Raw genomic sequence first — 54,716 nt, 5'->3', positions numbered from 1 at the left:
TGTTCGCTCTTTTTTTATGTACGACAACAGTGAACCAATATTTTTTATGGACAATATGTCCAATCTATCGCATACAATATAATGGATTCTGATTCGTCCAAGCAGCAGTTTTACATATTATGTTTTACTTTCAATCTGTTGTAGAATTCTTTTGTTTTTTATGGCAGACTTCCACACGCAAGGCACTACAACCATAAAATGGATCCGATGGTCCAAGGAGTTTATAATGAAATGGATTTCCGTATTTTTTTGTATGTTTTTCTATTACGTTCCAGTTATCCATGCATCCATGCAATATCCCGATGTTCTAAAAACCAAGATTCCTCAATACCCGGGATCGGAGATCATGCGGACTGCATGTATGGGAACCTGCTCGCAGGTCATGCTCCAAACAAAGGGTTCCATGGACGAGATCGCACTTTTTTACAAAAAGGCGCTCACCAGGAACGGGTTACGCATAGAAATGGAAACCAAGCAGTCCGGATCATTGAATATCATATTCAGTCATGGGGATGCCGGCGGGATGGTCGGGCTCATGGAAAACAGTCCCGATCAAATCATCATTACCATTGTCTATAGTACGCGGTGAATCTATCTGCGGGATGGCCATCGTACGCGCCCCCCGGCTGGGTGATGCCCGTATCTTCCGGGAGCAGATACGCCCGACACCGATGCCCCTCGGAGAGCCGGAAACGGACAGGAATATTTTTGGGGATCATCGTGCGTGGAGCACTTTAGCCATGAGCGCGCTCAGTTCGGAAATCCTGTAGGGCTTACGGAGGAACCCGGCCACGCCGTTATGGTGGGATTCTTCAAGGGTTCCATTGTTCGTGAAGCCCGAAACGATGATCACCCTGCAGTCCGGATCGATCTCTTTCATCCTCTCCAGGGCTTCTAGACCGTCCATTTCCGGCATGCGCATGTCCATGACAACGACATCTATCTCCCGATGGTTCGCTCTGAAGACCTCGACAGCCTGCCTGCCGTCGGATGCGCAGACCACTGAATATCCCATGTCCTCGAGAAGCATCTTTTCCGTGACCCGGATGGATTCCTCGTCATCCACAAGCAGGACGGTCTCGGTCCCGGTGATGACCGGTTGTTCCTTTGCCCGAGTGGTGTCGGGTGGTTTTACGCAGGGCAGCAAAATCTGGAAGGTTGTTCCAGTTCCCACCCCGCTCGACACGGTGATCTCGCCGTGGTGGCTGCGTATGGTTCCGTAAACGGCCGCGAGTCCGAGCCCGGTTCCCTTGCCGGCTGTCTTGGTGGTAAAAAAGGGCTCGAATATCCTTTGTAGGTCTCCGGGGGGTATTCCCGTTCCGGTGTCTGTGACGGTGATCTCCACATGATTGCCCGGTCTGAGATCAAAAGGACTTTCTACAGAGTAATCCCCATCCACATTGCGGTTACGGGTTCCGATATGGAGTTCGCCCCCCTCGGGCATGGCCTGCCCGGCGTTGAGAACCAGGTTGATCAGAGCGTTCTGGAGCGTGGACGCGTCCCCGTGGACCCAGGCATTGTCCTCCCGGGCAACGACATTGGTCTTGATCCTTTTGTCCATGGTCCTCGCGGTGATGGCAACGGTGTCCTCCACAAGGGTATGGATATCCACCGGGGCGGCCGTCATTTTTTCCTTGCGCCCAAAGGCGAGCAGCTTGGAGGTCAGGTCCTTGGCCCGGATGGCCGATTGCAGGATGAGATCGAGGTATCTGTCCCTGTCCTCGATCGGGATATTCTCTTTCGTCTCCAACAATTCCGCAGCCCCCATGATACCGCTGAGCATATTATTGAAATCATGGGCCACCCCTCCTGCGAGCTGTCCGATAGCGTCCATTTTCCGACTCTGGCGCAATTGTTCCTGGAGGATACTCTCCTTGCTGACATCCCGGAATACCAGAACAACCCCCAGGATTTCCCCGGAGTCCGACCGGATGGGGGCCCCGGAATCCGCAATCTGGTATTCACTTCCATCTCTGGCAACAAGAACGGTATGGTTGGCCAGACCAACGATGCTGCTGGTCGCCAGAACTTTTTCCACCGGACTGTCAACGGGCTTACGGGTATCGGCGTTGATAATGGAAAAAACCCTGTGTAGGGGCTCCCCCCAGGCCTCTTCCATGCCCCAACCGGTCAGATCTTCGGCAACGGGATTCATGCGGGTTACCCTGCCTCCGGTATCGGTGGCGATGACACCGTCACCGATGGAATCCAGGGTTGTCCGCAGATTTTCCTCACTCTGGTGCAGCTTTTCAAGGGCCGTGTTCCTTTCGGCTATGAAACGGGCCTGCTGGACATTGATATAGGCAGTGGTCGAGAGTCTGTTGGCCAAGGTAAAAAGCATGTGGGCAATCTTTGCAAAACGTTCCCTGGACATGGCCGGCACCTCACGGAACGCACGCACGGTCTCCTCTTCATCACCCCCGATCTTTCGAGCGTAGGCACGCATCTGTTCCTCGCTCTGGCTCTCATCCCGTACCTGTCCGATCAACCAGCTGGCAACATGGAGGCCGCCCACCGAGATTGACGTTCCCGCGTCCCATAGCCCGCAACTCGCACATTGCACAATAATGGGCCCATCCGGGTTGACCCGTCCGACCAGGGCGTCCGATTTTTCGCAATTGCACTTCCCCATGTCCGTCCCGCGGATGATTCCCGCACACAGACGGGTAAAATTGCTGGGCCGGGTCAACGGAGTGCCGTCGGGTCTGCAGATGAGTGATGCCAGTCCGGTCGCTTCGGAGAATTCGTCCTGGAGCTGTTGCATCTCTTCCAGATTGAACAGGTCCTCGAAAACGATGTCGCCGGTTTGGTCAAAAGGCTGGGTCAGGGCGACGATCCTTTTTTCCAGGGCCTGTTCCATCCGTTTCCGTTCCGTGATGTCGGTGACGAATCCCTCAAGGTGCTGTAGCTTTCCCTTGTCGTCGAAGACGCCGCATCCCTTTTCCCATACCCACTTATTTTTTCCCGAAGCCGTCGTTATCTCGTACTCGATCTCGAACGGTTCATGGTTTTGGAGCTTTTTCTGACATTGTGTCCAGACCCGTTCTCTGTATGCGGGGAGGATGAGATCGTTATAGGAAAGTCGACTGTTTTTTTTGATGTCTGTGACCGGATACCCCGTCAGATCCAAACAGCCACGGCTGATGAACTCCATGGTCCAGTCCTTGTCGTTCAAACAACGATAGGCCATGCCGTTGAGGTTGCCCAAAAGCGTCGTATGCCGTCTGTTCTGGGCCGTAAGGGCCTCCGATGCCTCTTTGATGGCGGTGATTTCCGTGTGCGTTCCGACCATGCGGGTCGCCCGGCCGTCCGCATCGCGTGCAACGGCCTTGCCCCTGCCGAGTATCCACCGCCACTGGCCATCCTTGGCCCGCATACGGAATTCCACGGAAAAATCATCGCACCGCCCCTCTATACACGCCTGGTTGGCCCGGAATGCGTCATCGCGATCGCTAGGATGGATGAGATCTTTCCATGACTCGACATGCGCCGGAACTTCCGTGCTCGCGTATCCGAGAATGGCCGCATACCCCGGGCTGTAATAGGTCTCCCCTGTCATTATGTTCCAGTCCCAGATACCGTCCCTGCTCGCCTCCATTGCCAGCTGGAAACGTTCCTCACTGCGTTGCAGGGCTTCGCGTATTCGATAGGGCTCGCTGATGTCCCGAAAAACGATGACAATACCGTGGATAACTCCCGTGTCGTCGCGGATGGGGGCCGTGGTGTGGGCAATGTAATGCTCGGTACCGTCCTTGGCGACCAACAGTGTCGAACTCGCACGCTCGACCGCTCTACCGGTCGCCAGGACCTCAGGGATACAGGCCGGGGAGGGTCTTCGGTCCACCACATCCAGGGTCTGGAAGACACCATCGATATGCCGCCCCGGGACCTCTGTACGGGGCCACCCGGTGAGCGATCCGGCAACCATGTTCATGCCGGTGATCAGTCCCTCTTTGTCCGTAGTGAGCACACCCTCCCACATGGAATAAAGGGTGATCCGCAGATTTTCTCGGCTCTCCCGAAGCTCTTTCGTCGCCCGGGAGACCTGCTTTTTGAGAATCCGGGACCAGAGAGAAACAACCGCAAGAACCCCGGCCAAAACAACAAGGACAAGTAGACCTAGACGGACCATCCAACGGTAATGAGGGGGACCGCTCTCATAGACACCCAGCCATTTCTCATAGATGGCGTCGTATTCTCCGGAATCTTCGAGGATACTCAACCCTTCGTTGAGTATGGCCACCAGGTCCGACCGTCCTTCGGGGACGGCGAAACAATACCCCCTTTGCAGGATGGGTTCGCCCACAGGAACCACGCCCTCCAATCCCCTTCCATGAACAACGGCCATTGCCTGGAGACGGGGCAGCAGGGCGCAGTCACCAATGCCGGAATCCAGGAGCACAAGGGCATTGGCAACCGTTGCTACCGGGAGAATCCGCTCGGCAAGATTCTCCCTGAGTAGATAATCGTGCCCGGTCCCCCCATCCTGCACAATCACTTCGGTCGCCCCAATCTGGTCGATGGACGAAATATCCGACCCGTTGGGAACAAAGACGGCAAATGAGGACATGAAGTGGGGAATGGAAAAATCGACCAGGGCATCCCGCTCCTCGGATCGGGACATGCCCATGAGGATATCGGCCTTCCCCTGTTCGATCTCCCTGCGGACCTCGTGCCAGGGGCCGAGTTCGATCTGGATCTCCAGCCCCATGGTATTGGCGAGGGCCCGCATGATATCCACGTTGAAACCGGACGGCTCGCCCCTGTGGTCAAGAAACTCAAAGGGAGGGAAATCGTTGTCCCCCCTCACCCGAAGCGGTGACGCCCCATGGGCGGTGGGCGTGCACAGAAACACGCAGAGAATGGCGGAGCCAACTATGGACAGGAATTGGAAAAAGGGGAGTTTTTCGGTCATCTGGATCAAAAATCTCCGTGTAAAATGTTTTGCCGACACGTGCGATACTTGAACGGTCCGCTGCAAAAACCCCTGGATATATATTTTGCATAAACCCGGTTGAACAAAGGATCAAGCACCTGATTAGCGTAACGACATCCGGGCCGACGGGATCCGCTTCCGGGTACTGTCCCCCACCTATCGCAACCGGAGGCTCCCTTGAATGGATGCTGGGTAGGCCCCCCCTGGATTTTGTCCAACCAGGGGGGAACATGGTTGGAACAAAAAACAAAAAAAGGGCCGTTCGTACGAACGGCCCTTTTTACAATCTTGAAAGCAACCAATCAAGATTATTGTATTTTTTATGGTGGGCAATGCAGGATTCGAACCTGCGGCCTCCAGCTCCGGAGGCTGGCGCTCTATCCAACTGAGCTAATTGCCCACAAAGGAGGCTTTCTTTAGTCCCTTCTTTTGCCTGTTGTCAAGCGGTCACTTTGCGGGTAGCGGACTATTTTCAACTTTGACTCTGGGAATCCACGCCATGTCCTCCCCTCCTCTGCGTCATGTTTTGGCCGTCACCGGGGCCAGCGGTATGCCATATGCGCTCAAACTGGCCGAAACCATTGGTCCATTACCGGATCGAGAACTCCATGTCATTATTTCGGACGCGGCCAGGACCGTTTTGGAAATAGAAACCATAAACGGCTATTCCCTGCTCCAATCCCATGCCACGGCCATCTGGGACGAAAAGGATATAGGGGCCCCTCCAGCCAGCGGGTCCTGGTCCCATGCCGGAATGGTCGTTTGCCCATGTTCCATGGGTTCGCTCGGTGCCATTGCCCATGGGCTGGCTTCCAACCTGGTCCACCGGGCCGCGGACGTTACTCTCAAGGAAAAACGGCCCCTGGTCCTGGTTCCCCGCGAAACCCCCTTTTCACGCATCCATGTGCAGAACATGCTCGCGGCCATGGACGCCGGAGCGACCATTCTTCCCCCGTGTCCAGGATTCTACGCCGCCCCCCGGAATATCGACGATCTCGTCTGTCAGATAGCCGGACGCGTCCTCGATCATCTGGGCATCGCCCACGGCCTGACCCAGCCATGGACCGGGATATAAAACCCTTGCCCGGCCACGGGGTCCATGATAGCCGCTACCTCCATGTTCAGCGAATCCATAACACACATCATCCAGCAGATCGCCATATATGCGGTCCCGCTCTTTCTCGGCATCATCTGCCATGAGGTTGCCCACGGGTATGTATCCTATCTCCTTGGCGATCCCACGGCCAAAAACGCCGGGCGGTTGACCCTCAATCCCATCAAACACCTCGACCCGATCGGCACCCTGGTCTTTCTGCTTACCCGAATGATCGGCTGGGCCAAACCCGTGCCCATCAATCCCGGTTATTACCAGAATCCCCGCAAGGGAATCGTCCTGGTCTCCCTCGCGGGCCCGGTGACCAATTTCGTGCTCGCGGCCGTCTTCTACCTGCTCTATCTCGGACTGGCCTCGGTCATCATGTCGGCAACCCCCCAGCTGGCCAAGTATGTGATATACCCGGCCGTGAACATTGCCGCAGCCGGAACGATCATCAATATCGTTCTGGGGACGTTCAACCTTTTGCCCATCCCCCCGTTGGACGGGAGCAAAATCCTCGCGGTTGCCCTCCCCCCCAAGGCGGCAGCGGGGTACATGAAGATGGAGCGCTACGGTTTTATCATCCTCATTCTTCTGGTGATGACCGGTGTTTTCGAACGTTTTTTCAGGGTAGTCATCGGATCCGTCTACACCTGGCTTTTCTGAATCCCGCCGCATCGAGTCGGGGTACCCAAAGGGTTGCCGATAAAAAAACCACGGCGTTCCCATCCGGGTACGAGGAACTAACGGATCGTCCCGTTCCCATCCAATGACCACTCTTCCGATCTGACGAACACTGTATGACAGTACTCCAAGGAACCCCCATGAACAAAGAAATCATTCTCACCGGCATCACTCCCAGCGGGACCCCCCATCTGGGCAATTATGCCGGCGCGATCCGCCCGGCCATCGAAAACAGCAAGCGGGACAATGCCTCCTGTTTCTATTTTCTCTCGGATTACCACGCCCTGATAAAAAACCAAGACCCAGAGCTGCTCAAGCAGTCGACCAAGGAGATCGCGGCCACCTGGATCGCCCTGGGGTTGGACACGGACAGGGCCATCTTCTACCGCCAATCGGATATCCGCGAGATCCCCGAATTCACATGGATCCTCACCTGCATGACCGCCAAGGGACTCATGAACCGGGCCCACGCCTACAAGGCCAAGGTAGCCGAGAACGAGGAAAAACGAACCCAGGATCCGGACAAGGGGATCTCCATGGGACTGTTTTGCTATCCGGTACTCATGGCCGCGGACATTCTCCTGTTCAGCGCGAACAAGATCCCGGTGGGCAAGGACCAGATCCAGCATATCGAGATGGCCAGGGATATCGCCGCCCGGTTCAACCACCACTATGGTGGACTCCTGACGCTACCCGAACCATTGGTGGGGGATGAATCGGCCATTCTCAAAGGTCTCGACGGCCGCAAGATGAGTAAGAGTTACAACAATACCGTCCCCCTGTTCGGCCCGGAGAAAAAATTGCGCAAGATGATCATGAAGATCAAGACCGATTCCTCTGAACCGGGCGAACCCAAGGCAACCGAGAACAACACGCTGTTCGACATCTACAGGGCGTTTGCCACTCCGGAACAGGTGGATGAGATACGGAAAAGGTATGCCGAGGGAATCGCCTGGGGGGAAATGAAGCAGGTCCTTTTCGAGTGCATCAACGACCACATCAAGGAACCCAGGAAACGGTACGAGGATTTGCTGGAGCATCCCCAGGATATCGAGGACATCCTCCAAGAAGGAGCGGAAAAAGCCAGAGCGATAAGCAGACCGTTCCTGGACGAGATACGCGGGGCCGTGGGGCTGGTCCCTATTCGATAGTCTCCAGCCACTCCTGGAGTGTCGGCGGGGTTTCCACGCAACTGAACATGGGCTGCCACTCACACTGGGCGGTCAGTTCGACCCCGCCCTGGATGACCGAAACCGGGCGATCGGACGAAACAACGATGATGATCATATTGGCGTGTTCCGAAGTGAACCTGAGCGCCGAATTGAACCGGGCCCCTCTGGCCCGGTTCTCGCTTTTTACGGCGTGACCATCCAGAAGACAGGCAAACCCGTGGAGACCAAGATCCGCACCGATGTGCAGGGCCCCATCCACGCGGGAAAGGGATTTGGCGAATTCCCGATTTTCCTGGACACGCAGATCAAGGGTGGTGTCCAGATGCTGCCCGGGAATATGGTGGGGGGGAGAATTCAGGTCAAGGACCAGGGTGGCCCCGAATTTTTTTTCTTCGGCATTGTGGACGATGTCCGAAACGATCTGGAAAAGGCTGGTCCGCCGTTCCGGAACGAGATCGGTCTCCAGGAGGATTTCCTCGACCTGCACCAGTTTTGCCTTGCGTGTGGATGAGTGGAACATGCCGTCGGAAAAACTGCACACCGGCATAGCGTCCAGCAGGACGAAACCGTACTCACCGCGGAAGTCGGCGACGACCGAACAGCAAGGAATGGTTCCAGATCGGGCGATCCCGACGATATGCACACCATCGGAGACCAGAAATCTCGCACAATGCTCCACGGACAGCAGGAGCTTGCGCACATGTTTGTGGTTCTTCAATGAAGGACGCTCCTGTTCGGGAAAACAGGCCAGGAAATCGACCTCCCCGAGTTTGGACGGGTCGACGAAAACGAGGCGGCCCCGTGCCCAGGCCCCTTCTTCACGGGTCTTGGAGATAGAAAGGATGGCGTCGAGTACGGGATAGATACGCAACCGGGTATCCACGCCCATGAGTTCCCCGCGCCTGTCCACAAGAAAATCGCGGACCGCATGGGTGGCACAGTTCTGGAGGACGAGTCCGGACGTCCCGATGTACAATGGGTTGTTCGATGCGATATCCTGGCTCAAGAGCCATGCGGCGTGCTCCAACCAGCGCTCGGTCGGCCCCGTGGAGCACATGTCCGGATGCTCCTCCGTGAACCACATCTGGTAACACAGGGCATGGGAATGTCCCCCGAAACTGACGATCCCGGCAAGATCGAGGACGTCGTTCTTGTCGTGTTCCAGGACCCGTACATGTTTGGGACAGCGGCTCTTTTCCCTCCAGAGTGCTGTTTCAAGAAAAAATTGTTCCAGCTTGAGACCGTGTCCCAGGAGAAGATTCTGGGGGTCATAGATACGCGGGGGCGCGTTCCTGTCATTGACATAGATGAGCGCGGCCCTGCTGGGAGGTGAAAAATGGGATAGCCCATGCCTGAGTCCATCCAGGACATGATAGATACAAAGATTTATATAGGGTTCATGGCCCACGTCTGCCCCCTTGTGTGTTCGCGATGTCGTCCGGGGCAGTCTTTACCCCGGCATTGTGGCTGAAACGGGTTGTGCCTCCCCATACCGCCAATGTGCCGCAGCACGAGAAAAAGCACCTAGGGAGTGTCACGGAACAGTCAATCTTTCAAGGGGAAAACGACCCGAATGGTCACCCCTTCTCCGGGCGCGCTATGGACGAAAAAAAGCCCCCCTTCCCCTTCTGTACGTTCACGCATTCCAGAAATGCCCATTCCCAGGATCTTGGCGTCTGGCCCCTGGGTTTCAAATCCCTTGCCGTTGTCCGTGACCCAGGCCTCGACACTCTGGTCCTGAAAGAACACCCGGACGTTGATACGGGTGGCGTCACCGTGCTTGATGACGTTCTGCAGGGACTCTTGGATGATACGAAAAATGGCCGTACCGATATTTTCCGGGACGTCCACGGGAATCTCACGGATATCCACCCCGAAACGATATTGGCTGTAGGTCTTGGCAAACTCGCGGCAATACCATTGCAAGGCGGGTATGAGCCCAAGATCGTCCAGGATCGCCGGACGCAGCCCCATGATGATCTCCCGCAGCAGAACGATCGATTTCTGGATATAGGACAGATTTTTCTCCAGCCAATCGAGTTCGATATCGGGATGTTTGTCGCGCAGAAAACGGATGGCGTTTTCCTGCTGCAATTTCAAGGCGATCATGTCCTGGACAACACTGTCGTGGATCTCACGGCCGATGCGCTTGCGTTCCTCCTCCATGGCCGACATGACCTTGGCAGAAAGAGCCTTGAGGGAGGCCTCGTTTTTTTTCAGACGTTTTTCGACCTTCTGTCGTGCAGTGACCTCTGCGGCAAGGGTGTCCCGAGAGACCGTCATCGCCTTGAGCTTGTGCGCCATATCGTTGAAGGATCTGGCAAAATCCCCGATTTCATCGTCGGAAAAAGCCGGTAAGGCAACATCGAGATTTCCCTTTCCAATTTCCCTGGTCTTATCCGACAAGACGGCAAGTGGGCTGAAAATACTTCTATGGAGAAACCAAAAAGCCCATATAAGAGAGAGGGAAAAAAAGGAGACCACGAGAAGGATGGAATACTTGCACCACTCCTCGAGCTTTTTTATCCGCTGCACAGATTTTTCAAGCAAGGCACTGCACGAAGCGGAAACATCTTTAAGTATTACAATAGAATTATTGATAATGTTTTGTTTTCTGTTGTAAATAATAGATACATCTAGCTTTCCGGAAAGAAAGGAACGCAGGAGATCATCTGTTTTTTGGAGATCAACGATAATGTTTGAACCGATATATCTCAGTTTTTCATCCGTAAAATCTAAATTTCTTATCTCTTTTTTGATACTCTCGATTTTTATATCCCATTGATTGAGTATCCGCTGTCTATTGATCTCATTGATTTCATCTATAAGAACAATCAATTGGGAGACATCCTTCAAGATTCCATAAATATACGCATTTTTCTCAAGAGCGATATTGATGCTTTTTACCGTAAAAACAAATATCCCGATGACCATGACATGCTCTATAAATAGGAGCAGAGAGACGGTACGGATTTTAGCGGATATCTTCATTGGTCATCTTTGCCAAACAGGACCGGTCCTCCCCTGCCGTCACCCTGGACACGCAAGCACACAAAGCGGGGGGACGGCCCATCGGATCAGCGGATTATGGTTACAGCCCCGGGATCGATGGCGTCCAAAAAGGAATAGTCGACCAAATCCAGCGAATCGGGAACATCGTTCTTGTCCACGAGTCCAGACGCCATAGCCCACAATGCGGCCTGCTCCAGCTTTGACAGGAGGGACTGGTTGAGGCCCAATCCCCGATAATTGAAATTCTTTCCAAGAAAATTGCGGCCGGCTTCCGGACTGAGGTTCTTCCTCCCGGCCAGAATGGCACCGGCCTCCTCGGGATGTTTTTTGAGATATTCCCACCCGTCACGGATACCGAGCAAAACGGGACGGACCATTTCCGGATGGTTTTCAATAAAGGATGTGTTTAGGATGAGCACGACCATTTTCCGTGTGAGGGTGCTTTCAGCAAATTCAACGGTCTGCCCGCCCAGGGTCTTGCGGACCTTGTCGACGACAGGATCATGTTGACAGATGGCATCGACCCTTCCTTCCTTGATGGCCCCGGGCATCTCTTTCTTCCCCATAAATGCAATGGTGACATTCTCTGCCGGAACATTCCATTTTTCGAGAAAGCTCATGAGAAAAAAATGCGCTCCTCCCCCCTTGGGGACGGCGATGGTCTTCCCCTTGAGATCCGAAGGCGACCTGACCCCCTTGTCCGACCTGACGATGATCTTTTCCTGATTGTCAGTGAATCCGACTTCGGTGACAATCTTGTAGAGATCCGGAAAGGTGAACCCTTCCACGGCGACATTTAGTGTTCCGACGATAGCTCCGTCCATATTGTCTTTGGCAAGGCCCTGGTGGATACAATGGACGGCACGCTTGTAGGAATGGAAGACGACATCGACACCGTGGTCCTCGAAAAAGCCCTTTTCATCCGCCACCAGGAGCAGGACGTCAAACGGTCCATTTCCCGATGCAATGTGGACCCGGTTCCCTCTCTCCTCTGCCTGGGCCAGTGGAAGAGCAAAAAAAAGACAACATAGAACCCCCAACACGTATCTTTTATAGCAATGCATCGTTCGTGCTCCTATATTCTATTATACACCATAACAATTTTTTTCAAAGGGACAGCACGCTTTTTTCACGTACGTTCTGCATGCCCATGGGGGGGGGACGCCCCCTCCCGGGGCAGAAAAAATCTACTGGAAAACGCGATCCAAATGGATTATTCGGATTTTATCCGTTTGGGGAGAGTGTTTTTAATGTCTGACATTATCGTCTTAATCTTATCTACGATGACCACAAAGAGGTCCCGTGATGCCCAGCAAAGAGAAGAAAACGGTCATGATCGCCGACGACCATGAGATCGTCAGGGAAGGGTTACGCAATCTATTGGCCATGTTCGGCGAATTCGAACTTGTCGGCGAGGCCAGTGACGGCGTGGAGGCCGTTTCATTCTTTGATGAACTCAGACCGGATATCCTGCTTCTGGACCTTTCCATGCCGGGCTGCAACGGGGCCCTGACCACCAAAAAAATCATAGGCGCGCATCCCAAGGCAAAAATCCTCATCCTTACGGCCCACTATGCCGACGAATACCTCTACTCCACCCTCGAAGCCGGAGCCATGGGATATATCCTCAAGGACCAACCCAGCGACGACCTGATCGAGGCCATGGACACCGTACTCAAAGGTAACCCCTATCTCAGCCCCAAGGTGTCAACCCATCTGATCACGAATTTCGTGACGTCCAAACACGTCAAGAGCTTCAAGGAATCGTTTTCCGCCCTGACCACCCGAGAACGGGAAATCCTGACATTGATCGCCGGGGGCAAGACGAGCAAGGATATCTCGGAGCTGTTGCATATAAGTGTCAAGACCGTTGAAAAACACCGGGCCAACGTGCTGAAAAAAACCGGGAAGCACAATGGACCAGAGCTGACCAACTATGCCATTGAGCATGGCCTGGTCATCCGTCAAAAACAACTGGCCATGGACCGCTAACACAAAACACACAACGTACCGGATCCGGCCCGCTTTCTGGTCATCCCGCCATGGTCCCTTTGCCGAACGGACGGATCAGGAGAGATACAGATCCCGCAGGATCTCTCTGCCTCCGGCCCCGAGAATTTCGTCGGCCAATTTTCTACCCAAGTCCTCTCCCTCTTCCATCCTGCCGGCGATCTCCCGCCGGATGCACTCTTTCCCAAGCACGTCAGCGACCATTCCAGAAACCGTAATCCCGGAACCATCGAGGGTGGCATGGCAGGCTATAGGCACCTGGCATCCCCCTTCCAGCCGGAACAGGAACGCCCGTTCAGCCATGACGCACGCACGTGTCTCGGGATCGTCCAAAAAAGCGAGGAGTTCTGCGAGGTCTCTGCGTTCGGCCTTGAACTCGATACCCAGGGCCCCCTGGGCGACCGCCGGAACAAAGGATTCCGGGGAGAACGTGTACATGTAGGGTGCGCTCAATCCGAGTCGTTCCAGCCCGGCCTTGGCAACGATGATGGCGTCGAAATCCCCCTGTTTGAGCTTTCGTATCCGGGTATCGAGATTTCCCCGCAGGGAAGTGATGCGCAGATCCGGACGCATATTGTAGAGTTGGGCCTGCCTGCGCAGGCTGCTCGTACCGACGACTCCCCCCTGGGGAAGATCTTGTGGTCCTTGGAAGGTGGTCGAAAGAAAACAGTCCTCAAACGCGGCACGTCCGGGGATTATCCCCAGGGTGAGGTCCGCAGGGAGCTCCGTTGGAACGTCCTTCATACTATGGACCGCGATATCGGCCCGGCCATCGAGCAGGGATTCTTCGATCTCCTTGACAAAGAGCCCCTTCCCTCCAACCTGGGCCAGGGGAACGTCCTGGATCTTGTCCCCCTTCGTTTTGATGATCTCCAGACCGACGCGCATGGTCGGATAGGTGGTCTGCAACCGTTCCTGGATGTACTCTGCCTGCCACAGGGCCAGCTTGCTTCCTCGGGTGGCTATACGGATCTGTTCCATGGTATCCTCATAAATAGAACCAACACCTACCGGAAAACACTCCGGGAAGTGTCGGTCGACAAAAAATCGTACATAATGAAAAAGACGGTGGAACCGTCCCGGTGCCAGGAGTCGCGCTACGGCGGGGCTATTTGACGCTACAGCTGGCGCAATTGCCCCCCCGGCAGGCCGCACAAGGACTGGTCCCGCGGGTCGTTATCGCTCCGGATCCGGCCTTCCCCAAGACAACGGGGCCACCGGTGACAAAAGAACCCGAGGACAACAGTTTCTTGACCTCTTGGGATCCGCATTCCGGACAGGTGACGGGTTCATCTTGGGCCAAAACGACTTCCTCGAATTGGTGTTTGCACTGGGCGCATTCAAATTCATAGATGGGCATATGGCATCTTCCTTGATTGGGTCACGACCGCGGGGTCATGGTGTTGTACATAGTGGACTCTTATTCGGCCAAATACGGCTGCAATTCACTTACCTTCTCGAAAAGAAAATAGTCGACCAATCTACAGAGCAGATGGCCGGCAGCTATGTGCATTTCCTGGATGAGGGGGGTGCTTTTCACGGGAACATCCAGGAGGTGGTCGCACAAAGGACCCATTTCTCCTCCGGACTCGCCGGTCATGCCGACAACCGTGATCCCCATCTCCTTGGCCGACCTGACGGCCTTGAGGATGTTCGGACTGTTCCCGGAAGTGGAGATGGCCACAAGAACATCCCCTTTGCGCCCAAGGGCCTTGAGCTGTTTATCGAACACCTGTTCAAAGGAATAATCGTTGCCGATGGCGGTCAACGCCGAGGTGTCCGTGGTCAGGGCCAGAGCGGGCAGGGGGGGGCGCTCGAGGAGAAACCGGTTGGTGAACTCGGCGGCAAGGTGTTGGCAATCCGCCGCGCTACCACCATTGCCGCAGAGTAGGATCTTCCCTTCCCGGGCCATGCATAGGGCCATCGTTCTTCCGATGGTGCACAGAAGATCCGCCTTTTGGGCGAAGAAGGTTTCCCTGAGTTTGGCCCCGGAGGTGGCGTGTTCGATGATGATCGATCGTGGTTGGACGTCCATGGATATTTCCTAAAAACGAGAATCGCCGATACGGGTGGGAGAAAAATGGATCGCTCTATCCAAAAGAAGTGTGTGAATATCCAATTTTCCGGCAAACTTCAAATCAAGAATCTACTTTTCATTTTTTGCACTTTTGTGTATGAACCCGCATCCGGTTTATCTTTTACCCAAAAACCCCCGAGGAGGCGTCTGTGAAAAAATGGTGTATAGTATCGTTCCTTGTGCTCGTTGCTTCGACACTACTCTTGGTAGCCTGTTCCAAAAAAGACGAATCTGCCCCCAAGGAGATCACCATCGGATTCAACATCCCTCTGACCGGTGACATTCCCAAGGTCGGCGAGGAATCCAAATTTGCGGGCGAAATGCTCAAAGAAGAAATCAATGCCGCCGGCGGCCTGGAGGTCGGGGGACAGAAATACAAACTGAACTTCGTGTATGCGGATAACGAATCCAAAGCCGAATCCGCCGTCTCCGTCGCCCTCAAGTTGATTGAAATGGACAGGGTTCTGGCCATTGTCGGTCCCAATTCGAGCAAGCAGGCGGTTCCGGCCGGTCAGGCGTGTAATGACAACCGTACGCCCATGATCTCGCCCTGGTCGACCAATCCGGACACGACCCTGGATCGTCCATGGGTCTTTAGGGCCGCTTTTCTCGACCCCTTCCAGGGGCCGGTTGCCGCGGATTTCGCCATGGAGCAGTTCGGTGCCAAGACCGCGGCCGTCCTCTATGCCTTGGCCAACGACTACAGCAAGGGACTTGCCGAGATTTTCAAATCCGATTTCGAGACGAAAAATGGCCAGGGGACCGTTGTCGCCTTTGAAAGCTATGGAAACAAGGACCAGGACTTCAGTGCCCAGTTGACAAAGATCATCGCCGCACAGCCCGATTTCATCTTTCTCCCGAACAACTACAACGAAGTCGCCCTCATCGTGAAACAGGCCCACGATCTCGGCTGGACAGGTTCCTTCATGGGTGCCGACGCCTGGGGCAACTCCGAATTGATGACCCTGTGCGGGGACGACTGCAAGGGCCAGTACTTCTCGACCCACTATGCCGCGGCCGGTGCCACCGGAGCCACCAAACAATTCATCGACGAGTACAAGGCTAAATACGGCTATGAGCCCGCCGATGTCGCGGCCTTGACCTGGGACGCCACACGTATTCTGCTCAACGCCATCCAGGATATGGGCGCCGTTGGGGACGATCTGCGGGAAAACAGGAAAAACCTTCGGGATGCCCTGGCCAACATCGCCGAGTTCAAGGGAATAACCGGGAACATGAAATTCGACGAGCAGGGCGACCCCATCAAGTGCGCCGTGGTTGTCAAAATCAACGACAACGGAGAATTCGAATTCACCAAGTCCGTTTGCCCCTAGTAGACGACCCACCCAAACCTGAACAGATTCCGGCCGGGATCCATGCCCGGCCGGAATCTTTCATGACCCCAAGCGGGTGTATGTGCAATCCACGATCAGTTAAGAGGGGGCTCCAGTGCTCGCAAGTATTCTTCAAAATATCATCAACGCCCTGCAATGGGGGAGCTTTTATTCGCTCATAGCCCTGGGGTATACACTAGTTTATGGAGTTCTGCTCCTGATAAATTTCGCCCACGGCGATATCTTCATGGTCGGGGCCTATCTTTCTTTTTTCATTGCTACTTTTTTGCTCAGCCTTTCCGCTCTTCCCGGTTGGGGGGTCCTCGTCCTGACCATTCCCCTGGCCATGATGCTCACCGCCGTCTTCGGCGTATCCCTGGAACGTATCGCGTACCGCCCCTTGCGCCGCAAGGGGGCCCACCGTCTCTATGTGGTCATCACCGCCCTCATGTGCGGGCTTGTTCTGGAAAACGGCAACCTGGCACTGCTTGGCGCCAGCAGAAAGAGCTTCCCCGAACTCATCGACAAGGTCATCTATACATTCGGCCCGGTTACCATGACCAATCTCAAAGTGGCGGTCATCCTCTCGGCCCTGCTGACCTTTGCCATCCTGCAATTTATTGTCACCAAAACCAAGATCGGCATGGCCATGCGGGCCATTTCGTATGACAAATTCGCCGTACCTCTCATGGGCATCCCCATTGACACGGTCATTGTCTTCACCTTTGTTCTCGGTTCCTCCTTCGCGGGCCTGGCGGGTCTTTTGTTCGCCCTTTCCTACCCCATACTCGATCCCTACATGGGGGCCATGATCGGATGGAAGGCGTTCATCGCCGCGGTCGTTGGAGGCATCGGGGATATCCGGGGTGCCTTTTTGGGAGGATTTCTTCTAGGATTCGTGGAAATCTCCGTGGTCGCCGTGTTCCCCTCGACCTACCGGGACCTGATCGCCTTTTCCATTCTGCTCGTCATCCTGAGCATCAAGCCCACGGGTCTCTTTGGTGTAGCCAAGACAACAAAGATTTAAAACACGTGCATTTTTGAGCCCCCTTTCCCGGACCAAACGTGACAGGGAAAAAGCCGGTGCTACCGTATCCACCCATTATCAGGAACAAAGTAAGATATATGCAAAAATACTCCGTTCCACTTCTTGTCGCTCTCGTTTTCGTCGTCCTTGTCGGCTCTTCGCAAACAGGACTCATCGATCTGTACATCCAATCGATCATCCTGTTCATGGGCATCAATATCATCCTTTCCTCCAGCCTGAATATCATCAACGGATACATGGGAGAATTCGCCTGTGGCCACGCCGCGTTCATGGCCGTGGGCGCCTATGTCTCCTCCGTGCTCAACGTATGGTTGTTCACCCAGGACAAATTCTTCGGCCCCCCCCTGCTTTCCCCGGACCTGGCCCTGTTCTTTTTTCCGATAGTGCTCCTGGCCGGCGGTCTTGTGGCTGCAGTGGCGGGCATCCTGATCGCCATCCCCTCGTTCAAGACCCGGGGGGACTACCTGGCCATCATCACCATCGCCGCCAATTACATCGTCACCAGCACGATCATCAACATGGACAGCATCGGCGGGGCCCGCGGTTTCATGGGCATGAAAAAGATCCTTTTCGCCATGTCCGACACCATTGACCTCCCGTGGATAATGATCTGGGTATTCATCAGCACGGTCCTGACCATATGGATCATCCGCCGCTTCGTCAGTTCGACCTACGGCAAGGGTATCATCTCCATCTGTCAGGACGAGGTTGCCGCCGAGATCATGAGCGTGAACACGAACAAGATGAAGCTCATCGCCTTCATGCTCTCGTCAGGACTCGCGGGTATCGCCGGCGGACTCTACGCCCATATACTCGGATACATCAATCCCGGTTCCTTCGGCATCCTCAAATCCACCGAATGCATGGTCATGGTCTATCTTGGCGGTATGGGATCACTCAGCGGATCGGTCATTTCGGCGATAGTTTTCACGCTTCTCCTGGAAATACTCAGATTCGTCATTCCCTGGATGGATACGGCCATGCACTGGGCGTACCTTCTGCCCGACGGATACCACCTGAGCCAGGTCTGGAAATGGGTGCTCATTCCCATGATCCTGATCCTGCTCATGCAATTCCGGCCGGAAGGACTCATGGGGAACCGGGAATTATCCGATGTCTTTCCCAGGCTCAAAAAATATTATTCCTTTAAATAACGCGCTACGGGAATCACTATGCCACTACTGGAAATCAAGGAGTTGACGCAGTTTTTTGGAGGACTGTGCGCTGTTTCGGATTTCTCCGTCGCTCTGGAACAAGGGGAACTCGCCGGGCTCATCGGGCCAAACGGGGCGGGCAAGACAACGGTGTTCAACCTCGTCAGTGGATTCTACAAACCGACCCAGGGAGGGATCGTCTTCAAGGACAGATCCATTGTCGGCCTCAAGCCACACCAGATCACCGGACAAGGGGTCGCCCGAACATTCCAGAATATCCGTTTATGGAAGGACATGACGGTCCTGGAAAACATCTGCGTCTCGCAACATTACCATATGGGCTACTCCCTGATGGATGCCCTGCTCAGGACCAAGCAGTACCAAAAACAGGAACGGCGGCTGACCAACGAGGCCATGGCGATCCTCGAATCCCTGGATCTGGCCCGCTACGCCTCGGAGGTCCCCCCTAATCTGCCCTACGGATTGCAGCGCAAGGTGGAAATCGCCCGGGCCCTGTCCATCAAGCCGTCCCTGCTCTTGCTCGATGAACCCGCGGCCGGACTCAATTCTGCCGATGTCCAGGATCTTATCCGTCTGGTCCAGCGGATCCATAAGGAATTCGACATCACGATCTGGATGATCGAACACCAGATGACCGTGGTCATGACCCTGTGCTCCAGACTCAAGGTCATTGATTTCGGCGCGACCATTGCCGATGGGACCCCGGACGAAATCCAGAACAACCCCGACGTAATCAAAGCCTATCTTGGAGACGAAACAATCTGATGCTTCTCGAAATACAAGACCTTTATGTACGCTATGGAAATATCGAGGCACTGCACGGGGTCTCCCTGACCGTCGACAAGGGTGAAGCCGTTACCCTGATCGGCGCCAACGGGGCGGGCAAGACGACCACCCTGCACACCATCACCCGTGTCCCCCCCCCAGAGGGGCCGAAGGTATTCGGGGGGGACATATTGTATAACGGACAATCCATTCTGGGCATCGATGCCCATACCATCGTTCAAAACTACAAGCTCGCCCTGGTGCCCGAAGGACGGCATATCTTCGGCAACCTCACCGTAGAAGAAAACCTGGAGCTGGCCACCTATGCCCGCAAGGATACCGAGACCATCAGGGCCGACTACAAACGGGTCTACGATCTCTTCCCCAGGCTGGTGGAACGGAAGAAACAAAGGAGTGAATCCCTAAGTGGCGGCGAACAACAGATGCTCGCCGTCGGCAGGGCCCTGATGACGGGGTGCGATTTTTTACTCCTTGACGAACCGTCCATGGGGCTCGCCCCCCTACTCATGTATGACATGTTCAGGGCCCTCAAACAGCTCAACCAGCAGGGAATGACCATCCTTCTCATCGAGCAGAACGCCCGTTTGGCCCTGCAATTCGCCCACCGGGGCTACGTCATGGATACCGGAGAAATCGTGGCCCGGGGAACGGCGCGGGAACTCAGTGAAAACCCCGAGGTGAAAAAGGCCTACCTGGGGGGGTAGCCCGGTTCCGACCCACGCGCATTGCATACCCCCATGGCCCGGAATCCTTGATGGATTTTGGGCTTTCCATTTGGTCTGAAAAGATCTAGTGAACCGGTCTTGGTCGGTTTTCCACCCCGTTTTACCCACCGAATATATGCCCATTGCCCATGCCTAAGCTTATTTCTCCTGCAAACGACGGAACCCGTTCGATCATTCTTATCGGGATGGCCGGAGCCGGAAAATCAACCCTGGGCGGATCCTTGGCCAAGGTTCTCAACTGGGGACATGTGGACACGGACCACATTCTCGAGGCCTGGTGGGGAATGGATTTGCACACCCTGAGCCAGTCCCTGACAAGGGAAGAATTTCTGGATGCTGAGGCCAGGATGATCCAGGGACTGGATATCAAGCGCACGGTCATCTCCACAGGAGGAAGTGTCGTGTACGATCACCGATCCATGCGTCATTTGCATGGGCTTGGCGTGTGTATATATCTTGAGGCCTCACTGCCGACCATCCGTGAACGTATTGCCAAAGCCCCCCTGCGGGGACTGGCCATTGCGCCCGGGCAATCCATCGAGGAATTGTATGCGGAACGGGTCCGGCTCTACGAGCGGGAAGCCGATATAACGGTGCAGACGGATATTCTCACTCTGGACCGGAGTATCGCCTATATAGTGGATCGACTGGGTACACTCGGGATACATCGGGAAACGGATCCCCGGTACCCCCGTACGGGAGTGTATGGCACAAAACACCGTTGGGGAACGGAACGCTGAGCCATCTCTTTTTTTCTCCAAGGATCTTTGGGATTCCATGGCCCCCAGCGGTTTCCTTGCCCCCTTACCCCGCAAAGCGGTTACAATGCATAGCCACAACCCTTATCTATAGCGATGAAAATCAACAAAGAAAACAAGACAACCGTATTCCGGAAGTTGGCGGTGCTGTACAAGGACATGGAAGCCGCCTACCAGGATGTGGCCCATGAAATCGGTCTTTCCTGTGTAGACTGTGAGGACAATTGCTGCACCAGTTACTTCATGCACCATACCTATGTGGAATGGGCGTATCTATGGAAGGGCATGAAGACCCTCACGGAAGACGATCGTACCCTCTTTCTTGAAAACGCCAAGCAATACGTTGCGCAGGCAAACAGGGATCTGGCTCGGGGAAAACGTCCGCATATCATGTGTCCGTTGAACAAGGACGGGCTATGTGGATTGTACTCGCACCGGCTGATGATATGCAGGATGCACGGTGTGCCCAATTCCCTGACCAACCCCAATGGATCGACACGAGCTTTCCCGGGGTGCTTCAAGAGCCAGGCGATCCTCAAGGAAATGCAGCACCCACCGGTCCTGGATCGAACACGGCTTTACTTCCGTCTTGTCCAGCTGGAACAGGCATTTCTCGGGCCCAAGAGAATCCGCTCGTTGCCCCGGGTGAACATGACCCTTGCAGAAATGCTTGAACAAGGACCGCCAACCGTGTAAGCATTGTTTATGCAACAGACAAACTATCTCCCACTGCGGGTTCTTGTTCTTGTCTTTTTGTTCCTGTCCGGATGTTCATCATTGAGTGTCCAGCACCTGTCTCCCCAACCATGGACAGCCGATACCCCCTCGTCCCTGCGGCTCAAGTTCTGGGATCTTTCCTATAGATGTTCGCGGGAGGATACCACCTTTGACATCTCCGGCAGGGCCTATCCCCGAACGGACCGTCTCCCTGTTTGGGGTACATGGCTTTCGAAAATGGTTCTCACTGCCTACGTATCTGATATCCATGGCAAAGTGATAGCCAGAAAAAGTCTCGGCCAGGAACCGGGCCCCCTCCCCCCCGCTTCCGGGATCCCCTTCCGGTTCACCCTGACGACAAAAAAAGCGGTGCCCGATGCAGCCATCACCTTTGGCTACCGAATGGTCGTGCTCCCAACCCGTCCTTGCAAGCAACCAAAAAACCCCCTGACAGCGAAAAATACCCAGATTTTCTTCGCCAGTCAGGAGGCCTTGCGCCACTGAGTCCTCTTATCCCATCAATGCACGGTGGAGGAATTTTCTCCCCCCTGCGCCCCCGATTGGGTCGATTCCATGGACAAGAGTACCTTCTGGCCCTGCTCGGAATCTTTCCAGGTTTCAAAAAGCCCCACCCACTCATCAAACCCTATGATCTGCTGAGAGAGCTGGTCATCATGGAGTTCCAGCCACGTGTTAAAAAGATAAATCTCCGTGGTAAACTCTTTGCCGTCCAGCGTCTTGTGTATTTGCTTCGACTTGTATTCTTTCCCGTCGAACCGCTCCCAGATACAATCGAGAATCAAGCGCTGTGAATTCTGCGGTGTCATCTTCACCTGGCACATCGCTTCGGCCAGCTCGTAGAACTCACCGTAGAGAGCTTTGATTTTTTTCATATGGTCCGCATCAGGAGCAATGACCAAATCTTCCCCCTCCTTTTTTATAAAATAAAAACGCATCCATTGCTCAAACTTAACCACGGAAGAAAGATCCGTTACGATTTTCTTGGTTGAAGCCATCTCATCTCCTTTGATTTAGATATATATCTTATTGTTTTTTAATGGTTATTGACAACAGAAACAAACCATGACTTCACAGTGAGAGACCGTATTTTCAGCTGTACCCAATGCACAAAAGGATGTATATCGTCTCTGCCTTTTTTCATTTTGCTATTGAAAGCATGGTCTAAACAAAATAAAATATGATAAAAATTGAAAAAGCGTTGACATTTATTTTTCAAATAATTAGTTCAGAAGAAATATTACTTACAATCCATAAACCTGGAGGAAATAATGGAAGATTATCTCAAAGAAGCGTTAGAGATTGTCAAGGCCCAGGCTAGTGTTCGAAACATGACAGAAGAAGAAATTACATCCATGGTTCAATCTTTATCTGCAGGAATCCGCAATATCGCTGAAGATACCTCGGATGCAAGTACAACTGCCGAACCTCCTGTCGATCCCAAAAAGGCCATCCGCGAAAAAAGCGTCATTTGTCTGGAGTGTGGAAAAAGCTTCAAGGTTCTGACCAAAAAGCATCTTGCCACACATGGACTGACACCGGAAGAGTACCGCTCCAAATGGGGCTACAAAAAAGGTACATCTCTGGTAGCCAAATCCCTTGCCCGCGAGCGTCGCAAAAAGATGAAAGACATGAAGCTCTGGGAGAAGAGGCGCTCAGCTAAGGTTTAGTTAAGTTTTAGTATTTAGCTTAACAAAATCAACAGGGTAGATGTTTACGACGTCTACCCTGTTTTTTTGCGTGTACCCCCGGAAAGGGTACCAAAATTTTTCGTAACGTTTTGCGTGCATTCCCAGTAAAAAAAACGCTACTGCCATCAAGGGGCCCATCCAGCCCCACATTTCCAATACAGGGCAGGATTCCCTCGACAAAGGGGGAACCCCTATCCTGTATTTTTTTTATTCTCAAGTAATAACTCCTTGGCAAATCCAGAACGGTATCCAGAACAATCCCCCCATGACGCATACGGGATGTCCCCGCCGGAATCTTTCCCCCACGCTGCTCCACGCTCATGGTTCTGCGTAGAGCGGAAGTCACCATTTCCCCCACCGCCCCCACGTTCCCCACCGGGGGGCAAGCACGGCACTTCCGGGCTCCGCGCGCATAGCATGGACACTCATGTCCTCTCCACTCTTTTCCGTCCAACGTACCTCCACCGCCCCGTTGTCCCCCGTGGACAGAACCATACAGCCCCGCCGCTTGAGCGAGGAAACCACATGCTTGGCGGGAAAACCGTATCGGTTGCGCCATCCTGCCGCGGCAATGGCCACTTTTGGGTCGACCCGATCATACAATTCCTCGCAATAGCTTGACCCGCTCCCGTGGTGGGGGAGCAGGAGCACATCCGCGCCCAGGGGGACACCCGTCCCCAACAGGGACGCCACCCCCTCCCTCTCGATATCCCCGGGAATGAGCACTCTGGCCTGACCATCCACAAGGACACGCAGAACCAGAGAGCGGTCATTGTTTGAAATATGACCGAGATCACCGTGGGGATGCAGGATTTCGATACCGACCCGTGGCCCCAACCCGATATGTGTACCGGCCCCGACCGTATGGACAGGAACCCCGCTTTTTTCCAATGCAGCGGATAACTGTCGCCGGTCCCACGTCCCCTTTGGATAGATCCCGTTGGAATAAAATCCGCCGACACGGCACGACAGGAGTGGATAGTAAAGCCCCCGGAGATGGTCGCAGTCGCTATGGGTCAGAAAGATCCCGTCAAGACCGGGGGATTGGCCCCGGGTGATCACCGGGGTGACAACGGCCCGGCCCATATCAAAGGTTCTGCTCCAGGATCCCCCACCATCCACGAGAATCCTTCGGCCACCGGGCAGTTCCATATACACCGCCTGGCTCATCCCCGTATCCATGACCAGTAACCGACAGGTATCTCCAGTACGCTCGAAAGAGGCCAACAAAGCGGGCATGCACAGCATGGCCAGACCAACGCCGAGAAACGCCACGGTCCTACGCACCGACGGCACCGTTTTCCGCCATGTGACCAGAAAAAGGAGGAGCAGGAAATAAAACCCGAGCGATTCCCAAAACCCCGGCCGCAAAGCCTGCAGGGTATCCAGATACCCGAGATGCTCAATAGATGTCAGCCAAATGAAACACCGGTCCACAATCCAAGCGACCCCCTGCAGAATACCCACTCCCAGCCCCTGTACCCAAGGAAAAGACGCCAACAAGAGTCCAATGAAACCAAGTGGCAGAACAACAAAACCAAGCAGCGGTATCCAAACGACATTGTAATAGTGATGCATAGCCACCGCACCAAAATTCCATACCTGCACAGGAAGTATTGCGAGATTGGAAACAAGACTCACAACCATGATAATGAACACATATGCACATGTTTTCTTGAGTAAAGATTGTCCTGCCCATGTATGCAAAATTCTTTGGATGGGCGGTACCAGACAGATAATCCCTGCGACGGCAAGAGCGGAAAACTGCAGGCTTATAGAAAATACGGCCACGGGCGACCAGACAATAATGAGACAGAGAGCAATACAAAGACCGTCAATGCCCACCCTGCTACGATTGAGAAGCAACAACAAGGCCCAAGAGAAAAACATTATCCCTGCACGCAACAACGAAGGGGTGAACCCTCCAAGCCACATGTACAGCATAATGAGTGGAATGCCAAAAAAGACAGCCAGTTTCGGACGGGGTATGCGCTGATATATCCCAGGATGGATCTTCCCGATCACCCAGGCCACCATCCACCCGAAAAGGGCCATGAACCCGAGATGGAGACCGGACAGGGCCAGGGTATGCACGATTCCCGCGGCCTGGAGGGTCGAGTAAAGATCGTGGTCGATGTGTGACCTGTCCCCCAGAAGAAGGGCCAGGAGCAGTCCCCGGCCCAAACGGGAAGAGACAGCGTCCAGCAGGGTGGCACGCAGTCCGGTCCGCAATCTCTCCAAGACGGTTGCCCGTTGAGGAGTAAATGCGAGGGTAGAGGGATTGTCGATATAGGTCCGCCAATAAATCCCCTGCCGGTGCCAATACACCTCCCCGTCCCAACACCCCGGGTTCTTCAGGGAGCGGACCGGGCGGATCTTGACTCTGCCGGAAAAATACTGCCCCGGGAGCGGGACCGTGTCGGCGTTGCGGACCGACATGAGGAGAATTCCCGGCAGGTCATAGCCGCCTTGTGCATCGCCTATGTGCACATGTTCGGCATAGACATACATACGGTTCCCCAGCCGGGACTTCACGTCTTCGACACACCCGCTGACCGGCACCTTTGTGCCCAAAAGACCGGCGGGCGGCGTGTCTGCAGGGGGGGAGGGAAGACGGAACCATGTGTACCCCCATCCCAGAAGGACCATGGCCAGCAACGCGACAATCCCCACACGGTGGGGGATCGAACGGACCAGCCAGAGCAGACACCCCGTACCGACGGCAGCCGCCAGAGGGTGTGCCTGCCCAAAACATCCAAGAATAAAAAAGAATAACAGGAATTCCCAGGGCAAAAGCGGGGATGACGGGACGGGTTCGTTGGATATCGAAGGATTTCTCAAGTGGATATCTCTTCCCTTACGCGCTGTATTTTACATACTGTAAAAAAATCTGACAGATGCGGATTTATTTTTGTTCCATATTGTTCCAAGAAGACGCATATCCGGATGCCGGGCCAAAGATTTTAGCCAGATATCCAAAAAAATCAGCAAAAAACATTTTGGCACGCCCATTGCCAAAAAATAGTAAAAGGAGATAGGCAGCCTTGTCCGAGCTTTTCTTCTGTACGGCAAAGAACCACGTTCACATGGAATTTTTGGCACGACAAATCCAGTACCGTCGTGCTCCTAGAACAGACTTCCCAAAACCACGCGGGTCCGGCCACTATGCGCAAAGAGAACGGCATGAACAGAGAAGAGATCACACACGATGAATCGTATTATCACAATCTGACCAGGAATATGATCGTCAAGATGATCATTGCCTCGTTCACCCCGCTCATTCTCATAACCTTTATCACATCCTATAAATACAACAATGCGTACAAAGAGAAAGTAATAGCCCATATCCAGGAACTTGTCGAAAGGCATAAACAGAATATCGACAACTTTCTCAAAGAAAAACTGGCCAATATTCTTTTTCTCTCCAGGACCTGCTCCATTTCTATGCTCGACAGTGAAAATGCCCTAAAAAACAAACTGGAACAATTGCGAGAAGAATACGGTCCTTTCTTTGTCGATATCGGCCTTGTCAATTCACAAGGGATGCAAACCGATTATGTCGGTCCATTCAAGCTCGGGAGGGTCGATTACTCCCAAGCGGAATGGTTCAAGGAGGCCATGGTAAAGGAGTATTACATAAGTGATGTCTTCTTGGGTATTCGGGGGCTCCCCCATTTTATCATTGCAATCCGAAAAACATATGGCGAACAGCAATGGATTCTCAGAACAACGATCGACTTCGTTCTTTTCAATGAACTGGTCAAGAATATCCGCATCGGCAATACAGGAAGGGCGTTTATCGTCAACAGGAAAGGGGAACTGCAAACAAAACTCCAAGTCAACCAGCCCGATCCTGAAACCATCAATAACGATATTCTTACCCGGAATATCCCTGGCGATGAAGTCGAGGTGTTCCAAGGATCCTATTCAAGTGACCACAATTCCTTATACCTTGTCACAACACTTAACAATGGGAAATGGGTCCTGATTTTTCAACAAGACGAAAAGGATGCCTTTTCCGACCTGTACCAGACGCGTAATCTGGGCATCATCATATTTTTTCTCGGCAGCTGCAGTATTTTTGTCATGGCCGTCATTCTATCCAGAAAAATGGTCAGCCAGATCAAAAAATCCGACCAGGAAAAAGAGATGATGAACGAGCAGATCATCGAGGCGGGCAAGCTCGCATCCCTTGGGGAACTTGCTGCGGGCATCGCCCACGAAATCAATAATCCCGTGGCCATCATGGTCGAAGAGGCGGGATGGATGGGTGATATCCTCGACGAAGAGGAATTCAGGGAGAGTGAAAACTATAAAGAATACCAGCGGGCTCTTGGACAGATCAGGACCCAGGGGATCCGCTGCAAGGAGATCACCCACAAGCTGCTGAGCTTTGCCCGCAAAATCGATTCGCGGATCCAGGACGTCCAATTGAATACCATCATCGTCGGAGTCGTTGAGCTTTCCGAAAAACGCGCCAGGTATGGGAATGTGGAAATCATCACCAATCTTTCACCGGCTCTGCCGAGCGTCCACATCTCGCCCTCAGAGATGCAACAGGTTTTTCTCAATCTCATCAACAACGCCGTGGATGCCATCAATCACAAAAAAGGCGGGACCATAACCATCACGACACGGCTGGACGGAGAGATGATCGTCACCGATATCGCCGACACGGGTTCAGGCATCGCCAAAGCAAATCTACAGAGAATTTTCGACCCATTTTTCACCACAAAGGCCGTGGGCAAGGGTACCGGACTCGGGTTGTCCATCTGCTACGGGATCGTCAAAAAAACCGGCGGGGAAATTTCTGTCAACAGTGCTGTGGGTAAGGGCACGGTGTTCCATATCCGTATCCCCGTATCCCAGCAAAGCAAAGAATAAAGGAGGCGTATATGGCAACACGGATTCTCTTGGTTGATGACGAAGAAGGTTTTGTCCAAACGATGTCAAAGCGACTCGGGAAGCGCGGAATCGAGGTCAGTAAGGCCTATAGCGGACAAGAAGCCCTGGATTTTCTGTCCGGCAACGACCAGATCGACGTGACGGTCCTTGATGTGAAGATGCCGGGAATGGACGGCATAGATACCCTCAAGGCCATCAAGCAGGACTATCCCCTGGTCGAGGTGATCATGCTCACCGGGCACGCAACCGTTGAATCGGCTATTGACGGCATGAAGATGGGGGCTTTCGATTATCTCATGAAGCCATGTGATATCGACCAACTGTTGACGAAGATCGGTGGAGCAAAGACCAAGAAGCTCAAGCATGAAGAAAAGATTATCGAGGCCCAGATGCGGGAAATCACTTCAAGACAATCATGGGATTGAACGATGAAACATGAGCCATCAGATGGATCCATAGCACTGTTGCTCGTCGATGACGAGGAAGGATTCGTCAACGTCCTGGCCAAAAGGATGACCAAACGCGGTATAGAGGTCACCGGGGTGTTGACTGGGACCGAAGCTCTCCGGGTTCTCAGGAGAAAGGATTTCGATATCGTGATCCTTGATCTAAAACTCGAGGAAATGGATGGAATTGAGGTGCTCAAGATCATCAAAAAAATGGCTCCGGATATTCCCGTTATCATGCTCACCGGGCATGGATCGGAACAGGCCGCCGAGGAGGGACTCAAATGCGGTGCCATGGATTATCTCACCAAGCCGTGTGATCTCGAGGAATTGATCGAAAAAATCAACAAGGCCGTCCCAGAAGGGAGGTGAATACCATGGAACGGAATTTTTCCGTGCTGCTCGTTGATGACGAAGAGGATTTTCGATCAACGCTGCTCAAGAGACTGTCCAAGCGGAACATAAAAATTGCAGGTGCCTCCAGTGGATCGGAAGCCATCGGGATGATGCACAAGAGCCCACGGGACATCGTGGTTCTCGATGTCAAAATGCCGGGCATGGATGGGATTGAAACACTGACGGAAATCAAGAAACAGCACCCATTGACCGAAGTAATCATGCTCACTGGGCATGCGAATATAGAGGCTGCATTGGAGGGGATGGAGTTCGGGGCGTTTGATTACCTCATGAAGCCTACGGACATAGATGATCTTTTGTTCAAATTGGAAGACGCCTACCATAAAAAGTTACTCCACGAGAGAAAAACGATGCAACTCAAAAAGGAGGCCGAAAAAAAGAAAGAAAATGTATAGTGCCTTGCAATGTATAAAAAAATTAGAACGATACTCTTCAAGGAGGAATATGTATGGCTTTTGGGAAAAGATTGTACGCCGCCCTCATGGCGGCGACGACGGCACACGCCCGTTGGGATTATGAGACGTCGATGTCCATATTGCGGGACAAGAAAAAAATCCGGTTGCTCGCGTTCATGGTCGTACCGATCATTATCGTGTCCATAGCCTTTGCCGCGTCAGGCTCGTCAGACCTGCCTGCAATTCTTGGGGGCAAGAAAGCCTATGCCCCTGCCTTCTATACCCCGGGGATCTTCATCGCATCCATGCTCATCGGACTATGCGCCGGATTGATCACCGGATGCATCGGGGCCGGCGGGGGATTCATCATCACACCGGCACTCATGAGTGCCGGTATCAAGGGAATTCTGGCCGTGGGGACGGACCTCTTCCATATTTTCGCCAAGGCGATCATGGGTACGACCATCCACAAAAAACTTGGCAATGTTTCGGTGGCCTTGGCCATCGCCTTTCTGGTCGGTTCCATGGGAGGAGTATTTGCCGGAGGCATTTTGAACCGATGGATTTACGAACTCAACCCTGTCATGAGCGATACGTTCATCAGCATCATTTATGTCGTGTTGTTGGGTTTTTTGGGCATATACGCCCTTTTGGATTTCCTCAAACTGCGCAATGCAGGCAACGCTACCGGCGCGGCCACTACACAGACCAAAGACACCGGTGCCGGCCTGCCCGCCAAACTGCAATCAACGATTATCCCTCCGATGATCACCTTTGACCAGGATCTGTTCCCCGGCGGGAAGAAAATCTCGGCCTGGTTCGTGGCTCTTTGCGGTGGATTGGTCGGTTTTCTGGCAGCCATCATGGGTGTAGGCGGTGGGTTCGTCACCTTTCCCATGTTCGTCTATGTCCTTGGCGTGTCCTCTTTTACCGCAGTGGGCACGGACATCTTGCAAATTATCTTCACTGCGGGATTCGCTTCAATCAGCCAGTACGCAATCTACGGTTTCATCTTCTACACCCTCGCAATGGGTATGCTCATCGGATCACTGCTTGGCATCCAGATCGGTGCCATGACCACTAAAATCGTCAAGGGGATCTACATCCGCGGGTTCTATGCCACAGCGATCCTCGCCGGATTCATCAATCGTTTGTTTGCCCTTCCAGGCAAGCTTGGGGAGATGAAGATCATCACAATTTCCGATACAACCACCTCCCTGTTGGCCAGTGTCGGGAACTGGGCCTTCTTTGTCATCATTGGGTTCTTTGCCGTCTGGGTCATCGGCAAATTCCTCGGGAATCTCAATCTGCTCAGAGGGGAGGCATAACAATGATCGTATATGACAAAAAACACTTCTCCATGGGGCTCATTCTGGCGGCCATCTTTTTCGGCGTGCTCACGTACATGTTTTCCCCATCATTTACAGGTGCGCACGAGGAGAAGGTGAACGCCTTCCATGCCTCGGACAATCTTTTCAACTCGATAGCCAAGGGGTCGACCAACTATTTTCCTCGGCTCAAGGAAGAGAATATGGGATACAAGGGCCATACAATCGACCTGCGATTCCAGATGGACAGTCCCGAACTGGCCACCAAGAGTGCCCTGATCATGGAAAAGGCAGGTATCGTTGCCGCGGCATCAAACACCTCCGTCACGGTCAAGGGTGATTTGCACACTGCCGTATCCCAGGCCATCCGGGACGCAGAAAACATGTTCCACAACAAGGGAGACCTCTTGGAAACCAGGTATGGGATGGAAGGTAAAGAAACCCTTTTTGTCTGGTGGAAAATCTTCAAGACCATGGATGTCGGACTCAAACACCAAAAGGATTTCAAAGCGGCAAAATTCGTTTCCGAGGTGGTCAAACGCGGTCTTGAGGTGGGGTATAATTTTTACGGCGTCGTTCCCCAGAATTCAACGACCAAAGCGGGAATGCTCGTATTTTCCCTGACCTTTTATGTTGTCTATACCCTGCTTTGGGGGTTCGCCATCTTTTATCTCTTCGAGGGTATTGGGCTGCAAATGAGTTCCGGGAACAAAAAGGAAATGTAGTTCTTTGGCAAAAACGGACCAGGCTTTGAATCGTGGGGGGAAAACGCGGGAAGAGCCTGCCTTTCACCCCACCCGTATGCCCCTTGAACGCACGACGTCCCTGCACGACGGACAAAACAAAGGTCTTCCAGATTATTCTGGAAGACCTTTGTTAATGGGAACCCTTTCCACGTGTCGGCCCCTATCAAGCCCCTTAAATATCTTGGACAAAAAGCGGAGTTGCCGGTAAGGGTCTCCGATCACCTGTCCCGATACAATCCGTTCCCTTCCAGCCCACACGTGGAAACCAATATGCGCAACAACATGTTATTCTTGATTCTGGTCCTGACCTGTTTTCCCTTGGTGGCATCCGGTCAAAACAAGACATCCTCGGTCGAAGACACACGCGAAACCGGGATGATGACCATGCAAAACAAGATATACGGACTGCAGGCAACCGTCGGATCGATCCGAGAGAAGCTGACGGAAATCGACCAGGCCATACAAAAGCTGCGTACCACATCCGCGACCCACGGAGAGGATATCCTCAAGGCCCTTGACGCAGTGAATACGACAAACTCCAACACCCTGGAAATGGGAGAAACGCTCGGCGAGGAAATATCCCGAATAAAAAAACTGCAAAAGGAGCAGGCCCAAGGGTACGCGGCCCTGCAGACAATCCAGAAAAAACGGAATCAGGAATTGTTGCAGTCCATTACCGCCCTGGACAAACAAAGCGCAGAACTTCTCAAGAAAAACTCCAGTGATGTCCAGAAACAAATCCTCGGGATCCAGAAAAAAATGGAAAACAAGGATCAAACTATCCTGAAGATGCAAAAAAAGATCACCCTGCTTGAAAACAGCCTGGCCACACAGAAAAAACTCTCGCAGGAAATCAAGGATCTCCTGTCCTCACAGAGAGAAAAAACCCTTGGGCATTATTCCTCTCTCGAGAACATCAACGCCACACTCTCCGGACTCCAAAAACGATCCCAAACAGAACTCAAAAATATCCACCAATCCATCACCCAGGTGGTCACCTACGGACTCCTGTCCATCGTCGGGGTAATGCTGGTCATCGTCATCATTCTGCTCGTCACCCGCAAAAAAACCGCCCACGTCCATCGCTCCGAACACAAGAGTTCAGCGCCCCATGCCTCCGTGGGGGAAGAGGATGACGAAATACTCAAGTGGCTGAAAGAAAAAGAGTAACCGGTTGGCAGGATATTCCGGTCCGGCAAGCCCCATGCCCAACCCATTGTTTTTCTCGCCTCCCGGGGCTCGGAAAAACGGGGGATTCGCGAATCGCCCCTTGAATCTATCCGGAATGATTGCGCTTGTGACTATTTTTACCGGGAATTGCTGACCGGTTGGTCCACAAAAATGGCGGGGAAACGTCGTTACATGATCTGACGTTCCTTGACCATCGAAAAACCCAGGGGATCAAGACCGGTACAGACCGCGTTCAGCAGATTCAACGGATTGGCATACCTCTCTTGCCAGTCAAAAACCACCTTCAGGGTATCCTTGTCCAGGAAAACACTGGATTTGACACATGGTCTCAGATCGATTTGGACCGTTTTTCCCCGCTTATTCCTCTTTTCGATGGAAAAAGAATCGCCGGCAATAAATCTTTCCCAGGCTGTCAGATGCTCACGGACCGCTCCGGACGGACCCGTGAAACAGATGGTGTACTCTTCGGCAACGGTCTGGCTCTGCTTTTTGCCCATACCCAAACGCTGGGCGGCGAGCACCCGCATCCCCTCGGGAAGCTGTCCGGCCATACGGTCCAGGATATCCTCCTCGGTCAATTCCTCCCGAAAATATATGTTCACCCATTCGGCCTGACTCCCGACCCCCACAGGTAGGGCCATACCGAACGACATCAGGGGCATGGGATGGAAACCGGCCGAAAAGGTTGCGGGTAAACCGGCCCTGCGCAAACTCCGCTCAAAAATCCTCTGCAGTTCAAGTTGGCTCAAATATATGGACAGCCCCAGTTTACGGTACCACAAACGGTAGTGGCAAACCTTGCTGGTCAAACGGTCCTGATCGATGGGAGGGACATCCGGGCAGGATTCTTCTTGTTGGTCCCGGTCGACATTGTTCAGTACCGGCTGTAACGGGGTTTCTTCGGACGGGGTGAGAATGGACGGGTGGCCGTCGAAACCGCACACACCGCAATTGCGGCACGGGTTGTACCGGCAGTCCGGTGTCAGTTTCCGGCCAAGGGCCCTTGCCCGCTCGGTACGCAGGAACCTCTTGCTCACCCCACTATTGAGATGGTCCCAGGGCAGCAAGGTTTCCGGATCCCGTTCTCGGAGATAGGCATCAGCATCACATCCACACTCCTGCATGGCCTCGAGCCAAACAGGCAGGTCCAGATGGTCCGACCAGCTGGAAAAAATCGCCCCCTTGCGGAAAGCAGATTCAACCACGCGGGCCAGTTTTCGATCCCCCCTGGAAAAAACCCCCTCCAAAAAGCTCATGTGCGAGTGGTGCCACTTGAGATGTAAAAATCGGTAGCGCGTAAAAATTTTCTTCAAATAATCGATCCGCTCCTCGATTTCCCGCATGGTGATCTGTGGCTCCCACTGGAAAGGAGTGAACGGTTTGGGCACAAAGGGAGAAATGGCCGCAGTAATCCGGACCTGTTTCGCTTTTTTTCCAGCGGCCTCCCGGACTTTCAAACAAAGATCCAGAATTCCATCCAGATCCTCCTGGGTCTCCGTTGGCAGACCGATCATGAAATAGAGCTTGATACCCTGCCATCCATGGGAGAAAACCATGCGACAATGCCCCAGAATCTCCTCTTCGGTGATCCCCTTGTTGATCACGTCCCGCAACCGCTGGGTTCCCGCCTCCGGGGCAACGGTCATTCCGGTATGCCGGATCTCGGCCATGCGTGAAAGCAGGGATCCATTGACCGATCCGGCCCGCAGGGAAGGCAGGGAAATAGAAACCTGCTGGTCGCGGCACTGGGCATAGGTCTGCATGAACAGCCCCTGAAAAGCGGAAAAATCTCCGGTACTCAAAGAAAGAAAAGAAATCTCCTCATACCCCGTCTGGGCCAGTCCCTGATCAATAATCCGCTTGAGCTCCACAAGTGACCGTTCACGGGCCGGGCGGTAGACCATGCCCGCATGACAAAACCGGCACCCGCGCGTGCACCCTCTGGCGATTTCCACGGTCAGCCGGTCATGCACCGGTTTACCGTACGGAAGAATCTGTCTGGTGGGAAAATCGATGGTATTGATGTCTGCGACACTGCGCTTTTCAGGCACGGGAACCCCGGAAGAATCAGGATGCGGGACCGAGCCCGAACCGGTATCGACAAACAAGGAAGGGACATACACGCCGGGTATCGCGGCCATCTTCTGCAGAAGACTGCCGCGGGAAACGTTTCTTTGGCGTCCGGTCCGGAGGGCTCCGATGATGTCCATCAAGACCTCCTCCCCATCCCCGAGGACCATGAGATCACAAAACGGGGCAATGGGTTCGGCATTCAGGGTACATCCACCACCGGCGATGACCAGCGGATGTCTCCCGTCCCGCTGCTCGGCCCGGAGGGGAATGCCGGCAAGATCGAGCATATACAAAATATTCGTATAGCAGAGCTCGTGGGTGACACTAAAGGCAATGGCATCCAAATCTCCTAGCGGGGTGTCGGATTCCAGTGAGGCCAATGGGGTATCGTGTTTTTTGAGCAGGTCCGCCACCTCTTTGGGAGGCGCAAAAACCCGTTCAGCCCACACATCGCTTGGTTTGTTTGCGAGTCCATACAGGATCTTCTGGCCCAGATAGGACATCCCCACATCATAGAGATCAGGAAAGGCGAGGGCCAGTCGAACCGCCATTGCGGCCGGTTCCTTGTGGACAGAATTTATTTCGTTACCCAAATAATGGCTTGGGCGGGGAAACAGGGGAAGGAGTTCTTTCATGGTATCGGTGGTAATAAGTGACGGGGTCGAAAACACCCCGGAAAGAAGACAAAAGGCACAAAGGAGATGCTCGTTCCTTTGTGCCTTGGCAGGTCATGCTCTCCCCGGATATAGGAGATTATTTCTTGAAAAGATCACCGAGATTGGAGACGTTGCCGCCACCGTGTCCGAGATTTTCCAGGTTTTTCAAATCTCCCGGCGTGGAGAGGGTCAGATTGCTCGAAGCCTCCATGTATTTGGTCTTCAGCTCCTCTGGCACGGTCCGGTACTCGTACATGACATGGTTCATGGAAATCTCCCCCCCGATTTCATTGTCGAAAGGGTAGCCAAAAGGAAGTAGCATCATCTGGACATCACCCTGTTGGGTGGGAATGGTCTGCAATGTCGCGGGGTCCTGGATCTTATTGTTTTCCACGTCCCATTTGCCGATGACCATGTCGCCATTGATCAGTTTCACCAAGCGGATTTCAAGGGCCATTGTTTTCTCCTTGATTCATGAACGGATTTTCATGAAATGATTTTGTTACTAAAAATGAAGTCAGCCACTAAAGCGTGATCCGCAGACTGTCAAGATCCGTGGTCCGGTCATCACAAGCACGGCCATGTCTTGCAGCCGACCTTGTGATAAAACCACGATCAAGTCACTGTACATTTGGAAAACATCGTACTAACGATTCCCACCCACAGATACTCACCACGGACAACAATCCGCCCGTGTCAAATGCGGCCACCGTGTCTAGGGAGAACGCATGAACATATTGGACATCATCTTTGTCATCATTCTGGGAACCCTGCTTCTCCGGGGTATATTCCGGGGCATGGTCCGAGAGATCGCCTCGATCCTTGGTCTGGTTTTGGGATTTTTTCTGGCCAACACATACCACGACCAGCTCTTGCCCATGGTGCAAAAATTTATTGAGACGCCGGGATACGCTCGGGCGGTTGCCTATCTGGCCATTTTTTTCGGGACCATGATCGCCGTGTTCGTTGTTTCCACTATGCTCAAACAATTTCTCAAGATGATCATGCTCGGGTGGCTCGACCGTCTTGGCGGAGGAGGGCTCGGATTCGCCAAGGGACTCCTGCTGTGCAGCGTTATCCTCATTGTGCTGACCACATTCCTGTCCTCCAAGGCTTCCCTGCTCACCGAATCCAAGGTTGCTCCATATATCGGCATGGTCAACGAATCCGTAGCCGGCTTTCTTCCCGACGACATGCGTAGCGAGTTCCGGTCCAAAAGCTCCTCGCTCAAGGGACTCTGGCACGCCGACTGGATGGAAAAACTGAAAGAAAAACAGGAACAAATGCGTGAACAACAGTAACAAAAATATCCAGCCGGTTCTCGACGTCATCGAGCGTCTGGTCGCTCCGGACGGGTGTCCCTGGGACCGGAAACAGACCCCGGAGACCTTGTGCGATTATCTGGTAGAGGAATGTTTCGAACTCGTTGAGGCCATCAGGGACAACGATACCGACGAAATACGGGAAGAACTCGGCGATGTTTTCTTTCTTCTTCTGTTCATAGGCCAGTGGTACGCCCGAACCGGATCCTTTCCTTTGGACAGGGTCTGGGAAGAAAACGCCGCCAAGATGATCCGGAGGCATCCCCATGTGTTCGGGGACCAGGATATCACGACCACTCCGGAACTCTACGCCACGTGGGAACAGATCAAAAAGCAGGAAAAGGCGGAAAAAAAGGACGGGTCCCAAAAGGTCTTTTCCTCGCTGCCCAGATCCCTCCCGCCAATGCTGCGGGCATACCGCATCAACTCCAAGGCGGCCCGGGTCGGATTCACCTGGGACAGGGACGAGGACCAGGAGACAAAGCTCCGGGAAGAGTGGAATGAATGGATCGGAGCCAAAAAAGCCGGAAATACCGAACAGATGGAAGAGGAATTCGGGGATTATCTCTTTGGGCTCACGGAATATGGCCGTAGACACGGCCTCAAGGCCAACACCTGTTTGAGCAAAGCAAACAAAAAATTTCTGGACCGGTTCGACCAGCTCGAAAACCTGGCCCTGGAACGGGGATTGGACATCTCTGCAATGGGTCTTCAGGAGATGGATGTACTCTGGGACGAGATCAAGCGAGACAAGAACAAGGCATAGCGTTCTTCCTCAAAAAAATAACGAGCCAGACCGAGCATGGGTTGCCACCATTTGTGTGTCGGGCCATGAACAAGGCTGCCACCTCCCAACCATTCTTGTCATCCCTGGCATGATCCCGGATGGCGGGGGTAATCCAACCCCGCCCCTGTCGAGTCCCCTCTCTGTATCCCGGCCTCCTTGACTCCTGCCTCCCCTTCTCCTGCCGCCTCCCTGGAGACAGGGGATCTTGCCGTGTCGCTCCACCGGCCTCAGGCCCCGGCCTTGTATCCGTCCCTGTTCTTCTCGAACATCTCCAGCGTTACGTTCTCCACGCTCTCGACAGCGGCCTGATAAAAGGTATCCAAAACCCTCTCCACATTTTTTTCCACTTCCTTTTGGCCCCTTGATCCGGGACATGGATCGCAGGTCATCAGGGATCCGATGATCTCCATGAGTGTCAGGGTCTGGGGCAGTCGGTACAACCCGTACCCATCCCCTTCCTCCCTGAAGATCTGGACAACATACCCGAGATCCACCAACTCTTCCAGGACCTTGTTGGTATCCTTGAGCGGAAGATGGATCTCCTGGGCCAGTTCATGGCTTGCCGGGGGGGGGCTCCCCTGTCTGGCCGCACGGGTCATCAGGGTCAAAAGTTCGAGGGCCGCCTGGATACGGACATGCGGAGTCATGTCCTCTCCCATTCCGGCCTTGCCGCCCCCCTTGTCCCCTTTCTTGAAATTCTGCATGGCATAGCTGACCTCGGCACCGATGAGCACAACCACCCAGCTCCAGTACATGAGCAGAAAGGCCAACGGAACCTGGGCGAAACTCCCGTAGATGGCGTTGTACTGGGATCCCCCCATGGATTTGCCGATAAAATACATCTGCGTGGACTGGAGAAGAACGCTCGCAACCAGGGCCCCCATCAGACCGCTACCGATCTTGACCTTGACGTTGGGGATGACCGTGTAGATGACGAAGAGTCCGAGAACCACGGGCAGGAGCGGCAGCACGAACCCGATGACAACGGCCCGGAATCCGCCGAGCATGGAAGCGCCCATGATCTGATCGAGAATATGGGACTTCTGGAGATAGGCCGTGGTACTCAGGGAGGTGATGACCAAAAAGGGACAGATGAGGATCAGGGCCAGGTAGTCGGTAAACTTACGTACCGGAGTCCGGCCGGCCTTGACCCCCCAGATGACATTGAAGGATTTCTCGATGTTGTTGAACAGCAGAAAGACCGTGACAACGATGGAGGCCACCCCGATGACCCCCAGGGTGCCCACGTTGGTGTTGTTGATATACCCGATGACCTGATCGACAAGCTCGTTGTTCTGGGCAAACACCCGGAGCAAGAGTTCTCGAATATACACGGAATTCTGGAACCCAAGCCCCTTGGACACGGAAAAGGCCACGGCAAAAAAAGGAACGATGGCCAACGCAGTGACATAGGTCAGGGCAGAGGCCCGGAGCAAACAATTGTCGTGGAGAAACCCCTGGACAACGGTCTCTCCCCACCATTTGAGGGACATCAATATCCGAAACCGGAACAGCAACGATTGCAGTCCGTTGACAGCGTCACGCAATACGTTTGTCGTGGTCATGTTCCTCCCACCGGGCAAAAATGTTCGTCGAACCCGTCATTTCCTCAAGCCTCGGACCTCCCCCCAGGATAAATCACCTAACCACCTACAACCTATCCCCCCGTTTCCCGTTCCAGCATCTCGAAATTCTCGTGCTTGCCGATACCCACGAGCACATCCCCCTGTTCCAGCACTTCCTGGGGACCGGGATTGAAGATCATCTTTCCCGTGGTCTTGCGGATGGCAATGATGATCAGATTGAAACGCGGACGGATTTCCGAGGCGATCAGATCCTTGCCCACCAGGGTCGATCCCTTTTGGACCACGATTTCTTCCATCTGGAGTTCCTCTCCCTGGTGGGCGAGTTCCAGGAAGTCGGTAACCGTCGGCCGAAGAACCATCTGGGCCATGCGCATTCCACCGATCATGTGCGGGGTCAGGGCCTTGTCCGCTCCGGCCATCATCAACTTCTGCACGGAACCTTCCTTATCCGCCCTGGCAACGATATAGATATCCGGGTTGGTCTGGCGCGCGGTCAGGGTCACATAGACGTTCTCCGAGACCTGGTTCAGACAGGCAATGAGCCCCTTGGCCCGATCGAGGCCGGCTGAAAGCAAGAGCTCGTCCTCCGTGGCATCCCCTTCGATAACCAGAATCTGCTTGCTCTTGAGTTCCTCCACATGGACGGGATCGTTCTCGATAACCACGACCGGCAACCCGTCACCCACGATTTCCCGAACGACCACGTTGCCGATCCGCCCATACCCGCAGACAATGAAATGGTCCCGCAGTTTATTGATGATCTGTTGCACCTTGCGTCTCCCCCACATATCCTGAATTTTTCCCTCGACCAAAAACTGGGTGAACGCCCCGACCAGATAGGCAAAGGTACCGACGCCCAGAAGGATCAGGGTGGATGTCAAAAGCCGGCCGGTTTCCGAAAGCTCATGGGTTTCGGTGAATCCAACCGTGGAAAGGGTGATGACCACCTGGTAGAAACTGTCCAGGAATCCCCACCCTTCAATATACATATAAATGAAAAGACCATACAGGAATACCAGAAAAAAAGAAAAACACCCCATGACAAAGGGGAGAAAACTCCCATAACGGAGTTTGAGCTGGTAGTATCGTGCTGCGAATGATTTCTTGCGCATCGGGTACTCTGGCTGATTGTCCGGAACTGTGTCTCCCGGGAAATATATTCTACAAGGGACCACGCATCATTCTTTTTTCAAGGCCGCGATCCTGTCCCTGAGCCGGGCCGCCACCTCAAACTCCAACTCTTTGGCTGCCTGACGCATGAGCCGTTCCAACCTTTTGATCTCCTTGGCCTTTTCCTTGGGCTTACCATGATAGGCCGCAGCGGTCTCGGCCAGGGACATTTCCTTGGGTCCATCTGCTCCACTACGGAGTTCATACAGAATATTCCGGACCGGTCCCTTGCGGATGGTTTTGGGGACGATCCCCCGCTCCTTGTTGAAGACATCTTGTTTCTCCCGCCGCCGGTTGCATTCATCCATGGCCGTACGCATGGAATCGGTGACACGGTCGGCATACATGATCACCCGTCCGCCGGCATTGCGTGCGGCCCGCCCAAAGGTCTGGATGAGGGACCGGTTGGAACGCAGAAAACCTTCCTTGTCCGCATCCAGAATGGCCACCAGGGAGACCTCTGGAAGGTCCAATCCCTCACGTAACAGATTGATCCCCACCAAAACCGAAAATTCCCCCTGTTGCAAAGCCTGGAGAATGGCCACCCGTTCCAGGGTGTCGATATCCGAATGCATATACCGGGCTTCGATCCCCCGCGTTTGGAGGAACTCGGTCAGATCCTCTGCCATGCGCTTGGTCAGGGTCGTTACCAGAACCCGTTCGTCCCGCTCGATACGGGCGAAACATTCTCCCATGAGGTCATCCATCTGCCCCGTTGTCTGTCTGACCTCGAGAACCGGATCGAGCAACCCGGTGGGCCGGATGACCTGTTCCACGACCAATCCCTGCGCCCTTTCCAACTCCCACGGCCCCGGCGTGGCCGAAACATAGACGGTTTGGTTGATCCTGTCCAAGAATTCCTCGAAGCACAACGGGCGGTTATCCAGGGCACAGGGAAGACGGAAGCCGAAATCGACCAGGGTCTGTTTTCTGGAACGGTCCCCATTGAACATTGCACCTATCTGGGGGACGGTGATATGGGATTCGTCCACAACGAGCAGAAAATCTTCCGGAAAATAGTCGAGCAGCGTTGCCGGGGGCTCGCCTGGACGACGGTTGTCCAGATGCAAAGAATAGTTTTCGATCCCGTTACAATACCCGAGTTCCTCGATCATCTCCAGATCGAGCTGGGTCTTTTGTTCCACCCGCTGTGCCTCCACGAGCCGGTTTTCTTGCTTGAAAAAAACCAGTCGCGACCTGAGCTCCTCGCGGATATCATCCATGGCCCGGTTCAGATTCTCCCTGTCCGAGACATAGTGACTGGCCGGATAGATAACCGTTTTTGCCAGCCGTTCCTTGATCTCACCGGTCAGGGGATCGGTCGCAAAAATACCGTCGATCTCATCACCGAAGAATTCGATGCGCAATGCCTGCTCGTGCTCGTAGGCCGGAATGATCTCCAGGACATCTCCCCGGATACGGAATGTTCCTCGGTGGAAATCTAAATCATTGCGCTCGTATTGTACGTCGACCAGTCGCTCGATGATCGATTCCATGCTCACCGGATCTCCCTGCTCTACGGGAATGAGCATCTTGGCGTAGTACTCCGGAGAACCGAGGCCATAAATACAGGAGACCGAGGCCACAATGACCACATCCCGCCGGGTGAGCAAGGCATGGGTGGCCGCGTGACGGAGTTTGTCGATATCCTCGTTTATGGACGAATCCTTTTCGATATACACGTCCGAATGGGGAAGATAGGCCTCGGGCTGGTAGTAGTCGTAATAGCTGACAAAATATTCGACAGCATTGTGGGGAAAGAGGGCGGAAAACTCGGTGTACAACTGGGCGGCCAGGGTCTTGTTCGGGGCCATGACCAGGGTGGGACGATTTGTCCGGGCAATGGTCTGGGCCATGGTGAAGGTCTTGCCAGATCCGGTCACGCCCAAAAGGACCTGGTCCTTTACCCCCCTATCAACGTTGGCGGCCAGCTCTTCGATGGCATACGGTTGGTCACCACGGGGGGAAAAGGTACTGACGAGCTGGAAAGGCATCTCTTTGGAAGAACTGCTCATACGGCCTCGTTCAAGTTGCGTACATGGGGATATAAAAGGGGGCACCCGTACTTCCGGCTCCCGCGGGCGTTGTTTTCCAGACCCGAGCCCACAGGGATTTTCCGGTTGTCAGTCACCTGTAATTGACATATGTCTGTAAAACATATCAGAGCCCACCCCTTGAGCCGCGGATATCGTGCCATGAGCAACTCGATCATTAAAAGACTGACAACCATAGGTATAGCCCTTTCCGCAGAAAAGGACATCGACACCTTGCTGAATCTGATCCTGGATGAAGCCAAGGCAACGACCAGGGCGGACGCCGGGACATTGTACCTGGTGGACAATGGAACACAGACCCTGGTTTTCAGCATCATGCACAACGATAGCCATGACATCCATGCCCGGCACAGAGATGACATCAAGCTGACACCGGTGCCCCTGTTTCTTCCCGACGGTACGCCCAACCACGCCAATGTCTCGTCCTACACGGCCCTATCGGGCGAAAACATCAACATAGCAGATGTGTATGAGGCCGAAGATTTCGATTTCAGCGGCCCGAGAAAGTATGACAGCGTCACCGGCTATCGGTCCAAGTCCATGCTGGTCATTCCCATGCAGGACCACCATGGCGACATCCTCGGCGTGGTCCAACTGATCAACGCCACCGATCCGGAAACCGGCGAGGTCTGCAAATTCACCCGGGAACACACGGACATGGTCGCGTCCCTGGCCTCACAGGCCGCAGTGGCCCTGAACAACGCCCGGCTCATCCAGAGTCTCGAAGACCTGTTACAGGCCTTTATCAAAACCATTGCCTCGGCCATTGATGCCAAGTCCAAATACACGGGCAATCACATCCGCCGGGTAGTCCAGCTGACCATGGACATCGCCGGGGCCATCAACAGGTGTGACGCTCCACCGTTCGACACCGTCCATTTCGACGAAAGCCAGATGAAAGAACTCAGCCTGGCATCCTGGCTGCATGATGTGGGCAAGATTGTCACTCCCCAGCACATCATCGACAAACACGCCAAACTGGAGACGGTTTTTGATCGGGCCGAACTCGTGACGACACGGTTTGATGTCATTGAAGGCTCCATGCGGCTTGAAAACGCCCATGCCAAGATGGATGCCATGGCCCGGGGCGCAGACAAGCAGACGTTGCAAAACCTGGACGCCGAACTCGAGGCAGGGCTCAAGGAGCTACAAACGGAGCTTGAACTCATACTGTCGTGCAACCGATCCATGGAATTCATGCCCGACGAACAGATCGAGAAGATCAAGGCCATAGGCAACAAGACCTACACTTGGCAAGGGCAGGATTGTCCCTATCTGACCGAAGACGAGATGGACAATCTGAGTATCCAGAAAGGAAATCTCACTCAGGGCGAACGCAAAACCATTGAAGACCATGCCCGGGCAACCTGGGACATGCTCTCCCAGTTGCCCTTTCCAAAAAATCTGGCCAATGTGGCCACATATGCGGCCCAGCATCACGAAAAGCTTGACGGAAGCGGCTATACCCAGGGACTGACCGAAAAGGACATCTCCCTGCAGAGCCGCATCCTGGCCATCGCCGATATCTTTGAGGCCCTCACGGCGGCGGATCGTCCCTACAAGGACCCCATGCCCATTTCCAAGGCCTTAACAATCATGGGATTCATGAAATCCGACGGCCACCTGGACCCTGACATTCTCGATCTATTCATCAACCATCAAGTATTCATGGATTTTGTGACTACAGAAATCGACCCCTCACAGAATGACCTGGGCTGAACCACGGCCCTTTGGGTAATCGATATCATTCCGGACACATGACGCATCCGTTAGTTGTTCAGCGTCAACCACAAAACCAATGGAGATCTCTAAGGTAGAATATATGCAGTTCAAATTTAAATCCGCAACGGTTGTTATCTTGTCCAACAACAGCGATCATGTTTCCACCGATCGCCTGACCCTGGTAGAGTTGCAGGTAGGAGATATCAGGGTATTTTCATCCTGGGAGACGGCGGAACCCTTTTTCAAGGAGAACGATGCGGACCTGGCCCTGGTGGACGACCTCTCCGATCTTGGAGGTGTCCAATGCGCAAAAAAATTACGGCAGGTCTCGACCAACCGGCTCATTCCCATTGTCATGGTCACCCAGGAAAACCGCCGCGAACAGGTTTTGGATGCCATCTCTGCCGGATGCGGGGGCTATGTTCTTCGACCATACGCCATGGGTACCGTTTACAAACACTTACAAGTCGCCATAGAAAGTTCTTCCTATGACGAGATCGAGAACGAAGTCCTCAACAGCGCAAAACTTCTTGTGGAACGCGGCATGTTCGACGAGGCGATAGAAGAATTCGATGAAATCGTCAGCGACGAAAACGAGTCCCAAAAATATTTCAACATGGGCATGGATTACCTTGCCGAGGAGAAATACGGCAAGGCGATCATCTCATTCAACAAGGCGTTGAAGATAAACGAAATGTTCGCTGAAGCCTGCAAGGGAATAGCCGATGCGTACAAGGGCAAGGGCGATGGCACGAACTTCCAGAAATATCTCACCAAGGCCGCGGACATCTATGCGTCCCAAGACCGGCTGGAAAAAACCAAGGAACTCTTCGTTGAAATCCTCAAGGCCGATCCCGATGCGGTCAATCCCTACAATTCCCTGGGGGTGAAACTGCGGCGCAAAGGGGATTATTTCGGTGCACTGCATGCCTATGGACAAGCCCTCTCCATCACCCCGGACGATGAGAACCTCCATTTCAACATCGCCAAGGCACATCTTTTTTCCAGCAGCAAGGACAAGGCGATCCAGCATCTGATCCGCTCATTGGAAATCAACCCGGAGCTACACCATGCCCGTGAACTCCTGGAAAAGATCCGTTCAAGCCAATGGAAAAAGATCTCGGAAAAAATCGCCGCCCAACCCACCGTCAACAAAGACGGAATGACCGTGGACAGTTGACGCCCTTCCTAAAAGGAACCACCCGGGGCCCTTCTTTCCATCCACCACCTCCCACGATCGGAACGGCTTTTTACCACATGCATCCCATCACAGCCTCCCCCCCCTCCAAGACAACCATGGCCAGGCCCGTACCAACGGTTCTTTTGGACCGTGACGGCACCCTGATACAGGAATGCCATTATCTGTCCGACCCCGAAAAGGTTGCGCTCATTCCCGGCGTTGCCGAACCCATGCGCAGGCTTGGTGCCCACAACGTCCGTTTTTTTTTGGTCACCAACCAGAGCGGTATCGGCCGGGGCTATTTTTCCCTGGCCGACTACCACGCCGTGCAGGTACGTTTGCGGACCTTGCTGCGCAACCAGGGGATCACCCTCGCCGGGGAAGCCTTCTGCCCCCATGCGCCCGAAGAGTCATGCCGATGCCGTAAACCCGGTACCGGCCTGTGGGAAGAACTCCGGTCCCGCTACCATCTCGAGCCGAACCATTGCGTGATGATAGGTGACAAACGTGCTGATATCGCCTTCGGCCTGAACGCCTCCCTATACACCATTCTGGTCCTGACAGGACATGGCCGCGACGAGGCAAAGACCTTGGGTATTCCCGAATCCGTTGAAGAGGCCATCGAACTCCCGGACCGATCCGCCGGCGCCCCCCACGCCGTGGCCAAAGATCTGGGGGCGGCCCTCTCCTGGATCAAAAAACGGCTGGAGACCGAGTAGCGTCAAACGTCCACCCGGCCCTCCAACCGTTTTTTTTTCCATAGCGGACGTGGCCCGGGCCTTTTCTTGCTCAGCGCCTCCGCGCACTATAACCTATCCGAGCATATCCGCCATAGCATACACCACACCGGGTTTCTGCGCCCCGATCCACTTGGCAGCCCGCAGGGCCCCGCTGGCAAAGGTCTCCCGGGAATGGGCCCGGTGGGTCACCTCGATCCTTTCCCCCGGCCCCAGACAATAGACCGTATGGTCCCCGACGACGTCCCCGCCGCGCAGGGTCTGCACCCCGATCTCGCCCTGGGGCCGCTCACCGATAATCCCGTGTCTCGAAAAATTGCCTATCTCCTCCAACTCCCTCTCCCGTGCTCCGGCCAGACATTCGGCCAGTTTGAGCGCGGTCCCGCTGGGGGCGTCCTTTTTGTGCTTATGATGGATTTCCATAACCTCGAGGTCATAGTCCCCACCCAAGATACGTACGAGATCGGGCAGACAACGGAGCAGGGCGTTTACCCCAACGCTCATGTTCGGGGCCCAGAAAATCGGGGTTTTTTCGGCCAGATTTCCGAGCTGTTCCTGTTCTTCCCGGTCCAATCCGGTCGTTCCGATGACCATGGGAACCGAGTGTTCGGCGGCCTTGGCAGCCGTATCAAGGGTGACCGAAGGGGCCGTGAAATCAACGACCACAGCACCCGGAACGTCCATGACCTTCCGGACATCGTCCACCACCGGACACCCGAACCGTTCCAGCCCCTTCTGACGTTCCGTCCGCTCCACGAGCCCGGCCAATTGCAACCCGGAATCGTTTTCCGCCATGTTGGCCAGGGTGGCTCCCATGCGACCGTTGGCTCCCATGATAATGACTGGTACTCTGCTCATAGTGATATTACCCCTTGTATGATTGCGGGCCATGATCCGGCACCTGCGGATCAGCACCCTGATGATATATGCAATAAATACGATTTTAGATCGGAACAATCGGTATATACAGAAGAGAAGAGGGGATGACAAACTCCCCCACCCTTTAAAAATGATCCCAAAATGAACCTTGGCAAACATCAATCTATCCCTTAAAATCCACTCCAGAATCCCGGGCTCTCCCCCACCAAACCCAGCATCCACGTAACCCTTAAACATTAACCATCCCAACTCCTTACCTAAAACATAAAACGTAAAACCTAAAACCGCCTCCCCCCCATGCCCGATACCTCCTCCATCGACATCCTGGTCAAACGCCTCGAAAAATACAACGGGGCCTACCGAGCCGGTTCTCCCCTTGTCAGCGACGAAGAATACGACAGCCTGGTCGAATCCCTGCGCAGGCTTGATCCGGACAATCCATTCCTGCACAAGGTAGAACCCGAGATATTCAGCGGCAAACGGGAGGTACGGCATCCCGTGCCCATGCTTTCCACGGACAAGGCGTACACGGTGGAAGATGTAGCACGATTCGTGGACAGAGTCCGCAAAGAGGCCAGAGCACGGGGAGTCTACACCGTTACCTTCAAGGCCACCCCAAAACTTGATGGTCTCGCCGCACGCGACGACGGCCGCATTCTGGCATCACGGGGAAACGGCATGAGCGGATTCGACATCACCTCGGCCCTTGGCAAAGGGGTCGTGCTCGAGGGGCAACGGGGCATGGGACTCGGGGAAATGGTCATTGCCCAGTCCTATTTCCAGGAACACCTGGCAGACAAATTCGAACACCCCAGAAACCTGGTCGTGGGAATCGTTTCTTCGGACACGGTGAACACACTGGCCCAGCAGGCCCTGGAGGACAAGGCGGTCCGGTTCGTTCCCTATGCGACCCTTCCCGACTGGCAGGGACCGGGGGACGAACTCGTCAAAGAGATCGAACGGATCAAACAGGACCTTCGAACAAAAGTGGACTACCCCATGGACGGTTTGGTGGTCGAAGTGGTGGACCAGGAAATCAAGGATGCCATGGGATCGACCAGCCACCATTACCGCTGGCAGATCGCCGTCAAGGACAAGGGAGAGACTGCGGAGACACGGGTCAGGGATATCCTCTGGCAGGTAGGCAGGACCGGCAAGGTCACTCCGGTCATGCTCGTCGATCCGGTCCCCCTGTCCGGGGCGACCATCCGACGGGTCACGGCCCACAACGCCGGGTTCCTCAAGAAACGGGGCATCGGCAAGGGATCGGTCGTAGAGGTCATCAGAAGCGGCGAGGTCATTCCCAAACTCGAGGCCGTGATAACGGAAGCGCACGGCATAGAGATCCCACAAACCTGCCCGGTCTGCTCCACCCCCCTCGAAGAGGACAACGATTTTCTGATCTGCCCCAACAGGCGGTGTCCCGCGCAAATCCGCCAGACCATCGAGCATTGGTTCAAGATCCTGGGCAACGCCGACTGGTACGGAACCAAGACCGTGGAAAAACTCGTGGCCAACGGGATTGACACCCTGGAACGGGTCTATGCCCTGACCGAGCAGGATTTTGTCGACATGGGATTTGGCCCCATCCAATCCAGAAACCTTTTCCAGGCCCTGACCATCAGCCGGACCAAACCGGTCGAGGACTGGCGTTTTTTGGCGGCCTTCGGCATCCCGGATCTCGGCAAAGGGGACAGCCGCAAGCTCTTGCAGCACCACCCCATCGAAACGGTCACCACGATCACGGCCGGGGCCATTCTGGCCATCAACGGTTTCGGCGGGATCACCAGCCGATCCATCTCTCGGGGGATAGAACGGATACGCCCAACCATGGAGCACATGCTGGCCTTGGGATTCAGCCTAGAACGAACCCCGCTCAAGGAAGAGATGGCCGCCCTGGATTCCCCCATCACGGGCAAGGGCATCGTGTTCACCGGCAAGATGGTCCACGGAACCAGACAGGACATGCAGAACATGGCCCGCGCCAAAGGAGCCAAGGTCCAGACTACGGTCTCCGGAGCAACCGCCTACCTTGTCTGTGGAGAAAAAGTGGGGGCCAAAAAAAGAGCCCAGGCAGAAAAGCTGGGCACCAAGGTCATTCCGGAACAGGAGTTTCTGGACATGATCAGGTCGTGACAGTATTCTCTTGCCCTCCCATTCTCCGGCCCACCGTTATTGGAACGTGCTATTTTTCCCGACCCTTGCCCCCCTCTCTGCCCCGGCGGTCATGCCGCAGAAAAAAAACGGGGATCCCGGATCAGGTCCGGAATAGAGGGGGGGCCGGTCTACCCGCATCGGTGCGGCGCCCATGTTCCAGACGTCCATTCCCTGCCTCCCTTCCATGAAAACCCGTCAAATCAGCCCGTAGACTGCATCCCTGGATGCCCTCCTTGATCCCCACGAGAAATTCCCGGCGCGGAATCTCCCGGGCCCCGAACCGGAGCATATGGGACGTGGTCTGCTGGCAATCGACCAACCGGAATCCAAGGGTGGCCAAATGACGGACAAACAGGACAAACCCGACCTTGGCCGCCTCTGAACAGCGATGGAACATGGATTCCCCGAAAAAAACCCTTCCCAGGGCCACGCCATAGAAACCGCCGACCAGTTCCCCGTCCTTCCAAACCTCCACAGAATGGGCATATCCCTGGCGGAACATGTTTTCATAGGCCTCGATCATTTCCGGAACAAGCCATGTCCCCTCGGTCTCACCCCGGTTCATGGTCGCACATCCGTGGATGACCCCGAAAAAATCCCGGTCAACCGTGACCTGGAAGGGGTGGCGCTTCAAAAAACGCTCAAGCCGTCTGGGCACATGGAGTCTGTCCGGGTGGATGACCGGCCTGGGGTCAGGCGACCACCACAGAATGGGCATGCCCGGGCTGTACCAGGGAAAGATCCCCTGGGAATAGGCGATGATCAACCTGTCGACCTGCAGGTCGCCCCCAACGGCCAGAAGGCCGTCGGGTTCGGCCAATTCAGGATCAGGAAACAGGGGGTCATTTGACAGGTAGAAGACAGGCATGTCCACTCTTGTGGAAGAAGCTCGGCCGGTTGTGACTCAAGAATAACTGAACGTGAGTCCCGACTTTTTGGAAAATCCAACGGTGACCACGCCGCCCTTGACCAGCTTGCCGAACAGGATCTCATCGGTGACCACGTCCCCGATCTCCCGTTCGATCAACCGGGACAGGGGCCTGGCTCCGTAGGCCGGATCATATCCTTGCTCCGCCAGCCATTTCCTGGCCTTGGGTGTCAGTTCCATACGGACCCTGCGGGGGGCTGACCGTTCATTGAGCTCGGCAATGTACTTGTCCACCACCTTCTCCATGACGGCCTGGTCCAGGGAATGGAATTGAACAATGGCGTCCAAACGGTTTCTAAATTCCGGGCTGAACAGCTTTTCCGCCGCCCTGAGGCCGCGTTCGGAGACATCGGTCGTCTCCACGGCACCGAATCCGATGGGCGAGGAAGCCATTTCCCTGGCCCCGACATTGGAGGTCATGAGCACGATGACGTGCCGGAAATCGGCCTTGCGCCCGTTGTTATCCGTCAAGGTGGCGTGGTCCATGACCTGCAGAAGAATATTGAACATGTCCTCATGGGCCTTTTCGATCTCGTCGAGCAAAAGAACGCAATAGGGACTCTTACGCACCGCATCCGTGAGCAGCCCGCCCTGTTCAAACCCCACATATCCAGGGGGGGCACCGATGAGCCGCGCAACAGCGTGTTTTTCCATATACTCACTCATGTCGAAACGCACGAACTCCACGGCCATGGCCTTTGAAAGCTGGCGGGCCAGCTCGGTCTTGCCCACACCGGTGGGGCCGACCATGAGAAAACACCCGGACGGCTTGCGCTGATCCCCCAGCCCGGCCCGGGACCTCTTTATGGTCCGGACCAGGGTCTTCACGGCCCCATCCTGGCCGTAGACCTGGGAGGTGATCCGTTTTTCGAGACGGCCAAGCTGGTCTTTTTCCGACGAGGTGATACTCTGGCTGGGAATCCCGGCCATGCGGGCGACCACCCTTTCCACATCCGTCTTGGTGATGCTCTTCTTGGTGGACTTGCTCAAGCGGAACACGGCCCCGGCCTCATCCATGACATCGATGGCCTTGTCCGGCAGAAACCGGTCGTTGATATGCCGGGCCGACAACTCCACGGAGGCCCGCAGGGCCGAAGGCCGATACCGAACATGGTGGAAGTCCTCATAATGGGAGCGCAATCCTTCAAGTATTTTTACGCTCTCTTCGACGGACGGTTCGTCCAGACCGATCTTCTGGAACCTTCTGGACAGGGCCCGGTCCTTTTCAAAATGGTTCTTGTACTCCTCGAAGGTCGTCGACCCGATACACCGGAGTTCACCCGATCCCAGAACGGGTTTGAGAATGTTCGAGGCATCCATGGTCCCGCTGCTCGTAGCCCCGGCCCCGACAATCGTGTGGATTTCATCGATGAATAAAATGGCCTCGGGGATCTTTGTAATCTCCTTGATCACCCCTTTGAGACGGGCCTCGAAATCCCCTCTGAATTTGGTCCCGGCCAGCAGGGCCCCCATGTCCAGGGCAAAGATACGTACGTCCTTAAAGGGTTCGGGAACCTCTCCCTCGGCGATGCGCAGGGCCAGTCCCTCGGCCATGGCGGTCTTGCCCACGCCGGGATCACCCACAAAAATCGGGTTGTTCTTGCGCCGCCGGGCCAGGATCTGGACAATGCGCCCCAGTTCCCGCTCGCGTCCCACCAGGGGATCGATCTTGCCTTCCCGGGCCTTTTCTACCAAATCCACACAGTATTGGGCAAGCATGGACTTCTTCTTGCCGGACGTTTGCTTTCCGTCTTCCTGCTCCAGCTGGGGATTGTGGGAAATGAACTCAAGCACGCCCATCCGGGTGACCCCCATTGAGGTCAGATAGTACACGGCAAAGGAATCCTTTTCCTCGAGCATGGCCGCCAAAAAATCACCGGACCGAACGGTCTCCTTTCCGGCCGAATTTGTGTGGTTCATGGCCCGCTGCATGACCCGCTGGACCCCGATGGTCTGGACGATCTCGTGGTCCGTGCTCGGCTGCACCTCCACATGCTCCTGAAAAAACCGGGTGAGCAGATTCTTGAGCCGATGCACTTCAGCACCGACCCCGTCCAGGAGTTCCTTGCCCTCGGGATCAATGACAAAGGCGTACAAAAGGTGCTCCAGGGTCAGGAATTCGTGGTGACGCACCTTCACCTCCCTGATGGCCAGGGCGATGATTTTTTCCAATTCTCTGCTGATCATTTAGACCTCTTCCATTGTGCATTTGAGGGGATATCCCTTGCCATGGGCCATGGAATGCACCAGGGAGACCTTTGTCTCGGCAATTTCGCCCGTGTAGATACCGCACAGGCCGACCCCGTTCTTGTGAATGTTCATCATGATCAGATTGGCTTCCGCCTCGTTCTTGTGGAAGACGCGTTCGAGCACCTCGACCACGAATTCCATGGTCGTGTAGTCGTCATTGTGCATAAGCACCTTGAACCGTCGGGGTTCGTCGAGCTCTTCCTCGATCACGTCCTCGGGTTCCATTTCCGGCATATCGTTGTTCCGGGCCATGAATCATGTTCCTCTTGGATCGCCTTTTGGGGTTGTTCCGCATATTCCGGTCTGTGTCGCAGGATGTGTTTTTTCTCGCCTCCCGTCTCCCGCCTCCGTTCCTATTCCTCTCCCTCGTCCATCCATTCCTGTAACTTGGCCATGATTTCTTTGGCCTGCTTGATCGAGGAAATATTGAACTTGGAATGGGGAAGATACCGGCCATTGCGCTTCTGATACCGTCCGATCCGGAATTTGACCGGCCCGAATTCACCTGTTTGACGATTGCGTTCCTGATAGGCGAACATGATCGTGGACCAGGCACCCTTGGTCAAAACATGTTTCTCGGTCTGTTTGACCTGCTGTTCCCCATCTTCATTGGTCCAATCGATACTTATTTCGTCAACGGTTTCCGCCATTTTTTGACTCCTGCTGTTTGTGATCCGTCGATCTTGCCAGGAGGTTCCCTGGAAACATCCGATCCTTGTATGTGTAATCCATTCTCGGGGCTTGTAAAGTCGAAACGCCTCGCCCAGTCGGAAGGTATGCGATCATTGTGCATACCCTGCCAAATTTCAACCCAAAATTCTATCGGTCCCCGACATACCCCGGATTTTGCACCTTACGGTTTGGAGAAAAACATGCTAAAGGCCTCCCTTCATTCACGCCAAGGAACCCTTCATGCTCCATTATATCCTCCATCTCGCGGCCCTCGGTGGCATCTACATTCTTCTCGCCTCGAGTCTGAACATCATTGTCGGGCTTTCCGGCCAGGTCTCCCTGGGACACGGGGCCTTTTTCGGCATCGGGGCGTACACCTCCGCCCTGGTTTCCCAGGCCTTTCCGGGGATTCCCTTTGCCCTGCTCATGCCCATTTCCGGGATCCCCGCCCTGGTATTCGCCCTCCTATTGAGCCCCCCGGCCCTCAAACTCAAGGACGAGTACCTGGCCGTGGTCACCCTGGGATTTGGGATCATCTGCGAACTGACGATCAAGAACCTCGATTTCACCGGGGGCCCCGACGGCATGTACGCGCTGGACAGTTTCGGCCTGTCCCCGGCCGGATTCCTTCCCCCTGTCTGGTTCTGGGTCGGCCTCTGCCTCCTGGTCACCTGGCGGATGAATGCGGGACAATTCGGCAGAAACCTGACCGCCATTCGGGAAGGGGAAAAGACCGCCATGACCATGGGGATCTCCCCCCTGCCCATCAAGGTGATCTGCTTCGGCATCTCCGCCTATTTCGCGGCCGTGGCCGGTTCCCTGTACGCCCATTTCATCACCTTTATCCAGCCGGGCGTCTTTGGCCTGTCCACATCCATCCTGCTCCTGTGCATGGTCGTGCTCGGGGGCATGGGCACGGTCTTCGGCCCGGTCGTGGGTGCGGCCCTCCTCTTCCTGCTCCCGGAATTCCTCCAGGCCTTTGCCGACTACCAGGAACTGATCTACGGACTCCTACTCATCATGACCCTCATCTTCCGCCCGCAGGGGATCGTGGGCAAGGCCTCAGGGCACGGGTTGGTAAAGGCGGTTTTAGGTTTTAAGTTTTATGTTTTAGGTAAAAATACCAAAGACTTGGAGATAGAATCGCGGATGTGATGGCGCGTGAGGTGAAAGACATTGTGGATGCGTCTTTTCCTGGGAACGCCGACCGTCTGGTCGGCACTGCGTTTACTGATACGCAAAAATATGCACCGATGCTGCCGAATGGACACTATGATGACGTACCCCGGTCCATTGCCCGAAATGCCGAGCAGACGCTCGGCGTTCCCAGGGAAAAATCACCATCTGACCGCCTATCAAATCATTCAAAAAAGCAAATGATTCCAAACTTAAAACTTAAAACCTAAAACATAAAACGTAAAGCCGCATTCCTAAAACCTAAAACATAAAACCGATTTTACAATGCTCAACGTCCGCAGTCTGCAAACTTATTACGGACGGATTCATGTCCTGAAGACCGTCTCTGTCCATCTCCATCCGGGCGAAATCGTCGCGGTCATCGGGGCCAATGGGGCCGGCAAGACCACTCTTTTAAAAAACCTGGTCGGATTGCTCGAACAAAAATCCGGGACCATCCGGTTCCAGGACGAGGATGTCTCGCGCATGCCCACGGAGAAACGTCTCCGGGCCGGCCTGGTCCTCTGCCCGGAAGGACGTAAATTATTCGGCGATCTGAGCGTCCAGGACAATCTCGCCCTGGGGGCCTTTTCCCGCAAGGACCGGTCCGAAATCAAGACCGACATGCAGCGGCTCAGGGACCAGTTTCCCATCCTGAACAAATTCTGGACCCGTCCGGCATCCAGCCTGTCCGGGGGGG

General features: G+C 54.3%; 49 protein-coding genes and 1 tRNA gene. 30 read left to right on the top strand and 20 right to left on the bottom strand.

Annotated features, from left to right (window positions below; translation table 11 throughout):
* Window positions 1–346: 346 nt before the first annotated feature.
* On the top strand, window positions 347–589 hold the full coding sequence (locus ACY692_RS06515) for a hypothetical protein (protein ID WP_462324541.1): 243 nt from the start codon (window positions 347–349) through the stop codon (window positions 587–589).
* A gap of 126 nt (window positions 590–715) precedes the next feature.
* On the opposite strand, the gene ACY692_RS06510 is transcribed toward ACY692_RS06515, so the two are convergent.
* A complete protein-coding gene (locus ACY692_RS06510) occupies window positions 716–4,915 on the bottom strand; it encodes a PAS domain S-box protein (RefSeq protein ID WP_462324540.1) in 4,200 nt (1,399 codons plus the stop codon).
* 344 nt (window positions 4,916–5,259) lie between these two features.
* Window positions 5,260–5,336: transfer RNA gene (locus ACY692_RS06505), tRNA-Arg, on the bottom strand.
* A 99-nt stretch (window positions 5,337–5,435) separates the two neighbouring features.
* Here ACY692_RS06505 and ACY692_RS06500 point away from each other — a divergent pair.
* The 3 genes from ACY692_RS06500 to ACY692_RS06490 all read left to right on the top strand — a co-directional run bounded on the left by ACY692_RS06500 (window position 5,436) and on the right by ACY692_RS06490 (window position 7,867).
* Window positions 5,436–6,011: a UbiX family flavin prenyltransferase gene (locus ACY692_RS06500; RefSeq protein ID WP_462324539.1), complete on the top strand. Its 576-nt coding sequence runs from the start codon at window positions 5,436–5,438 to the stop codon at window positions 6,009–6,011.
* Between the two features lie 24 nt (window positions 6,012–6,035).
* Window positions 6,036–6,698, top strand: a complete 663-nt coding sequence (locus ACY692_RS06495) for a site-2 protease family protein (RefSeq protein WP_462324538.1) — start codon at window positions 6,036–6,038, stop codon at window positions 6,696–6,698.
* A gap of 134 nt (window positions 6,699–6,832) precedes the next feature.
* Window positions 6,833–7,867 carry a tryptophan--tRNA ligase gene (locus tag ACY692_RS06490; protein WP_462324537.1) on the top strand — a complete coding sequence of 345 codons (1,035 nt, stop codon included), beginning with the start codon at window positions 6,833–6,835 and terminating at the stop codon, window positions 7,865–7,867.
* Here ACY692_RS06490 and ACY692_RS06485 read toward each other — a convergent pair.
* The 3 genes from ACY692_RS06485 to ACY692_RS06475 all read right to left on the bottom strand — a co-directional run bounded on the left by ACY692_RS06485 (window position 7,857) and on the right by ACY692_RS06475 (window position 11,964).
* The gene (locus tag ACY692_RS06485; protein ID WP_462324536.1) at window positions 7,857–9,296 is read right to left on the bottom strand and encodes a DNA integrity scanning protein DisA nucleotide-binding domain protein; all 1,440 of its coding nucleotides are present in this window, start codon (window positions 9,294–9,296) and stop codon (window positions 7,857–7,859) included. The two genes, ACY692_RS06490 and ACY692_RS06485, sit on opposite strands and share 11 nt — an antisense overlap.
* 137 nt (window positions 9,297–9,433) lie before the next feature.
* Window positions 9,434–10,423, bottom strand: coding sequence for a HAMP domain-containing sensor histidine kinase (locus ACY692_RS06480; protein WP_462324535.1), 990 nt, complete (start codon window positions 10,421–10,423; stop codon window positions 9,434–9,436).
* A 542-nt stretch (window positions 10,424–10,965) separates the two neighbouring features.
* Window positions 10,966–11,964, bottom strand: a complete 999-nt coding sequence (locus ACY692_RS06475) for an ABC transporter substrate-binding protein (RefSeq protein ID WP_462324534.1) — start codon at window positions 11,962–11,964, stop codon at window positions 10,966–10,968.
* A 241-nt stretch (window positions 11,965–12,205) separates the two neighbouring features.
* Here ACY692_RS06475 and ACY692_RS06470 point away from each other — a divergent pair, with 241 nt between their 5' ends.
* Window positions 12,206–12,892 carry a response regulator gene (locus ACY692_RS06470; protein ID WP_462324533.1) on the top strand — a complete coding sequence of 229 codons (687 nt, stop codon included), beginning with the start codon at window positions 12,206–12,208 and terminating at the stop codon, window positions 12,890–12,892.
* 75 nt (window positions 12,893–12,967) lie between these two features.
* Here ACY692_RS06470 and hemC read toward each other — a convergent pair whose 3' ends face one another.
* From hemC to ACY692_RS06455, 3 genes are all read right to left on the bottom strand, one after another.
* Window positions 12,968–13,891, bottom strand: a complete 924-nt coding sequence (hemC, locus tag ACY692_RS06465; protein ID WP_462324532.1) for a hydroxymethylbilane synthase — start codon at window positions 13,889–13,891, stop codon at window positions 12,968–12,970.
* Window positions 13,892–14,018: 127 nt separating this feature from the next.
* Window positions 14,019–14,270, bottom strand: coding sequence for an FmdB family zinc ribbon protein (locus ACY692_RS06460; protein WP_462324531.1), 252 nt, complete (start codon window positions 14,268–14,270; stop codon window positions 14,019–14,021).
* A 60-nt stretch (window positions 14,271–14,330) separates the two neighbouring features.
* The gene (locus ACY692_RS06455) at window positions 14,331–14,945 is read right to left on the bottom strand and encodes a D-sedoheptulose 7-phosphate isomerase (protein ID WP_462324530.1); all 615 of its coding nucleotides are present in this window, start codon (window positions 14,943–14,945) and stop codon (window positions 14,331–14,333) included.
* A 191-nt stretch (window positions 14,946–15,136) separates the two neighbouring features.
* Between ACY692_RS06455 and ACY692_RS06450 the strand changes: the two genes are divergently transcribed.
* From ACY692_RS06450 to ACY692_RS06415, 8 genes are all read left to right on the top strand, one after another.
* The gene (locus ACY692_RS06450) at window positions 15,137–16,321 is read left to right on the top strand and encodes an ABC transporter substrate-binding protein (protein ID WP_462324529.1); all 1,185 of its coding nucleotides are present in this window, start codon (window positions 15,137–15,139) and stop codon (window positions 16,319–16,321) included.
* Between the two features lie 115 nt (window positions 16,322–16,436).
* Window positions 16,437–17,348, top strand: a complete 912-nt coding sequence (locus ACY692_RS06445; protein ID WP_462324528.1) for a branched-chain amino acid ABC transporter permease — start codon at window positions 16,437–16,439, stop codon at window positions 17,346–17,348.
* A gap of 98 nt (window positions 17,349–17,446) precedes the next feature.
* Complete coding sequence (locus ACY692_RS06440) at window positions 17,447–18,523, top strand: branched-chain amino acid ABC transporter permease (RefSeq protein WP_462324527.1); 1,077 nt, start codon at window positions 17,447–17,449, stop codon at window positions 18,521–18,523.
* An 18-nt stretch (window positions 18,524–18,541) separates the two neighbouring features.
* On the top strand, window positions 18,542–19,309 hold the full coding sequence (locus tag ACY692_RS06435; RefSeq protein WP_462324526.1) for an ABC transporter ATP-binding protein: 768 nt from the start codon (window positions 18,542–18,544) through the stop codon (window positions 19,307–19,309).
* On the top strand, window positions 19,309–20,034 hold the full coding sequence (locus ACY692_RS06430; protein WP_462324525.1) for an ABC transporter ATP-binding protein: 726 nt from the start codon (window positions 19,309–19,311) through the stop codon (window positions 20,032–20,034). Before ACY692_RS06435 ends, ACY692_RS06430 begins: the two co-directional genes overlap by 1 nt.
* Before the next feature lie 149 nt (window positions 20,035–20,183).
* Window positions 20,184–20,795 (top strand): homoserine kinase, encoded by a 612-nt coding sequence (thrB, locus tag ACY692_RS06425; RefSeq protein ID WP_462324524.1) that lies wholly within the window; start codon window positions 20,184–20,186, stop codon window positions 20,793–20,795.
* Window positions 20,796–20,909: 114 nt separating this feature from the next.
* Window positions 20,910–21,509, top strand: a complete 600-nt coding sequence (locus ACY692_RS06420; RefSeq protein ID WP_462324523.1) for a hypothetical protein — start codon at window positions 20,910–20,912, stop codon at window positions 21,507–21,509.
* A gap of 9 nt (window positions 21,510–21,518) precedes the next feature.
* Entirely contained in the window at window positions 21,519–22,034 is a 516-nt protein-coding gene (locus tag ACY692_RS06415; RefSeq protein ID WP_462324522.1) for a hypothetical protein, read from the top strand.
* A gap of 14 nt (window positions 22,035–22,048) precedes the next feature.
* On the opposite strand, the gene ACY692_RS06410 is transcribed toward ACY692_RS06415, so the two are convergent.
* Window positions 22,049–22,546 (bottom strand): hypothetical protein, encoded by a 498-nt coding sequence (locus tag ACY692_RS06410; RefSeq protein WP_462324521.1) that lies wholly within the window; start codon window positions 22,544–22,546, stop codon window positions 22,049–22,051.
* A gap of 273 nt (window positions 22,547–22,819) precedes the next feature.
* On the opposite strand from ACY692_RS06410, the gene ACY692_RS06405 reads away from it, so the two are divergent.
* Window positions 22,820–23,218, top strand: a complete 399-nt coding sequence (locus tag ACY692_RS06405) for a Ros/MucR family transcriptional regulator (protein ID WP_462324520.1) — start codon at window positions 22,820–22,822, stop codon at window positions 23,216–23,218.
* Window positions 23,219–23,581: 363 nt separating this feature from the next.
* Here the strand turns inward: ACY692_RS06405 and ACY692_RS06400 are convergent, their stop codons facing one another.
* Window positions 23,582–26,080, bottom strand: coding sequence for a DNA internalization-related competence protein ComEC/Rec2 (locus tag ACY692_RS06400; protein ID WP_462324519.1), 2,499 nt, complete (start codon window positions 26,078–26,080; stop codon window positions 23,582–23,584).
* Between the two features lie 342 nt (window positions 26,081–26,422).
* On the opposite strand from ACY692_RS06400, the gene ACY692_RS06395 reads away from it, so the two are divergent.
* The 7 genes from ACY692_RS06395 to ACY692_RS06365 all read left to right on the top strand — a co-directional run bounded on the left by ACY692_RS06395 (window position 26,423) and on the right by ACY692_RS06365 (window position 32,646).
* The gene (locus ACY692_RS06395) at window positions 26,423–28,123 is read left to right on the top strand and encodes a sensor histidine kinase (protein WP_462324518.1); all 1,701 of its coding nucleotides are present in this window, start codon (window positions 26,423–26,425) and stop codon (window positions 28,121–28,123) included.
* A gap of 11 nt (window positions 28,124–28,134) precedes the next feature.
* Window positions 28,135–28,569 carry a response regulator gene (locus ACY692_RS06390; RefSeq protein ID WP_462324517.1) on the top strand — a complete coding sequence of 145 codons (435 nt, stop codon included), beginning with the start codon at window positions 28,135–28,137 and terminating at the stop codon, window positions 28,567–28,569.
* Window positions 28,570–28,572: 3 nt separating this feature from the next.
* Entirely contained in the window at window positions 28,573–28,962 is a 390-nt protein-coding gene (locus ACY692_RS06385) for a response regulator (protein WP_462324516.1), read from the top strand.
* Between the two features lie 5 nt (window positions 28,963–28,967).
* The gene (locus tag ACY692_RS06380) at window positions 28,968–29,402 is read left to right on the top strand and encodes a response regulator (protein ID WP_462324515.1); all 435 of its coding nucleotides are present in this window, start codon (window positions 28,968–28,970) and stop codon (window positions 29,400–29,402) included.
* A 53-nt stretch (window positions 29,403–29,455) separates the two neighbouring features.
* Window positions 29,456–30,730 carry a sulfite exporter TauE/SafE family protein gene (locus ACY692_RS06375; RefSeq protein ID WP_462324514.1) on the top strand — a complete coding sequence of 425 codons (1,275 nt, stop codon included), beginning with the start codon at window positions 29,456–29,458 and terminating at the stop codon, window positions 30,728–30,730.
* 2 nt (window positions 30,731–30,732) lie between these two features.
* Window positions 30,733–31,455 carry a hypothetical protein gene (locus ACY692_RS06370; RefSeq protein ID WP_462324513.1) on the top strand — a complete coding sequence of 241 codons (723 nt, stop codon included), beginning with the start codon at window positions 30,733–30,735 and terminating at the stop codon, window positions 31,453–31,455.
* A 291-nt stretch (window positions 31,456–31,746) separates the two neighbouring features.
* Window positions 31,747–32,646, top strand: a complete 900-nt coding sequence (locus tag ACY692_RS06365; RefSeq protein WP_462324512.1) for a hypothetical protein — start codon at window positions 31,747–31,749, stop codon at window positions 32,644–32,646.
* Window positions 32,647–32,834: 188 nt separating this feature from the next.
* Here ACY692_RS06365 and ACY692_RS06360 read toward each other — a convergent pair whose 3' ends face one another.
* Window positions 32,835–35,375, bottom strand: a complete 2,541-nt coding sequence (locus ACY692_RS06360; RefSeq protein WP_462324511.1) for a TIGR03960 family B12-binding radical SAM protein — start codon at window positions 35,373–35,375, stop codon at window positions 32,835–32,837.
* A gap of 118 nt (window positions 35,376–35,493) precedes the next feature.
* Window positions 35,494–35,853, bottom strand: a complete 360-nt coding sequence (locus tag ACY692_RS06355; RefSeq protein WP_462324510.1) for a hypothetical protein — start codon at window positions 35,851–35,853, stop codon at window positions 35,494–35,496.
* A 271-nt stretch (window positions 35,854–36,124) separates the two neighbouring features.
* On the opposite strand from ACY692_RS06355, the gene ACY692_RS06350 reads away from it, so the two are divergent.
* Both ACY692_RS06350 and mazG read left to right on the top strand, forming a co-directional pair.
* Window positions 36,125–36,697, top strand: a complete 573-nt coding sequence (locus ACY692_RS06350; protein ID WP_462324509.1) for a CvpA family protein — start codon at window positions 36,125–36,127, stop codon at window positions 36,695–36,697.
* A complete protein-coding gene (gene mazG / locus ACY692_RS06345) occupies window positions 36,684–37,484 on the top strand; it encodes a nucleoside triphosphate pyrophosphohydrolase (RefSeq protein WP_462324508.1) in 801 nt (266 codons plus the stop codon). The genes ACY692_RS06350 and mazG overlap by 14 nt, the downstream gene beginning before the upstream one ends.
* Window positions 37,485–37,732: 248 nt before the next feature.
* Here mazG and ACY692_RS06340 read toward each other — a convergent pair whose 3' ends face one another.
* The 3 genes from ACY692_RS06340 to uvrB all read right to left on the bottom strand — a co-directional run bounded on the left by ACY692_RS06340 (window position 37,733) and on the right by uvrB (window position 42,276).
* Window positions 37,733–39,070, bottom strand: coding sequence for a YhjD/YihY/BrkB family envelope integrity protein (locus tag ACY692_RS06340; RefSeq protein WP_462324507.1), 1,338 nt, complete (start codon window positions 39,068–39,070; stop codon window positions 37,733–37,735).
* A gap of 92 nt (window positions 39,071–39,162) precedes the next feature.
* A complete protein-coding gene (locus ACY692_RS06335; RefSeq protein WP_462324506.1) occupies window positions 39,163–40,203 on the bottom strand; it encodes a potassium channel family protein in 1,041 nt (346 codons plus the stop codon).
* A gap of 66 nt (window positions 40,204–40,269) precedes the next feature.
* Window positions 40,270–42,276 carry an excinuclease ABC subunit UvrB gene (gene uvrB, locus ACY692_RS06330; protein ID WP_462324505.1) on the bottom strand — a complete coding sequence of 669 codons (2,007 nt, stop codon included), beginning with the start codon at window positions 42,274–42,276 and terminating at the stop codon, window positions 40,270–40,272.
* Between the two features lie 180 nt (window positions 42,277–42,456).
* Here uvrB and ACY692_RS06325 point away from each other — a divergent pair, with 180 nt between their 5' ends.
* From ACY692_RS06325 to ACY692_RS06315, 3 genes are all read left to right on the top strand, one after another.
* A complete protein-coding gene (locus ACY692_RS06325; protein ID WP_462324504.1) occupies window positions 42,457–44,034 on the top strand; it encodes an HD-GYP domain-containing protein in 1,578 nt (525 codons plus the stop codon).
* Window positions 44,035–44,137: 103 nt separating this feature from the next.
* Window positions 44,138–45,217: a tetratricopeptide repeat protein gene (locus ACY692_RS06320; RefSeq protein ID WP_462324503.1), complete on the top strand. Its 1,080-nt coding sequence runs from the start codon at window positions 44,138–44,140 to the stop codon at window positions 45,215–45,217.
* Between the two features lie 77 nt (window positions 45,218–45,294).
* Window positions 45,295–45,936 carry a D-glycero-alpha-D-manno-heptose-1,7-bisphosphate 7-phosphatase gene (locus ACY692_RS06315; protein ID WP_462324502.1) on the top strand — a complete coding sequence of 214 codons (642 nt, stop codon included), beginning with the start codon at window positions 45,295–45,297 and terminating at the stop codon, window positions 45,934–45,936.
* 93 nt (window positions 45,937–46,029) lie between these two features.
* Here the strand turns inward: ACY692_RS06315 and dapB are convergent, their stop codons facing one another.
* Complete coding sequence (dapB, locus tag ACY692_RS06310; protein WP_462324501.1) at window positions 46,030–46,812, bottom strand: 4-hydroxy-tetrahydrodipicolinate reductase; 783 nt, start codon at window positions 46,810–46,812, stop codon at window positions 46,030–46,032.
* Between the two features lie 318 nt (window positions 46,813–47,130).
* Between dapB and ACY692_RS06305 the strand changes: the two genes are divergently transcribed.
* Window positions 47,131–48,969 carry a BRCT domain-containing protein gene (locus ACY692_RS06305; RefSeq protein ID WP_462324500.1) on the top strand — a complete coding sequence of 613 codons (1,839 nt, stop codon included), beginning with the start codon at window positions 47,131–47,133 and terminating at the stop codon, window positions 48,967–48,969.
* A gap of 121 nt (window positions 48,970–49,090) precedes the next feature.
* Here the strand turns inward: ACY692_RS06305 and aat are convergent, their stop codons facing one another.
* From aat to ACY692_RS06285, 4 genes are all read right to left on the bottom strand, one after another.
* On the bottom strand, window positions 49,091–49,858 hold the full coding sequence (aat, locus tag ACY692_RS06300; RefSeq protein ID WP_462324499.1) for a leucyl/phenylalanyl-tRNA--protein transferase: 768 nt from the start codon (window positions 49,856–49,858) through the stop codon (window positions 49,091–49,093).
* A 36-nt stretch (window positions 49,859–49,894) separates the two neighbouring features.
* A complete protein-coding gene (clpA, locus tag ACY692_RS06295; RefSeq protein ID WP_462324498.1) occupies window positions 49,895–52,105 on the bottom strand; it encodes an ATP-dependent Clp protease ATP-binding subunit ClpA in 2,211 nt (736 codons plus the stop codon).
* Window positions 52,106–52,420: an ATP-dependent Clp protease adaptor ClpS gene (locus ACY692_RS06290; RefSeq protein WP_462324497.1), complete on the bottom strand. Its 315-nt coding sequence runs from the start codon at window positions 52,418–52,420 to the stop codon at window positions 52,106–52,108.
* Between the two features lie 101 nt (window positions 52,421–52,521).
* A complete protein-coding gene (locus ACY692_RS06285; RefSeq protein WP_462324496.1) occupies window positions 52,522–52,818 on the bottom strand; it encodes a hypothetical protein in 297 nt (98 codons plus the stop codon).
* 262 nt (window positions 52,819–53,080) lie between these two features.
* On the opposite strand from ACY692_RS06285, the gene ACY692_RS06280 reads away from it, so the two are divergent.
* The 3 genes from ACY692_RS06280 to ACY692_RS06270 form a co-directional block, all read left to right on the top strand.
* Window positions 53,081–53,995, top strand: a complete 915-nt coding sequence (locus ACY692_RS06280) for a branched-chain amino acid ABC transporter permease (RefSeq protein ID WP_462324495.1) — start codon at window positions 53,081–53,083, stop codon at window positions 53,993–53,995.
* On the top strand, window positions 53,992–54,246 hold the full coding sequence (locus ACY692_RS06275; RefSeq protein ID WP_462324494.1) for a hypothetical protein: 255 nt from the start codon (window positions 53,992–53,994) through the stop codon (window positions 54,244–54,246). The genes ACY692_RS06280 and ACY692_RS06275 overlap by 4 nt, the downstream gene beginning before the upstream one ends.
* Window positions 54,247–54,301: 55 nt before the next feature.
* A partial coding sequence (locus tag ACY692_RS06270) for an ABC transporter ATP-binding protein (RefSeq protein ID WP_462324493.1) occupies window positions 54,302–54,716 on the top strand: 415 nt, incomplete at its 3' end.

The sequence above is a fragment of the Desulfoplanes sp. genome (assembly GCF_054921335.1).
This window is presented reverse-complemented; position numbering and strand designations above follow the sequence as displayed.

Bases quoted from the DNA above. Each gene is read 5' to 3' on its own strand.
- ACY692_RS06375 (WP_462324514.1), top strand. From the start codon at position 29,456: ATGGCTTTTGGGAAAAGATTGTACGCCGCCCTCATGGCGGCGACGACG.
- ACY692_RS06370 (WP_462324513.1), top strand. From the start codon at position 30,733: ATGATCGTATATGACAAAAAACACTTCTCCATGGGGCTCATTCTGGCG.
- dapB (WP_462324501.1), bottom strand. From the start codon at position 46,812: ATGAGCAGAGTACCAGTCATTATCATGGGAGCCAACGGTCGCATGGGA.
- ACY692_RS06320 (WP_462324503.1), top strand. From the start codon at position 44,138: ATGCAGTTCAAATTTAAATCCGCAACGGTTGTTATCTTGTCCAACAAC.
- ACY692_RS06415 (WP_462324522.1), top strand. From the start codon at position 21,519: ATGCAACAGACAAACTATCTCCCACTGCGGGTTCTTGTTCTTGTCTTT.
- uvrB (WP_462324505.1), bottom strand. From the start codon at position 42,276: ATGAGCAGTTCTTCCAAAGAGATGCCTTTCCAGCTCGTCAGTACCTTT.
- ACY692_RS06340 (WP_462324507.1), bottom strand. From the start codon at position 39,070: ATGACCACGACAAACGTATTGCGTGACGCTGTCAACGGACTGCAATCG.
- ACY692_RS06335 (WP_462324506.1), bottom strand. From the start codon at position 40,203: ATGCGCAAGAAATCATTCGCAGCACGATACTACCAGCTCAAACTCCGT.
- clpA (WP_462324498.1), bottom strand. From the start codon at position 52,105: ATGATCAGCAGAGAATTGGAAAAAATCATCGCCCTGGCCATCAGGGAG.
- ACY692_RS06380 (WP_462324515.1), top strand. From the start codon at position 28,968: ATGGAACGGAATTTTTCCGTGCTGCTCGTTGATGACGAAGAGGATTTT.
- ACY692_RS06500 (WP_462324539.1), top strand. From the start codon at position 5,436: ATGTCCTCCCCTCCTCTGCGTCATGTTTTGGCCGTCACCGGGGCCAGC.
- ACY692_RS06390 (WP_462324517.1), top strand. From the start codon at position 28,135: ATGGCAACACGGATTCTCTTGGTTGATGACGAAGAAGGTTTTGTCCAA.
- ACY692_RS06395 (WP_462324518.1), top strand. From the start codon at position 26,423: ATGAACAGAGAAGAGATCACACACGATGAATCGTATTATCACAATCTG.
- ACY692_RS06315 (WP_462324502.1), top strand. From the start codon at position 45,295: ATGCATCCCATCACAGCCTCCCCCCCCTCCAAGACAACCATGGCCAGG.
- ACY692_RS06470 (WP_462324533.1), top strand. From the start codon at position 12,206: ATGCCCAGCAAAGAGAAGAAAACGGTCATGATCGCCGACGACCATGAG.
- ACY692_RS06455 (WP_462324530.1), bottom strand. From the start codon at position 14,945: ATGGACGTCCAACCACGATCGATCATCATCGAACACGCCACCTCCGGG.
- ACY692_RS06305 (WP_462324500.1), top strand. From the start codon at position 47,131: ATGCCCGATACCTCCTCCATCGACATCCTGGTCAAACGCCTCGAAAAA.
- ACY692_RS06435 (WP_462324526.1), top strand. From the start codon at position 18,542: ATGCCACTACTGGAAATCAAGGAGTTGACGCAGTTTTTTGGAGGACTG.
- ACY692_RS06285 (WP_462324496.1), bottom strand. From the start codon at position 52,818: ATGGCGGAAACCGTTGACGAAATAAGTATCGATTGGACCAATGAAGAT.
- ACY692_RS06430 (WP_462324525.1), top strand. From the start codon at position 19,309: ATGCTTCTCGAAATACAAGACCTTTATGTACGCTATGGAAATATCGAG.
- ACY692_RS06405 (WP_462324520.1), top strand. From the start codon at position 22,820: ATGGAAGATTATCTCAAAGAAGCGTTAGAGATTGTCAAGGCCCAGGCT.
- ACY692_RS06325 (WP_462324504.1), top strand. From the start codon at position 42,457: ATGAGCAACTCGATCATTAAAAGACTGACAACCATAGGTATAGCCCTT.
- thrB (WP_462324524.1), top strand. From the start codon at position 20,184: ATGCCTAAGCTTATTTCTCCTGCAAACGACGGAACCCGTTCGATCATT.
- hemC (WP_462324532.1), bottom strand. From the start codon at position 13,891: ATGGAACAGATCCGTATAGCCACCCGAGGAAGCAAGCTGGCCCTGTGG.
- ACY692_RS06280 (WP_462324495.1), top strand. From the start codon at position 53,081: ATGCTCCATTATATCCTCCATCTCGCGGCCCTCGGTGGCATCTACATT.
- ACY692_RS06460 (WP_462324531.1), bottom strand. From the start codon at position 14,270: ATGCCCATCTATGAATTTGAATGCGCCCAGTGCAAACACCAATTCGAG.
- ACY692_RS06355 (WP_462324510.1), bottom strand. From the start codon at position 35,853: ATGGCCCTTGAAATCCGCTTGGTGAAACTGATCAATGGCGACATGGTC.
- ACY692_RS06440 (WP_462324527.1), top strand. From the start codon at position 17,447: ATGCAAAAATACTCCGTTCCACTTCTTGTCGCTCTCGTTTTCGTCGTC.
- ACY692_RS06350 (WP_462324509.1), top strand. From the start codon at position 36,125: ATGAACATATTGGACATCATCTTTGTCATCATTCTGGGAACCCTGCTT.
- ACY692_RS06515 (WP_462324541.1), top strand. From the start codon at position 347: ATGCGGACTGCATGTATGGGAACCTGCTCGCAGGTCATGCTCCAAACA.
- ACY692_RS06495 (WP_462324538.1), top strand. From the start codon at position 6,036: ATGATAGCCGCTACCTCCATGTTCAGCGAATCCATAACACACATCATC.
- ACY692_RS06385 (WP_462324516.1), top strand. From the start codon at position 28,573: ATGAAACATGAGCCATCAGATGGATCCATAGCACTGTTGCTCGTCGAT.
- ACY692_RS06510 (WP_462324540.1), bottom strand. From the start codon at position 4,915: ATGACCGAAAAACTCCCCTTTTTCCAATTCCTGTCCATAGTTGGCTCC.
- ACY692_RS06290 (WP_462324497.1), bottom strand. From the start codon at position 52,420: ATGGCCCGGAACAACGATATGCCGGAAATGGAACCCGAGGACGTGATC.
- ACY692_RS06365 (WP_462324512.1), top strand. From the start codon at position 31,747: ATGCGCAACAACATGTTATTCTTGATTCTGGTCCTGACCTGTTTTCCC.
- ACY692_RS06410 (WP_462324521.1), bottom strand. From the start codon at position 22,546: ATGGCTTCAACCAAGAAAATCGTAACGGATCTTTCTTCCGTGGTTAAG.
- aat (WP_462324499.1), bottom strand. From the start codon at position 49,858: ATGCCTGTCTTCTACCTGTCAAATGACCCCCTGTTTCCTGATCCTGAA.
- ACY692_RS06475 (WP_462324534.1), bottom strand. From the start codon at position 11,964: ATGCATTGCTATAAAAGATACGTGTTGGGGGTTCTATGTTGTCTTTTT.
- ACY692_RS06490 (WP_462324537.1), top strand. From the start codon at position 6,833: ATGACAGTACTCCAAGGAACCCCCATGAACAAAGAAATCATTCTCACC.
- ACY692_RS06420 (WP_462324523.1), top strand. From the start codon at position 20,910: ATGAAAATCAACAAAGAAAACAAGACAACCGTATTCCGGAAGTTGGCG.
- ACY692_RS06360 (WP_462324511.1), bottom strand. From the start codon at position 35,375: ATGAAAGAACTCCTTCCCCTGTTTCCCCGCCCAAGCCATTATTTGGGT.